The following is a 57,671-nucleotide window of genomic DNA, read 5'->3' on the forward strand; positions in this document are numbered from 1 at the left end:
CCTTTGTGCCCTTGAACCGTTGGGCTATAGGAGCGCATGCTGACGCTTTCGGGATAAACGTACGGCAGTTTATTCGCCGGACTCATGATGTCTTTTGGTAGATCGACGACCACCGGCCCCGGACGTCCGGTTGATGCCAGATAAAAGGCTTTTTTCAGGATCGTCGGGACATCTTCAGCTTTCTTGACCAGAAAGCTATGCTTTACGATAGGGCGGGAAATTCCCACCGTGTCGCATTCCTGAAAGGAATCATAGCCAATCAGCGAGGTGGCCACCTGACCGGACAACACCACCATAGGAATGGAGTCCATATACGCAGTAGCGATACCGGTGATGGCGTTTGTCGCACCAGGACCGGAGGTGACCAGCACGACGCCGACCTCACCCGTCGCACGCGCATAGCCATCCGCCATATGTACCGCACCTTGCTCATGCCGCACCAAAATATGTTCGATACCGCCAACCGTATGCAGGGCGTCGTAAATATCCAGCACCGCACCGCCCGGATAACCGAACACATGTTTTACGCCCTGATCGATCAACGATCGGACCACCATTTCGGCGCCTGACAACATCTCCATGGATCTGCCTCTTTTGTTCAGAATGCGGAATCCGCTTCTGTATTGACCGGGGGAACTCCCCGCGCTCACGTTGTGTTAATACTGTTAACTTTTAGTACAAGAATACGAAATATTATAGGGATTACTGATAACCCATTAACATAACGCCAGATTATGACGCAGACAAACGGCAAAAAACCACCGCCCTTAATTGCGCCCAGAGGAAATCGAACGTGAGGGGAAAAATAACTGAGATAAAATACTAACTGGGAACCTTCAGACCTGAGAGATCGTCCATAAAAGCCATAAATTACAGAGCGAAATTTTGAGGCCGAAAAACCACATTTCTTTTCAGGAAACGAGCGTCTCGGCCTACGACATCATCAAGACTCTACGTACATCGCATCAATTTCCAACTGATAACGCTGGTTGATGATCTTCCTACGTAGCTTGAGCGTTGGCGTCAGCTCCCCTTCCGCCATCGAAAACGGCACTGGCAACAACGTGAATTTCTTCACCTGCTCAACGCGGGAAAGCTCTTTCTGCATCTCCCGCAGGCGCTGCTCGAACAGTTCAATAATATGGCTGTGGCGCAGCAACTCCAGACGATCGTGGTACTTCAAGTTGATGGAGTGAGCGTATTCTTCCAACGCGTCGAAACACGGAACGATCAGTGCAGACACGTACTTACGCGTGTCTGCAATAATCGCAACCTGTTCGATAAAACGATCCTGTCCAAGCGTGCCTTCCAGATGCTGCGGTGCGATATATTTACCGCCTGAGGTTTTCATCAGATCTTTCAACCGTTCGGTAATAAACAGGTTACCGTTGGCATCCAGCTCTCCCGCATCGCCGGTTTTCAGCCAGCCGTCTTCGGTAAAGGTTTCTGCGGTTTCCTGCGGACGATGGAAATAACCCCGCATGATGGTCGCGCCACGCACCTGGATCTCTTTTTCCTCACCAATGCGTACCTCAATACCCGGTAGCGGCGTACCGATAGAGCCCAAGCGGAATCGGCCTTCTTCCCAGCAGGAAACCGTCGCGCAGGTTTCGGTCATGCCGTAACCATAAATGATGCGAATCCCGATCGACCGGAAAAACAGAATAATGTTGTCATCCAGCCGTGCGCCCGCTGCGGGCATAAAACGAATCTCCCCCCCCAGAAGCTGACGCAGTTTCCCTAACACCAGCCGGTCAGCATAGTGATGCATGACGCGGCGAAAAAGTCCGCCCTTTTTCGTCGTATTGCTAGCCAGAAAAGCGTGTTGCCCCTGCGCAATAGCCCAGTTGAACAACCGCTGGCGATACCAGGGAGCCTGTGCCACTTTTTCATGGATTGCGCTGTAAACTTTCTCATAAAAACGCGGTACGGCGCACATCACAGTAGGTTTCACCGCAAGCATCGCACCACGCACTAAATTCGTATCGCTGAGGTACACGTTCTGTGCGCCACAGTGCATAACAACGAAACTCCAGGCACGCTCGAACACATGGGAAAGCGGTAAGAAGCAGAGTGAGACATCATTTGCCGACATGCTTAAGCGATCGTCGTGTAGCTTAAGCTGCATCGCCATGTTGGTGTAATCCAGCATGACGCCTTTCGGCTCACCGGTGGTGCCAGAGGTATAAATCAGCGTAAACAGATCGTTGAGATCGCGGCTGTCGATGCGCGTCTGCCATTCATCACGCCAAAAATCGTCTACGGCCTGCGCTTCAAACTCATGCAGCGATTGCACAATATCGCTACCACGCAGATTGACGTCTTTATCCATCACAATGATATTTCGCAACTGTGGACAGGTATCGCGTAGCGCTAGCAGTGCATCCAACTGTTCCTGACCGCCGACGAATATCGTACGGATATCGGCATCATTGATTATGAATGCCGCCTGCGCTGTCGTATTCGTGGCATAGATTGGCACGCTGATCGCCCGCAGGTGCAGCAGTGCCAGGTCAGCCAGCGACCAATTCATTGAGTTATGCGAGAAAATCGCAACCCGTTCCTGAACATCCAGCCCCAGCGCCAATAGCCCACTGGCAATGCGTTGAATGCGCTGCCCAGCCTGTGTCCAGGTGAGCTGCTGTTCGCCCGCAGGCGTCCACTCGCGCAAGGTAATACGACCTGCGCAGTGATTGATCTGATCTTGAACCCGGTGAACCACATGGTATGGCTGTAAATGATTATTCATCTGTAAAAGAATTTCTAAGGGGAATGAATTTGACAGCGTTTCAGCGTACAGCTGTACATTATTTGGCGTGCAGTCTACCGTCATTGTTCAAAACCGCAACGATCTTTCGTTCATTCGCCGTTGGCTATCGCTGGTTTACTTGACGCACGTCACACCAATCAAAAGTTGACATAACCCTGATAATCGCGTACCAATAATGCAATACCGAATTTTAGATGACGAGACACGACACTATGTTCAAGTTTACTGTCCTACTAAGCCTACTACTAAACGCATCCTTCTTGCGCGGTAGGTTTGTGGGCAGACTTCAGAACTAAGTTTCTCGCCACACAATACAAAAACCCGCGCTGATGCGCGGGTTTTTTTTTACTCGCCGAGCGCTAAGTACAAGTAGACACGACAAGGAACTAAACCGATGAGCGAGCAAGTCATTATTTTTGATACCACATTACGCGATGGTGAACAGGCTTTACAGGCGAGTTTGAGTGTAAAAGAAAAACTGCAAATTGCCTTCGCTCTGGAGCGTATGGGCGTTGATGTCATGGAGGTTGGCTTTCCCGTGTCATCTCCCGGTGACTTTGAATCCGTTCAAACCATTGCCCGCAACATCAAAAATAGTCGTGTGTGCGGTCTGACTCGCTGCGTAGAAAAGGATATCGATGTTGCCGCAGAAGCGCTGCGTGTCGCAGAAGCCTTCCGTATCCACACCTTTATCGCGACCTCACCGATGCACATCGCCACGAAGCTGCGCAGCACGCTGGACGAAGTGATTGAACGTGCTATCTACATGATAAAACGCGCACGTAACTATACAGACGATGTTGAATTCTCCTGCGAAGATGCGGGCCGGACACCCATTCCAGACTTGTGTCGCGTGGTTGAGGCCGCAATCAATGCCGGTGCTCGCACGATTAATATTCCAGACACCGTCGGCTACACCATGCCCCATGAGTTCGGTAATATCATCGCCTCGCTGTACCAACATGTTCCGAATATCGATAAAGCCATCATTTCTGTTCACACTCACGACGATCTGGGCTTGGCCGTCGGCAACGCAATGGCAGCCGTTCACGCAGGAGCGCGTCAGGTAGAAGGTACGTTGAACGGTATCGGTGAACGTGCCGGCAACTGTTCACTGGAAGAGGTGATCATGGCGATAAAAACCCGCCATGAGATCTTGAACGTCCATACCAACATCAACCATCAGGAAATCTACCGCACCAGCCAACTGGTCAGCCAGATTTGCAACATGCCCATCCCAGCTAACAAAGCGGTCGTGGGTGCCAACGCTTTCGCCCACTCTTCTGGTATTCATCAGGATGGCGTGCTGAAGAATCGTGAAAACTACGAAATTATGACGCCGGAATCCATCGGCCTGAAAGAAGTGCAGTTGAACCTGACTTCCCGCTCTGGTCGTGCGGCGGTGAAACACCGTATGGAAGAGATGGGCTATCAGGATAACGATTATAATCTGGACGATCTGTACTCTGCCTTCCTGAAACTGGCGGATAAAAAAGGCCAAGTATTTGATTACGATCTGGAAGCGCTGGCCTTTATCAGCCGCCAGCAGGAAGAACCTGAGTTCTACCATCTGGATTATTTCAGCGTTCAGTCTGGTTCTAGCGTGATGGCAACGGCCTCAGTCAAACTGATCTGCGGAGAAGAAACGCAGTCAGAAGCGGCGACAGGTAATGGCCCGGTGGATGCCGTTTATCAGGCGATCAACCGCATCACGGGTTATCAAGTTTCGCTGGTCAAATACCAACTGACGGCCAAAGGTCAGGGGCGCGATGCGCTGGGTCAGGTTGATATTGTCGCGGATTATCAGGGACGTCGTTTCCACGGCGTTGGTCTGGCAACGGATATCGTTGAATCTTCCGCACAGGCAATGGTAAATGTATTAAACAACATCAAACGTGCTCAGCAGGTAGAAAAAGAAATTCAGCGTCTGCAGCAGCACAATAACCAACAACAAAACGATAGCAAACAACAAAACAGTCAGGAAACAGTGTGATGACAAAGAGCTACCATATCGCCGTTTTACCCGGAGACGGCATTGGCCCAGAAGTAATGGCACAGGCCCATAAAGTACTGGATGCGGTACGTCAGCGTTTTGGCATTCGCATTACCACCAGCGAATACGACGTTGGCGGTATCGCCATTGACCGTCAGGGCACACCGTTGCCGCAGGCGACCATCGCAGGCTGTGAGCAGGCCGATGCGATCCTGTTCGGTTCCGTTGGCGGCCCGAAATGGGAACATCTGCCACCGGCAGAACAACCAGAGCGCGGTGCATTATTGCCTCTGCGTAAACACTTCAAATTGTTCAGCAACCTGCGTCCTGCACGTCTGTATCAGGGGCTGGAAGCGTTTTGTCCGCTGCGTAGCGACATCGCCGCGAAAGGCTTTGATATTCTGTGCGTTCGCGAGCTGACGGGCGGAATCTACTTCGGTCAGCCGAAGGGCCGTGAAGGTAGCGGTCAATATGAGCGCGCTTTCGATACCGAGGTGTATCACCGTTTCGAAATTGAACGTATCGCGCACATCGCGTTTGAATCCGCACGTAAACGTCGCAGCATCGTGACCTCCATCGATAAAGCCAACGTGCTGCAAAGCTCCATTCTGTGGCGCGAGATCGTTACTGAAGTCGCTAAAGCCTATCCAGATGTAAAACTGTCTCATCTGTATATCGATAACGCGACGATGCAATTAATTAAAGACCCGTCTCAGTTTGACGTGATGCTGTGTTCTAACCTGTTCGGTGACATTCTGTCCGACGAGTGCGCCATGATTACCGGCTCAATGGGCATGCTGCCTTCCGCGAGCCTCAACGAACAAGGCTTCGGGTTGTACGAACCTGCTGGCGGTTCTGCACCGGATATCGCGGGTAAAGACATTGCCAATCCGATTGCACAGATTTTGTCACTGGCGCTGCTGTTGCGTTACAGTCTGGGGGCAGATGATGCCGCAGAGGCAATCGAAAAAGCCGTCAATACTGCGCTGGCTGAAGGTTACCGCACCGCCGATCTGGCAAGCGCCAGCAACGCGATCGGTACCAGTGAAATGGGCGACGTTATTGCGCGTTTCGTGGCGCAAGGGGCATAACCATGGGTAAGACGTTATATCAAAAATTGTTCGATGCGCACATCGTTCATGAAGCGCCGAACGAAACACCGTTGCTGTATATCGACAGGCATCTGGTGCATGAAGTGACCTCTCCGCAGGCGTTCGACGGCCTGCGTGCGATGGGCCGCAAGGTTCGTCAACCGGGGAAAACCTTCGCGACCATGGACCACAACGTGTCCACGCAGACCAAGGACATCAACGCCAGTGGTGAGATGGCCCGCATTCAGATGCAGGAGCTAATCAAGAACTGTGCGGAGTTTGGCGTTCAATTGTATGACCTGAACCACCCGTATCAAGGCATCGTTCACGTTATCGGCCCAGAACAAGGGATGACGCTGCCGGGTATGACCATCGTTTGCGGTGACTCACACACCGCAACGCACGGCGCATTTGGCTCACTGGCCTTCGGCATCGGTACGTCGGAAGTGGAACATGTGCTGGCGACGCAAACCCTGAAACAGGGTCGCGCCAAAACCATGAAGATTGAAGTCACCGGTGATGCTGCACACGGCATCACCGCGAAAGACATCGTGCTGGCGATCATCGGTAAAACCGGTAGCGCGGGCGGCACCGGTCATGTGGTTGAATTCTGTGGTAAGGCTATTCGTGCGCTGAGCATGGAAGGCCGTATGACGCTGTGCAACATGGCCATTGAGATGGGCGCGAAGGCCGGTCTGGTTGCACCAGATGAAACCACGTTTAACTATCTGAAAGGTCGCCAGTTTGCACCGAAAGACGCCGACTGGGACGCTGCTGTTACATACTGGAGCACGTTGAAATCGGATGATGGCGCGCAGTTCGACACTATCGTCACGCTGGACGCTGCGCAGATTGCACCACAGGTTACCTGGGGCACCAACCCCGGTCAGGTTATCGCCGTCAATCAGGAAATCCCTAGCCCTGATTCTTTCAGCGATCCAGTAGAACGTGCCTCTGCCGTCAAAGCACTGGCCTATATGGACCTGCAACCCGGCATTAAACTGACCGATGTGAAGATCGATAAAGTCTTCATTGGTTCTTGCACCAACTCACGCATTGAAGATTTGCGTGCGGCGGCAGAAATCGCCAAAGGGCGTAAAGTTGCCGTAGGCGTGCAGGCTATCGTCGTACCCGGTTCCGGCCCGGTAAAAACCATGGCGGAGCTGGAAGGGCTGGATAAAGTGTTCATCGAAGCCGGTTTCGAGTGGCGCTTACCGGGCTGCTCCATGTGTCTGGCGATGAACAATGACCGCCTGAACCCCGGCGAGCGTTGTGCATCAACCAGCAACCGTAACTTTGAAGGCCGTCAGGGGCGCGCTGGACGCACCCATCTGGTCAGCCCGGCGATGGCTGCTGCGGCTGCGGTGACGGGTCGCTTTGCCGACGTCCGCGAGTTGAATTAAGAGAGAAACCGACATGGCTAAATTTACCCAACACACAGGTCTGGTGGTTCCTCTGGATGCCGCTAACGTCGATACTGACGCCATCATTCCCAAGCAGTTTCTGCAAAAAGTTACGCGTACCGGTTTCGGCCAACATTTGTTCCACGACTGGCGCTTTCTGGACGATGCCGGTCAACAGCCTAACCCTGAATTTGTGCTGAACAAACCGCATTACAAAGGGGCGAGTATCCTGCTGGCGCGGGAAAACTTCGGCTGTGGCTCTTCCCGTGAACACGCACCGTGGGCGCTGACCGACTACGGCTTCAGCGTCGTTATCGCCCCAAGCTTCGCCGATATTTTCTATGGCAACTCGTTTAACAACCAACTGTTACCAGTGAAGTTGAGCGACGAGGAAGTGGACGAGCTGTTCAAGCTGGTGGACGGGCAGGAAGGTATTACTTTCACGGTCGATCTGGAAAATCAGGTTGTTCAGGCGGGCAGCAAACGCTATCCGTTTGAAATCGACAGCTTCCGCCGTCACTGCATGATCAACGGATTAGACAGCATCGGCCTGACGCTGCAACACGAAGCATCGATTACCGAGTATGAAAAGAATCAGCCAGCGTTTCTGAACTGATTTAAGATTACGGATAGTTTGAGATTACGGATAGTATGAAGCCCGCATTTTTGCGGGCTTTTTCTTTTTTAAATTAAGCGCTAAAGCAAGGCAGCAATGAGATAAAAAGCCAGCATACTCAGGAGCACTGCGATCACAATATTTCTGATAAAAAATGAAATCACGACACTCACCATCGCGCCGAGGAAATAAGGGTTATCAGGAAATACACGAATAACGCCGTGTTCCATTAAAATAATCGGCCCACAAATCGCAGTAAGTAAACATGGCGCGGAATACTTTAAAGCACGATGGAGTAAAACAGGAATTTTTACCGGAACAGCAGGCTCAAGAAAGATATAGCGATTAAAAAACACGATCCCCGACAGAACGAATATCAATAACCAACTCATTTTTCTTCCTTAAGCACAGATGCGATGAATACAGAGAAAAACATACCGCCGACACCGGCAATAGCGATGGCACCTTCTATCTTGAAATAGCTCAATAGCATCGATAATAGTAGGGAAAAAAGGACACCAGAAAAGGTACTGATTTTCTTGATCATCGGGACAACGATGGTGATGAACGTGGCAACGATAGAATAATCAAGGTGATATTTATCCAGGTCAGGCACAGAAGACGCCATGAGCACACCAAGAATGCTAAAGATATTCCAAAAGATATAAAAGGTGACGCCCGCACCGATTAAATAGCTGGCGCTGACATTGTTCTTCCTATCTTTCTTTTCACTGAGCGCAAATAGTTCATCTGATAATAAAAAACCAATAGGCAGCCGTTTTCTTAATTTCAAGGTTGAAACGTATTCGCGTAGTGTCAGGCCGTATATCAGGTGCTGTGCGGTGATAAAGAAAACGGAGATTAATAGCGTCGCAACATTCGCCCCAGACATAAGCAATCCTAACGAAACTAATTGCGCCGCTCCCGCAAAAATAATGGCGGACATCCCGATACTTTGCCCAATAGACAAGCCGGATTGAATAGCCATCGAGCCAGCAAGAATCCCCCAGGGCACAACAGATAAACAGAGAGGAAGCATTTCAACCACGCCGGTCATAAAGTGCTTCCACGAGCTAACCGTGTCTTTAGCTGCCGACGATGAACGAGTTACGGTGTTTTCCATATAACATTGCACTACCATAAATAAATCGATAGCGGGAAATTAACAAAACGCTTTTTAATAGTATTGGATAAAGTTGCTGCGCATCAGAATAGAGAACGAGCCTATTAATACACTAAATAATTCGAGTTTCAGGACAAAACGTTAACGTTTTAAACAACGCACAGGCAACTTGAAGTATGACGGGTTATGCGTTGCCTTTAGCAAACTCGCCTGGCGTCAGCCCTAAAGAATTTTTGAAATGACGATGGAAGTGGCTCTGGTCGGTAAACCCACACGACACAGAGACATCGAGGATAGAACTACCTTTACGCAATAGGTCTTTAGCCTTGCGCAGACGAGCCTGAATCAAATAAGCGTGGGGCGTAATACCGACAACCGCTTTAAACTGTCGTAGGAAGTGCCATACACTCAGTTCAGCAAGCTCTGCCAATTCAACGAGAGCGAGTTCTTTCTCGGGATAGCTGTCCATAAAAGCTTTAACATTCAATATTTTTTGGGTCGCAATGGGCAACATTTGTGGCGTCAGGCGAGTCTTGCTATAGCGCATTGTTAGCCAGGTCAGTGAAGATAACAGTAGCGTTTCTTTCAATAGCATGTTGCCCGGCTGAGCAAGCATATTAAACGTCATGAGCAGTTGTTCCGCCAACCCCGGATCGTGCACCACAGCATCAGGAAACCACGGAATGGAATCCTTTGAGCGTTGAAGATCCTGATTAATCGAACAAAAAAGGTCAGGATGCGGATAAATGGCTCGATAGGCCCAGCCAGTTTCAACCTCAGAACTTCCCGTATGCACATCGTCCGCATTCACCAAGATGATGTCACCTTTGGGCGCAACATGCTCTGCACCTGAACGATAAAAGCGCTGAGCGCCCTGCTCAATCACGCTGATGCAATAGGTATCATGAACATGCCGAGGAAAACGCTGCTGGTAGTACTGCGCCTGCAACATATCCAGACCGCCGAGTGCGTCAAGGTGCTTGAAGTTTGTCTGCTCTTGCGCAACCGGCTTTTTATGCACGCATCAATCCTCTTATCGTTTGTACAAAATTGCTCTGGCGGAGAAGCAACATGCGAGCGTTATCATCCAGAAGCAGTGAACCTGTTTCATTGATTCTATCAGAAGTGGATTAACATCCCATGCTGGAAAAAACGTCGAAAAAAAAGCCAGCGACGCAAGCCGCTGGCGATCAATGATACATCCCTGTTTTTTACCGCTCTGGCTTTTTTACCAACGGGATTACATCAGGTGAAACCTGGACACCCCAAGATTCAACCTCTCAGCCTGCTGCTCCAGCGATGAGGCAGACGAGGAAGCCTCCAACACCAGCGTCGCGTTTTGTTGCGTAACCCGATCCATTTCTGATATCGCTAACGACACCTGATTGATACCGCTGCTTTGCTCATCGGAAGCCAACGCAATCTCATTCATGATCCGGGTGACGTTATTAATTTCGGCGACAATCTCAGCCATCGCTTTACCTGCTTCAGACGCCAGCGTCGTCCCCTCCGTCACTCTGGTTGCCGATTCTTTAATTAGTGCGGCAATCTCCGTCGCTGCGTTAGCAGAGCGCTGTGCCAGATTACGCACTTCTCCTGCAACCACCGCAAACCCTTTGCCTTGCTCACCCGCTCGGGCCGCTTCCACCGCCGCATTCAGCGCCAGAATATTGGTCTGGAATGCAATCCCGTTAATAAGCGCAATAATCTCCGAAATTTTGCCTGAACTTTTGGCAATGTCCGCCATCGAACCCACAACCTGTTCAACAATGCTGCCACCGTTCACCGCTTTAGACGACGTATCCGTCGCCGCCTTGCTAGCATGATGCGCATTATCGGTATTTTGTTTCACCGCCGCCGTGAGCTGTTCCATACTGGCAGCCGTTTCCGCCAGCGCCGCAGCCTGCTGTTCCGTTCGTGCGGACAAATCTGTATTGCCAACGGCGATTTTCGTCGAACTGCTGTGAATAGACTCCGCGCTATCACGCACCGAGCCAACCGTTTCTGAGAGTGAATCCTGCATTTGCTGGATATTGTTACCCAAAATGCCTATTTCATTTCTCCCCACATCCGCACGCGCACGCGTTAAGTCCCCCTGCGCGATCGCCTGTATACGCGACACCCAATACTGTATTGGGTTAATAATAACTCGGCGAATTAATAAGAACGTCATGCCGGTTAACACGATGGCAAGAATAAATGCCCCGGTCATGAGCGTGTATCCCAGCGTTGAATGTCTCTCAGCCGTCACATTAATATTCTTGGCCATCTCAACCCGATAAAGGTAGGACGCTTTCAGCGGCACATCGTACTCATCATCCAATTTAGACATCGTCGTCGACTCAAACGCATTGAGTTCTTCAACATTACCTTTTTTCGCTATGTCAAACATGGGCTTGGTACCCCGCTCAACATAATCGCTATAACGCGCTTTTAGCTCATTATCACGGGCGAGTTCAACATCAGAACGGGCCGCTCTATTTTGATATCCGTTAAACATTTGCTGCGACATCACCAGCCGTTCTTCTGCGGCTTTCATACTGGCGTTGTAATTGTTCGTAAGACCATTATGTAAATGGTTCACGGCATGCAGCAAATTCATACGTGCCGCACGCATATGGTTAGCGCTATCAACTAACTCCATCCGAACATTCAATTCCAGCGTTGATTCATTTAATGACAATTCTGCCTGCTTCAGAAAGTAGGATGATGTTGCGACAGCAACGGCAAAGAGCAGTAAAACACCAGAAAAAACAATAATAAAAAGAGGCGTTAACTTAATATTATGCACCCCAGGGGAGGAATGCCAAGGTTCTGATTTTTCGTAAAGTGCTATTGACTGATACGGTACATCGCTCATTTTTACATCCGTCGAGTTATTCAGAAAGTTGCTGTGAAGTGAATTTCAGGTAAACAAGGAAAAATAAAACGCCACCACATGTTACATAGCATTTAAATATTATAACAATGTGCGTTAAGTACGAGAGAAAAAATAGGAACCTCTAAAAATAATTTTATCTACAAGATCGCCATCACGGAAAAGCGTCATTTCAACGAAAATCATTTCAATTAAAAACAATTCAAAACGTAAACTATTACATAAGGTTAGTGAATCATCTTGGTCACCACACTTACGTGACCATTCATTATTAGTATAGAAACACATTCATAGAATTGTTTAATTTTAATGACAATGAATTCCATTCTAATATTTTATTTTTGGTATTAAATCATCTTCACGTTAGCATTATCTGCATACCACCCTCTGCAGGCAGGCTTTCCCTCTTCTTCTCAACCTACTTTTGCGAAACCGCACGCAGCCTCATCACGTCGTTTAATTTTCAGAGAAATAAGCGGGTATATTTCACGCTCCACCAATGGAAGCGTTGACATTCGTCAACATAAAAATTTACCATGGCCCTCTATAGCGATGAAAAAACATCCAAATAAGCATATACAGGAAGCTATTGAATACGCATTAACGCGGGGGTGGCGTTTTTATTCCAGTAACGGACATGCATTTGGCAGGCTTATCTGCAGCACGCCAGACCACAGTACTCATATAATGAGTATTTGGTCCACGCCATCAGTCTCGGAAAACCACGCAAAGCAAATCCGCCGCAACGTCGATAGCTGTCTGGCAATGCAGAAACAGTAGAAGACACATACGGCTTACTGAGGAATTTATGGCAACGTATCACTTCTCTCTCACGCTATCGGGCGTTTGTGCAGACACCGCAGGACTAGAAGATGCACTTTTTGCCAGCGGCTGCGACGATGCTCTGATCTGCTTCTATGGCAACGCCGTCTATCTCGAATTTGATCGAGAAAGCCCGCATTTTTCTACCGCAGTCATCAGCGCTATTCATGATATTGAGTCCGCAGATATTCAGGCAAGAGTCCACTCCGTCGATGCGGCCTGGGTTGGGATTAGTGACATCGCCGCCTTAGCCGCGCTGTCGCGTCAAGCCATTGCGCTTCTAAAAGATGGAAAACGTGGCGCAGGCGATTTCCCCTCTCCGGTTCAACGCTTACGCGGTACATCGCCGCTATGGGAGTGGAGTGATGTCGCCGACTGGCTAGCCAAACAAAAAAAAATACCACAGGAATTGGCCGACAACGCTCGGCAGCTTGCCACGATTAATCTGGCCTTGCAGATACGCAATGCACACCAGCAGGACGAATTGGCGCGTTATTGTGCATTGCTCAGCGAGGGTAAACCATTACGTGAAAACTACCGCTGATATCTCCTTAGGGTAAACCATCAGCGACAACTCAAACGCGGTAAGCAGATCTGCACCATAAAAAAAACCAGCGAGAAAACTCGCTGGTTGGTGAAACATCACCATTACTCAGAATACATTTCCTCGCACCACCTAGAGCCAATGACGGTATTCGTCGTCGGACATTTCGTTCAGGTGCCACTGCGTCGCCTGCTGCAATAATGCAACGCGCTGTTGGGTAGACATCCATCGCAACCACTTCACTTTACAGGTCGATAAGTAGGTTCGATAGAACTGGGACAAACGGGAAATTGTCATGAGCCACCTCCTCTCTTTCCTTGTTAGAAAGTATCGACGTAATATAGGGAAAGATAAATTGATGACTTTAGTGCAGGGAGTTCCTCTTTTATGTCTTCTCCTCGATTGCAACAACAGTTCATCCGTCTGTGGCAACACTTTCAGGGACAAACCACCGACACCACGCTGCAAGAGCTGACGGGGGGGCTGAACTGCTCACGCCGCCATATCCGCTCGTTATTGAACGCGATGCAGCTGGAAGGCTGGCTCATCTGGCAGGCAGAAGCCGGAAGAGGAAAGCGTTCGCAGCTCTCCTTTGTGTATACCGGATTAGCGCTACAGCAACAGCGTGCCGAGGATCTGCTAGAACAGGATCGTATTGAGCAACTGGTGCAGTTGGTCGGTGACAAAGAAGCGGTGCGCCAGATGCTACTCTCCCACCTTGGCCGGAGTTTCCGGCAAGGAAAGCACATTCTGCGCATCCTCTATTACCGCCCATTACGCAATTTGCTGCCCAGTTCGGCACTGCGGCGCTCAGAAATGCATATTGCGCGACAAATTTTTAGCGGCCTGACTAATATAAATGAGGAAAATGGGGAACTAAAACCCGACCTGGCTCATCACTGGCAGATGCTAGCACCGCTGCACTGGCGCTTTTATCTGCGACCGGCTATCCGTTTCCATCACGGTCGTGAACTCACGATGGACGACATCACCACATCATTATCACGGCTCATTCCGCTTCCACTCTTCTCCCATATTGAAGCGGTGAATTCACCGATGCCGTTTGTGATTGATATCCGGCTGAGTAGCCCAGATAAATGGCTGCCGTGGCTCCTGGCCAGCGTGCACGCCATGATTCTGCCGCAGGAGTGGCAAACGCTGCCGAATTTCGCCCAACACCCGATTGGCACTGGGCCTTACGCTGTAGTACGCAATAACAGCAGCCAGTTGAAAATCCGCGCCTTCGACGACTATTTTGGCTATCGGGCGCTGATTGATGAGGTCAACATCTGGGTTTTGCCGGACGAGCCGGAAGAAATGCCAGTGTCTGTCCAATTCCAGTCTGATGATTCCCACCATGAACAGCTGGAAAGCCGAATGGAAGAAGGCGGTTATTTCCTGTTATTCGACAAACGATCGCCGCTGAACCAGCGTCCAGAAGCGCTGCGATGGCTAAGACAGGTATTTAACCCTATTTCGCTACTCAGCCACGCCAATACCAGCAACCAGCGCGACTGGTCACCCGCCTATAGCCTGCTGCCACGCTGGCATCACCATCATCCCGATACGCCACAGTCCATTCCCGATGGACTAACCGACGTCACGCTCACGTTCTATCAGGAACACCCAGAGTACCGGATATTAAGCGAGATTATGCGCACGCTGCTGGCACAACAGGGCGTTACCCTACATCTTCAGACCATCAGTTACGAAGATTGGTATCAGGGCAATGCCGAGAGCGATATCTGGTTTGGCAGCCTGAATTGTTATCTGCCGCTCGAATTCTCGCTGTTCGCCATGCTCTATGAGTTGCCACTGGTGCAACATTGCCTGAATGACGACCTAGATACTGATGCACAGCAGTGGCGTAGCCATACGTTACCAATGGCGGAATGGTGTGAAAAGCTCATCAAGAGTGGGCAACTGCATCCGTTATTGCACCACTGGCTGCAACTTCAAGGGCAGCGCAGCATGCGCGGCGTCAGGATGAATATGCTGGGCTGGTTTGATTTTAAATCCGCCTGGTTCGCGCCGCCGGAACGCTGACTGCATTTGGAAAAAGTGCGGGGCACGTTGAATAGCTCCGCACGTTTCTGTCTATTTTTGCAACTGCATCCGTAAGAAATGCTCGACGTCGACCGTCTCGTAACCCTTACGTTCATTGAACGTGCCGGATTTGTCCCACCACATCCCCTCTCCCAAAGCAAACGCGGCCCGATAGCGTGCCATTGCGTCATCTGGAGCCACTTTCAGATCCCTGCGCAATTTGTCCAGAGTCCATAGTGTCTTCTCAAAGACCTTCCCCGTGACACGTTCAACGACATCGGCAAGTTGCCCGTATGAGATCGTGTCACCTGCCACGTAGACAACCTCATTAACCCATCGTGGTTCGGCCAACAAGATTTCAGTCGTGAGCCAGCCAATGTCTTCGGGGATCGTCACGGTCACTTTCGTATCCCAACTTCCCAGACCGTGAAGGATTCCGCGTTCCAGATCCACCACATTGAAGGCGGGCTCAAACAGGAAACTCGTGAACATACCGGTCGAAACGATCACCCATTCGGTACCCAGTTGGCTACGTAGCAACTGTCTCACGTCGTACTGCTCATCAAAAACCGGATGGCCACTTTTTCGCCCCACGACGTCATAATCAACACCGAATTGCCAAGGGAAATAGCGCGTGACATTGGCAGCCAACACAGCTCTGGTTATTTTCATTTGAGTGCCCGGCCCTGCTACGAATCCCGAACAGTTCAATACCGTCTTATAATGCTTGAAAAGCCCCGTCAGAGCGTATTCATCAGAGGCCAGATCGAACCCGATAACGTCAACCCCTAGTGCACGGAGTTCGCTCAGTGTTGCCATACCCTGCTCCGACGGATCGTTAACGGTGTCCGGTGAGACGAGTACCGTGACCGACAACGGCAAGGCTCGCGCACGCGGTGCAAGAGCACGCAATACCGCCATACCGAGTTGCCCTGCGCCAAGTACAAGAATATCTTTCAATACTGTTCCGCTGTCATTCACGCCTTAATTCCTTCAAAATTTCAAATTATCTCTATCACAGGGAGTGATGAACGTCCCTATGCATTCAGTGTGCTAACATGCCCTTGGTCTGATAATACTTGTCAGCACAAGGATATTTAGAGTTCGAGTGTCATGTTATACAAAAATGTGAAGATGATAAGATTCAGCCCCATCACTTCATAATTTGAAAAAATCAAACGATAAGGTGATATAGCTGCTAATACGGCAGTACGTCTTATCAACGTTTCATCGCAAATGGGGAGACATCATCGTATGGATCGGTTTCAGGCCATGGAAACATTTATCCGTGTGGTCGATGCGGGTAGTTTCAAAAAAGCGGCGGAAACCCTGCATGTTCTGCCATCCACCGTCACCCGTAGCATCAAAGAACTCGAATCACATCTCGGCGCTCGGTTACTCAACCGAACGACGCGAGCACTCAGTATTACGGATGTTGGCCTGCGCTATTACGACAGTTGCAAAGCGATCTTGCGGGATGTGCACGCGGCGGAAAGCGTAACGGCACAGCAAAAGGAGGAACTACAGGGAACGATCAGAATCGGGGCGACACCTTCTCTGGTCAAAAATTTCCTTATCCCGGCACTACCCGACTTCTGTGAACGTCATCCTGGAATAAGGTTGGACTTCCACCTGGGTGATGCCACTGTGGATATTGTCCAGCAAGGTATCGATTGTGTCATCAGAACCGGAGAACCGCCGTTATCGCGACTGGTCGCACGGCGACTCGGTACGTTCCAGTGGCATATCTGCGCTTCCCCACGCTATCTTGAACAGCATGGACACCCCACAACGGTGGACTCGCTCAAAGAGCATACCGCAGTGGGATATACCCACAGCCGGACAGGTCGTTCAACGAGTTGGGGGTTTCACGATGAGGCACACACCGTAGCGATTCCGCGAGCAGGACAGATCAGCGTAAATGACACCGATGCGTATGTCGCCGCAGGCGTAGCCGGTCTGGGCCTACTACGCATTGCCAGCTATATGGTACGCCAGCAACTCTCTGATGGACATCTTGTCAGGCTGCTTCCTGATATCGGATCACCGCTTGAACCTATTTTCATCCTCTACCCGCAAAGCCGCCACCTTTCGCCTGCTATCCGCGCCTTTATCGACTGGTGTACCGCGCTAATCGAGAAGGAAGCCGTGAAATGGTGAATGTCCACAAACAGAACAACCAAGGTCATTACGTTAAACGAAATTGTGCACGTACTGCGGTCACACCACAGCGTCCAAGTGTGCATATAAGCTTGGTTCGCGCCGCCGGAACACTGAGAGCCTTTCGCTACCCGACTTAACCCTTTACAATGAGCCGTTCTCAACGGGGTGCGGAGAATTTTTCGCTGAGAAGATACCCGTCGAACCTGATCCGGTTAATACCGGCGAAGGGATTTGAGAGTGCGGCTTATTGCTGCCTCGAAGTCCTTTGCCACCCTATGATTCTCAGGAGTGCAAAGTGTTAAATCAATTATTACAACGTTCAGCCATCGTGCTGAAAACCAGCCTGCCTTGTCTGTTACTGCTCTCAGCATCCGCTTTCGCCAAGCCCGCCCTTACCGTTTATACCTATGACTCGTTCGCTTCCGAGTGGGGTCCAGGCCCCGTCATCAAGACCGCGTTTGAAAAAGAGTGCGAGTGCGAACTGAATTTCGTCGCGCTGGAGGATGGCGCATCGTTGCTGAATCGTCTGCGTATGGAAGGCAAAAATAGCAAAGCGGACATCATTCTGGGGCTGGACAACAACCTGTTGCAGGCTGCTGAGCAAACCGGCCTGTTTACGCCACACGGTCAGGACACTAGCGCCGTTACGGTGCCGGGCGGCTGGAGCAATAAAACGTTCATCCCTTACGACTACGGCTATTTCGCGTTTGTGTATAACAAAGACACGCTGAAGAACCCACCGACAAGCCTGCATGAACTGGTGGACAGCAACGCGCCGTGGAAAGTGATCTATCAGGACCCGCGCACCAGCACACCGGGATTAGGTTTGCTGCTGTGGATGCAGAAAGTGTACGGCAACGATGCGCCGCAAGCTTGGCAGAAGCTAGCGAAAAAAACCGTTACCGTGACCAAAGGCTGGAGTGAAGCCTACGGTTTGTTTCTGAAAGGGGAAGCCGATCTGGTACTGAGCTATACCACGTCACCGGCCTATCACATCATCGAAGAGAAGAAAGACAACTACGCGGCAGCCACCTTTAGCGAAGGGCATTACCTGCAAATTGAAATCGCCGGGCAGTTGGCTTCCAGCAAAAATCCTGAGCTGGCAAAACGCTTTATGCAGTTCATCCTGAGCCCAACCTTCCAGCAGGCGATCCCCACCACCAACTGGATGTATCCGGCGGTGAAAACCGAACTGCCAGCAGGCTTCGCGACGCTCGCGGTTCCTGAAAAAGCCATGCAGTTCAGCGCGCAGGAAGTCGCCGATCAAAGGACGCAGTGGATTCAGGCATGGCAACGCGCCGTCAGCCACTGATCGGCGGACGTCTGTGGCCAGGGCTACTGGCCACCACGCTGTTAATTTCCGTTGCCGTACTGGCTTTTGGCGCACTGTGGATACAGGCACCAGAAAGCCAGTGGCGCACGCTATGGCATGACAGCTATCTCTGGCATGTCATTCGGTTTACCTTCTGGCAGGCCTTTCTCTCTGCGCTGTTTTCTACCGTTCCGGCAATTTTTCTTGCCAGAGCGCTATATCGGCGGCGCTTCCCCGGCCACCGCTGGCTGCTACGCCTGTGCGCGATGACGCTAGTGCTGCCCGTACTGGTAGCCGTTTTTGGCCTGCTCAGCGTGTATGGCCGACAAGGCTGGCTGGCCTCTGCGCTGGGCTGGCTTGACCTGAAATACACCTTTTCGCCCTATGGATTGCAAGGCATCCTGCTGGCGCATGTGTTTTTCAATCTGCCGCTAGCAACCCGATTGTTGTTGCAGTCACTGGAAGGGATCGCCACCGAGCAGCGTCAGTTAGCCGCCAATCTGGGCATGGACAGCTGGCAGCATTTCCGTCTGTTGGAATGGCCTGCCCTGCGCAGGCAAATTTTACCCACCGGCGCGCTGATTTTTATGCTCTGCTTTGCCAGTTTTGCCACCGTTCTGTCGCTAGGCGGTGGCCCGCAGGCGACCACGATTGAACTAGCTATCTATCAGGCATTGAGCTTTGATTACGATCCGGCACGCGCGGCACTGCTGGCATTAATTCAGATGGTCTGTTGTCTCGGTTTGGTGCTGTTGAGCCAGCGGTTGGGGAGTATTTTGCCTGTCGGCAGTACGCAGCAGCTTGCCTGGCGTAACCCGCAGGATAGCGCCTTAAGCCGCCTCACTGACGGCCTTCTGATCGGTGCGCTGTTGCTGCTGGTTGTTCCCCCCTTGCTGGCCGTGGTGGTTGATGGCGTGAACCGCTCATTGGTTTCCGTGCTGCAACAGCCTGTGCTCTGGCAAACGCTGTTTACTTCGCTACGTATTGCCTTAAGCGCAGGATTGCTGTGTCTGGTGCTGACCATGATGCTGCTTTGGAGCAGCCGCGAGCTCAAGTTACGCCAGAAGCCACTCTACGGGCAGTTGATGAATCTGAGCGGTATGCTCATCCTCGCCATGCCGGGTATTGTGCTGGCAACGGGTTTTTTCCTGCTGCTGAATAACAGCATCGGGTTGCCGCAATCCCCCTATGTGCTGGTCGTATTCACGAATGCGCTGATGGCAATTCCGTATGCCATTAAGGTGCTGGAAAACCCCATGTTGGACGTTGCCGAGCGCTACAACCGGCTCTGTACTTCACTGGATATTCGCGGCTGGCAGCGATTGAAGTTGATCGAACTCGTCGCGCTGAAACAGCCGCTCGCGCAAGCGTTAGCCTTTGCCTGTGTGCTGTCGATCGGGGATTTCGGCGTTATCGCGCTATTTGGCAATGAGCAATTCCGCACGCTGCCGTTCTATCTGTACCAACAAATTGGCTCCTATCGCAGCGCCGACGGCGCAGTCACGGCACTGTTGTTGATGCTGCTGTGCTTTATGTTATTTACCCTGATTGAGAAACTGGCAGGCCGTCATGATCGCGCTTGAGAAATTAACCTACTTCTATCAGCACTTACCCATGCGTTTTGATTTTCACGTCAAACCGGGAGAGCGCATCGCTATCCTCGGCCCCAGCGGTGCGGGAAAAAGCACGCTGTTAAATCTGGTGGCGGGTTTCCTGATGGCAGACAGCGGCGAACTGAGGCTTAACGGTGAATCTCACCGCGAGACGCCCCCCGCCAAACGGCCGGTTTCGATTCTGTTTCAGGAAAATAACCTGTTTCCTCACCTGACGATTGGGCAGAACATCGCGCTGGGGTTGCACCCCGGCCTGCGGCTCAATGCCGCACAGCGTGAAACGCTGCGGCAGATTGCTGACAGGGTCGGATTAACCGATCTTCTTGATCGTCTGCCCTCGCAGGTGTCCGGTGGACAGCGTCAGCGCGCGGCATTAGCACGCTGTCTGGTGCGTCACCAGCCAATTCTGCTGTTGGATGAACCTTTCTCGGCACTCGATCCCGCACTACGTCAGGAGATGCTCGATCTGGTTGAAAGCGTGTGTGAGGAGCGCCAATTCACGCTATTGATGGTGTCCCACAATCTGGATGATGCCATGCGGATCGCAAAACGTACGGTACTGATCGTGGACGGGCAGATTTATTATGATGGGCCGACTCAGGCGTTACAGGATGGCAGCGCCGATGCTGCCGCCATCCTGGGAATTTCACGCCCGTCTTCCGATTAAAGAGTTAAGGTAAAGCCTGATAGCGCAGGTTACTGAACGTGACCTCGCCTTCGCCCGACGCATATAACGCTGGCCGCAAGCTGAGGAAGTCATACGCGACGTTGTGATGGTAGCCGGACACTTCCATCTGCACCGGATATTTCTTCCACGGTTCCTGATCCGAGGTTCGGGTGTAAAACGTCACGATGTGGCGATCGTTTTTCATCCGAATTTGCACCTCATTACCCGTGATGTGCGGCAATTTCTTCTCTGCCCTTTCCAGCCCATAGCGGTGCATCACAATGCCATCCTGATTAAACGACAGCCCGACGTAGAGTTTCGCATTGTAGAACAGCAGTAAACCGGCCTGTGCTCCAGGGGCGAAATTCGCCGTGACTTCAATTTGGTAAGCCTGATCGCCGGGGATCATCGTCAGCGGTGCACTGTCTTTTGGCGATGTTCCTTTTGCTTTCAGGTGCAGCTTGCCATCGGTGAGCGTAACCCGCTTTAGCTCTTCCGCATTGGCGCGGTAAAAATGCCAGCGGGCTGGAAATTTCTCGTCAGTGAAGCTATCAGACCAACCGATACCGTGAGGCACCGCCTCGCCCCCTTCCGGTTTACGAATCGGTTTGCCAGTATCGAATCCGGCAGAGGTAAACCAGCCGTCATCGCCCCAGACAATCGGCTCCAGCATCGCCTGCCGTCCCAGCGTCATAAAGCCGTTTTCATAACCGTGATACACCATGTACCAATTTTTATCCGGCCCTTCGATCAGCGTCGCGTGACCGCGCGACCACCACTTATCTGAACGATCCTGCGTGCGGATAATCGGGTTATGCGGTGAGTTTTCCCACGGCCCGTTGATCGACTTCGATCGAGCCGCAATCACCATGTGCCCCGTTGGTGGCCCAGCCGTGCCACCTTCCGCCAGCACCATGTAGAAGTAGTCGCCGTGGCGCAACATCTTCGGCCCTTCCTGCGAGAAGCTTTCCACATCCCACGCTTCCGGGTACTGCCATCCCTGATAAACCACCTCCATTTCACCGACCGTCGACAGCCCATCATCCGTTAACTGCACACGGTTGCCGCCAGACATAAAGATGTAACGCTTACCGTCTTCCCCCACCACATGGCCGGGATCGCTGGCCGGATTTTTCAAGCCAGTATCTTTCGGCGGCGTCCACGGGCCGCGAATATCATCGGCGGTGATCACATACAGCGTTTTCTTTTTCGTCCCTTTGGCATCGATAATCCGGTTCGTCGTGAAGTAGAGGTAATATTTATCGTTGTGCTTCACTAGATCTGGAGCCCAAATTGCGTCAACGGGCGTCGTTATCGCGGGGCCAAGCGGCTGCCAGTTCACCAAATCGCGCGAATGCCAAATTAGCAGTCCGGGGATATCGTCAAATGACGAGAACGTCATGTAGTAATCCTCCCCATCTTTGATAATCGTAGGGTCGGGATGATCGCCCGCAATGATAGGGTTGAGATAGCAGCCATTACCCAAATCCGCCTGACGCTGCTGCTCAATACCCCGCATCCACTCGTTGGCGGGGCCAGCCTGACAGGCGATCGCCTGGCTTATACCCATCGCCATCAGCAAGATGCCACTCAGCGCGCCTTTCCCCACCGTTCGGGAGATACTCATTTATTACCACCCCATTATCTCAATGATTATTTGATAATTTATAACATTGAAACCGTGTTCCAGTTGTGAAAACAGTCACGCTTCTCTGGCTTTTGGATGAAAAATCAAGCGGTAATAGCGCGGTGAAATATCAATATATTGTGATCAATGAGACATTTTTAGTTTTTATCCCTTGTGGGTATTGTGTCTTTTTGTACTGCTGTGCTTATATGGATTGGTGATTGATGACACATTCGAACACAACGCTCGACCATAAAGCGCTCGAATGTAAATAACCCGAACATAAATTAGGATTCCCGTGACGCACTACTCTTCTTCCACTTCAGCACTACTAAACACCGCGCATATTGACGCGGTCGTCGTCGTGCTCGTGGCAGTCGTCGTCGTCGTCGGCAGCGCGCCGTAACGGGTTCCGAATCGAAGATTCTCAAACCCCGCCGGCGCCAGCCGAGCGGGGTTTCTTGTTTTTACCCTCCCCGCTCCGACACTGCACCGGCCCTGATGAAGGATGTAAGCATGCGTTATACAGGCGCTCAGTTAATTGTTCGGCTGCTCGAACAGCAGGGTATCACCACCGTAGCGGGCATCCCCGGCGGCGCAGCACTGCCGTTATATGATGCTCTGAGCCAAAGTAAGACTATCCGCCATGTTCTTGCCCGCCACGAGCAAGGCGCGGGGTTTATGGCACAAGGCATGGCGCGAGCCAGCGGACGCGCCGCGGTTTGTATGGCGTCCAGCGGCCCAGGGGCGACCAACCTGATTACTGCCATCGCCGATGCCAAACTGGATTCAATCCCGCTGGTGTGCATCACCGGTCAGGTGCCTTCCAGCATGATCGGCACCGATGCGTTTCAGGAAGTCGACACTTACGGCATCTCCATTCCCGTCACCAAACATAACTATCTGGTTCGTGATATCAACGAACTGCCGCGCGTGATCCCAGAAGCCTTTCGCATCGCGCAATCGGGCCGTCCCGGCCCGGTGTGGATCGATATTCCAAAAGATATTCAGAACGCGACCATTGAGTTGAGCGAACTGCCAGACATTTTCCCTCTCGATACGCCACCGACTATTGCTCAGCAGGAAATTGAACGGGCTGCGGCCATGATTAACGCAGCCCAGCGTCCGATTCTCTATCTGGGTGGCGGAATTATTAGCGGTGTCGCACACGAACAAGCGGTTCAACTGGCGGAACGCGCTAGCCTGCCAACCACCATGACGCTGATGGCCCTGGGTGCTATGCCAGTCGATCATCCGCTGTCGCTCGGTATGTTGGGGATGCACGCCGCACGATCAACCAATCTGATCTTAGAACAGGCGGATTTGTTAATTGTGCTGGGTGCGCGTTTTGACGATCGTGCCATTGGTAAAGCGGAACAGTTCTGCCCACAGGCCAGCATCATTCACATCGATATTGATCCGGCCGAGTTAGGCAAGATCCGCCAACCGCACGTGGCGATCAATGCCGATGTCGCCGAGGCGTTGGATCATCTGCTGCCACATATCACCCCACAGCAGCGTGACGTATGGCGTGCAACCGTTAGCGGGCTGCAACAGGAATTTCCGTTCAGCATGCCGAATGCTGACGACCCATTAAGCCATTATGGACTGGTTCAGGCCACGGCGCAGGCGCTGACGGATGATGCCATCATCACGACCGATGTCGGCCAACACCAGATGTGGGTCGCTCAGTCTTATCCACTGCGTCGTCCGCGCCAGTGGCTGACATCCGGCGGGTTTGGCACGATGGGCTTTGGCTTGCCTGCGGCGATTGGCGCAGCGCTGGCTGAACCCGATCGCACCGTGGTGTGCTTCTCAGGTGATGGCAGCCTGATGATGAATATTCAGGAAATGGCGACCGCGGCAGAAGAAGGGCTCAACGTAAAAATCGTCCTGATGAACAACCAGTCGCTCGGTCTGGTTCACCAGCAGCAGGATATGTTTTTCCAGCAGCGTATCTTCGCCGCCGATTACCGCTACAACACCAATTTTCTCGCCATTGCCGCAGGTTTCGGCTTTGCAACCTGCGATCTGAATGCGGCAGCCGACCCGCAGGCCGCGTTGAAAGAAGCGCTCAATCAACCCGGTCCAGCGTTGATCCACGTACGCATTGACGCCAATGAAAAAGTTTTCCCCATCGTGCCACCGGGCGCAGCGAACATCGATATGATCGGAGATTAATGACTATGCAAACTCAACCAACGTCAAATCAGGTCACGCTAGAACTCTCAGTACGCAATCACCCCGGCGTGATGTCACACGTTTGCGGCCTGTTTGCCCGCCGGGCATTTAACGTAGAAGGCATTCTCTGTATGCCACTGGCAAACGGTGAAGAAAGCCGAATCTGGCTACTTGTCAAAGATGACCAACGACTACAGCAGATGATCAGTCAGGTGGAGAAACTGGAAGACGTCCTTCAGGTACGTCGTCACGGGGAAGAAATGCGTATTTTCGAGCAGGTCGCCGAGTTTTACTGCTAGATGGCGTGGCCGGGTCTTCCCCGGCCTGCCCAATCTCACCCGTTGAGCACCTGCCACAACAGGTGCCGGTAAACCGGCATCAGCGGGTGCTGAATCAGCACGATCAACGATGCAACCGCCGCCACAAATATCACTGGAGCCACCCAACGCAGGCGTCTGAGCGGCACCTTTTTGCTAAACCAATCATGCTGTTTACGCTTATCACTGCGCCACCAGCGCCAGTTTAACCAGCCTGCGACCCACACCACGATGGCGGTTACCAGCAACAACCACTTAAAGCCCGCGCTGTTGGCCCCTGCGGGAATATCAATCGCAACCCCAGCCAGAATACCGGGTAAGAAATAGGCCGGTGGCCACAGCAGGCAGCCGATGATATTCGGCACCGCGAATTTATAAGGCGGTAAGCCCAACATTCCCGCCACCATCGGGATTAATGGCCGCGTCGGGCCGACAAAACGCCCGATCAATATCGTCGGCATCGGGTGTTGATACAGGGCATATTCGGTTTTATTCAGTAACGCCTGATACTTTTTCAGGAAAGACCAATTATGCAGCGGCGCTTTGAAGCGCATGCCAATAAAATAAGAAATCCAGTCCCCGAGCAGGCAACCGATAATTCCAGCCGCCCACGCTGGATACAGCCCCATTTGTCCGCTGCCAATCAGCGCCCCCAGCGTTGCCATCATTACCGTGCCCGGCAGCAGCAGGCCCACCAGAGCCAGAGATTCCAGAAAGGCAACCAGCATGACGGCGATCAGTGAATACGCGAGTGATTGAGTAACCAGATGATCCAGCCACGCTTCCATAAAACCTACCCGTACTTTATAAAAACAAAGATTGTCTGGATCATAGCAGAAGCCGTCAACTCCTGATTACTGGTCAATTCTTTTGCACCGACGGGCATCTACACTTATGATAGCGGTCATTTTTTGCCACCGTGCCGCACTGCCACTATGTTTTTTAAACTACTCAACCATCTCGGGTTACGACGCCTTATCCTACTTCTGGCAGTGGCAAGCGCATTAGTGACGCTGGCAAACAGTTTTTATGCCAGCTACCGCGTCCAACGAGAGCTTCTGATTGATAACACACTTGAAGCCAATCGCGTTTACGCCACCAAGCTAGCGGCAATGACTCATTCTTTCTTTAAAGAATCTCAGCAACAGTTAGCCTACAGCGCCAATATCGTCGCCACCCAGATGGATGATAAAGCGAGTCTATTTAAAGAAGCTGAGCGTTTACGGCTACAGACCAGCAATTTCAACTCTGTCGTCATTGCCGATGAAAAAGGTATCGTCAGAGCAACATCACCCGATACCTTCCAGCTAATCGGAAAAAGCCTGACAACAGACGGCGCACTCGAAGCCTTGAAAGAAAGGCGCTCTCTCATTAGCCAACCCTATATTTCTGCCGCCAATAACTTCATCGTGCTGATATCTACACCGATTTTCACACGGGATGGGCGCTACAAAGGCTTTGTCGGTGGATCGATCTATCTTAAACAGCCTAGTGTTCTCAATACGCTATTAGATAAACACTATTACCGCGACGGCTCTTATATCTACGTCACCGATAAAAACAAACAAATGCTGTATCACCGCGATATAGAGCGTATTGACAAAACAGAAACCAATAACCTGAAGATCGACGCGCTGCACGAGGATAATGGCAGTCAGCATATGGTGAACTATCTGGGTGAGAAAATGTTAGCGGGCTATGCCGTTGAATCCACCTCGCAGTGGGAGATTGTCGCACTCCGCCCGACAGACATTACGCTGAAACCACTGGATGGCCTGATGCTAAACGTTCTGCGCCACACGCTTCCGCTAGCGCTTTTAACCATATTCTGCGTCTGGCTGCTTGCCCGGCTCATCGCGCAGCCGCTTTGGCTATTGGCACGCAGCGCGAATAAGATGGATGCAACAGACGTCTCCGATGATATTAGAAATATCCATTCTTGGTATTTTGAAGCCTCGCAGCTCAAACAGGCGATGTTACTGGGTATCGATTTACTCCAGCGTAAGATTGGTAAATTACGCTCTGAAGCACACTCAGACCCGATGACTGAACTGCTCAATCGTCGTGGGTTGGATAGCGCTCTCCGCTATTGGCAGATGGGGCAGAAAAGTTTTGCCGTCATCGCGCTGGATATCGACCGCTTTAAACGCATCAATGATACCTACGGGCACGACGTGGGGGACAACGTCATTCGTGATTTGTCGCAGTTGATTCGTAGCAACTCGCGCGATTCCGATATTCTGTGCCGCAGCGGTGGCGAAGAGTTCCTGATCCTGCTGCCGGAAACCACGCTGGATGTGGCACTCGACATTGCCGAACGTCTGCGGCAACGCACGCAGGAATCAACCATTCCTGTTGTGGGTAGTATTACGATCTCTTTGGGCGTGGCGCTGTGGCAACCGGCCGTCAACGATATATCAATCGAGCGAACCTTCAAGCTAGCGGATGAGGCTCTGTATAAAGCCAAGCAAGAAGGCCGCAATCGCGTGGTTTCAGCCGTACACGACGAGTATTAACCCCAACTTCCCCTGCCTTTATAACAGGTGATGCCGCTGGACATTACCTGTATAAATAACCATACTTAGCGTTATTCTCCTTCCTTATCTCGCTTGCTATAAAAGGCCGCTTAGTGACTCAGGTTCGTCAGGGGTTTCTACTGACCCGCCACTGGAACGATACGCCAGCAGGCACGCAGGTTGAATTCTGGCTGGCCACCGATGAGGGCCCGCTGCTCGCACGGCTGCCAGTACAAGAGGCTATTGCCTTTATTCCCGCACAGCAGGAAGCCCTTGCAAGAACACTCTTACAGCAGGAAAAACGCTGGCAGTTAAAGCCGCTCGCCATGCAGGATTTCCATCATCAACCGCTGTTGGGGCTGTATTGTCCGCAATACCGTCAGCTACTGCGGTTGGAAAAGTTACTGCGAGAGGGAGGTGTTCAGGTCTACGAAGCGGATATTCGCCCGCCGGAACGCTTCCTTATGGAGCGCTTTATCACCGCGCCCGTATGGCTGAACGGTACACCCACATCAGACAACCTGCTGACGCAAGCCCGCATGAAACCCAATCCTGACTATCGCCCGACGCTCAGGCTGGTCTCACTGGATATCGAAACCAACCGCCACGGTGAGCTTTACTGCATCGGGCTGGAAGGCTGCGGACAGCGCCAGGTTTACATGCTCGGCCCGCCTAACGGTACGCCTGAACACGATAATTTTAATCTTGAGTACGTCGCCAGCCGCCCGCTACTGCTGGAAAAGCTGAACACTTGGATGCAGCAGCACGATCCCGATGCCATCATCGGCTGGAATCTGGTGCAGTTTGACCTGCGCGTTTTGCAGAAACATGCCGAACGCTACCACATCCCACTCAAGCTGGGGCGCAACGGGCAGGCGTTGGAATGGCGAGAACACGGTTTTAAACAGGGACATTTCTTTGCCAGCGCAACGGGTCGTTTGATTATTGACGGTATTGAAGCACTCAAATCTGCAACGTGGAATTTTGCCTCATTCAGTCTGGAGTTTGTCGCGCAGTCGCTGCTGGGAGAAGGCAAAGCCATCGACACGCCCTATCAGCGGATGGATGAAATCGACCGCCGTTTTGCCGAAGATAAGCCTGCACTCGCTCGCTATAACCTGCAAGACTGCGAATTGGTCACGCGTATTTTCGACAAGACCGAGCTGTTGCCCTTCTTGCTGGAACGCGCTAGCGTCACCGGGCTGGCAGCAGACCGTAGCGGTGGTTCCGTCGCGGCATTTTCTCACCTCTATTTACCGCGCATGCACCGCATGGGTTATGTCGCCCCCAACCTGGGCGAGGTCGCGCTTGAAGCCAGTCCCGGCGGATTTGTGATGGATTCGCGTCCCGGCCTCTATGATTCGGTTTTAGTACTGGATTATAAGAGCCTCTATCCCTCGATTATCCGCACCTTTCTGATCGACCCAGTCGGGCTGGCAGTGGGAACACAGAATCCAGACGCTCAGCACGCTGTCTCCGGTTTTCGTGGTGCGTGGTTCTCCCGTGAACAGCACTGCTTGCCTGCCATTGTCGAGCAAATCTGGCAAGGGCGTGAAGCAGCGAAGCGTACCAACAATAAGCCACTGTCGCAGGCGTTGAAGATCATCATGAATGCCTTTTACGGCGTACTGGGTGCCACAGGCTGCCGTTTCTTCGACCCACGCCTCGCCTCCTCTATCACCCTGCGCGGTCATGAAATCATGCGTAAAACGCGCGAGTTGATAGAAGAACAAGGCTATCAAGTGATTTATGGCGATACCGACTCCACGTTCGTCTGGCTTAAACATGCGCACAGTGCAGAGGAAGCCGCAAAGATTGGCAAATCACTGGTGCAACACGTTAATCAGTGGTGGACACAGCATCTGCAAGACACCCAGCAGTTAACCAGCGCGCTGGAGTTAGAGTTTGAAACGCATTTTCGCCGCTTCCTGATGCCGACGATTCGCGGCGCGGAACAAGGCAGTAAAAAACGCTACGCCGGACTTATCGACACGCCACAGGGCGAAAAGATGGTGTTCAAAGGGCTGGAAACCGTGCGTACCGACTGGACACCGCTGGCGCAGCAGTTTCAACAACAGCTCTATCTGCTGATTTTTCAACAACAGCCTTATCAGGACTGGCTGCGGGATTATGTTGACCATACGCTGAACGGTGATTTTGACGATCTGCTAATCTACCGTAAACGGCTGCGCCGCAAGCTTGACGATTACCAGCGCAACGTGCCGCCACACGCCAGAGCCGCTAAAATCGCCGATGACTATAACCGCCAGCAAGGGCGGCCACTGCAATACCAAAACGGTGGCTGGATCAGCTATGTGATGACCGTCAACGGCCCCGAACCGCTGGAAACCCGACATTCACCGCTGGATTATCAGCATTATGTAGAACGCCAGCTCCAACCCGTTGCGGACGCCATTCTTCCTTTCCTGCATGATGATTTTGCTACACTGGTGACAGGTCAGATGGGATTATTTTAAATGCCTAGATCGGATGATCTTAAATCAAAGCGGTTAATTCACGGTACAGCAAGTTTTGAGAGGTGACGAATGCGCCGTCATCCATTACCATAACGCCCTTTCTGAATTTGCATCGCAGCATTATCAGCACTCGATAATGTAATCAGACATTCCCCCGACACAGACGAACATCGAGCTAAGAATTTATGCCTTTTACACTTGGTCAGCGCTGGATCAGCGATACGGAAAGCGAACTTGGACTGGGAACGGTTGTTGCCGTCAATACGCGTATGATAACGCTGCTTTTCCCTGCCAGCGGTGAAAACCGACTTTATTCCCGCAGTGACGCCCCCATCACCCGTGTGATGTTCAATCCCGGCGACACCGTCACCAGCCATGAAGGCTGGCAGCTCAAGATTGATGACGTGCGAGAAGAAAAAGGGTTGCTGGTGTATTGCGGCCAACGCCTGGACGACGAAACGCCAGCGGAACTGCGTGAAGTCTTTCTGGACAGCAAACTCACGTTCAACAAACCGCAAGATCGCCTGTTCGCAGGACAGATTGATCGTATGGATCGCTTTGCGCTGCGCTATCGCGCCCGTAAGCATCAGAACGAGCAGGCGCTGCAACAATGGGGCGGTTTGCGCGGCATGCGCGCCAGCCTCATCCCCCACCAGCTTCACATCGCTTATGAAGTCGGCCAACGCCATGCGCCACGCGTTTTGCTGGCGGACGAAGTCGGTCTAGGGAAAACCATTGAAGCCGGTATGATCATCCACCAGCAATTGCTGGCGGGTCGTGCCAGTCGCGTGCTGATTGTCGTACCGGAAACCCTGCAACATCAGTGGCTGGTTGAAATGCTGCGCCGCTTTAACCTGCTGTTCTCACTGTTTGACGACGAGCGCTATGCCGAAGCCAAGCTGGACAGCAGCAATCCGTTTGAAACTGAACAGTTGGTGATCTGCTCGCTGGGATTTGTTCAACGCAGCGCCCAGCGCTTTGCGCAGTTAGTTAACACCGACTGGGATCTGCTGGTCGTGGATGAGGCCCACCATCTGGTCTGGAGTGAAGAAAGCCCCAGCCCGGAATATCAGGCTATTGAAGCGCTGGCACGCGCCACTCCGGCCGTTTTGCTATTAACCGCAACGCCGGAACAGCTTGGCCAGCAGAGCCACTTTGCACGCTTACGCCTGCTCGATCCCAACCGTTTCCATGACTATCAGGAATTCGTTGCCGAACAGCAGCAGTACCGTCCGGTCGCCGATGCCGTCACACTGCTGTTAGCGGGTGAAAAAGCCCAAGCGGCTGAACTGAATGTGCTAAGCGATCTGCTGGGCGAACAGGACATTGAGCCGTTGCTGAAATCCATCAACAGCGACAGCGATGACAATCAGAAGGCGCGTCAGGAACTGATCACCATGTTGATGGATCGCCACGGCACCAGCCGTGTGTTGTTCCGCAATACGCGTCAGGGCGTTAAAGGCTTCCCGCAGCGTGTCCTGCATCAAATCCGCCTGCCGCTGCCAGCGCAGTACCAAACGGCAATCAAAGTTTCCGGCATTATGAATGCGAACAAGCCACTGGAAACCCGCGCGCGCGATATGCTGTACCCTGAGCAAATTTATCAACAGCTCGAAGGGGACGATGCCACCTGGTGGAACTTCGATCCGCGCGTGGAATGGTTGCTGAACTACCTGACCACCAACCGTGATGAAAAAGTGTTGGTGATCTGCGCACAGGCAGCGACAGCGCTCCAGTTGGAGCAAGTGCTGCGCACGCGTGAAGCCATTCGCGCCGCCGTCTTCCATGAAGGGCTGTCTATTCTGGAACGTGACCGCGCCGCCGCCTATTTTGCATCTGAAGAAGAAGGCGCACAGGTGCTGATCTGTTCAGAGATCGGATCCGAAGGCCGTAATTTCCAGTTTGCCAGCCATTTAGTGATGTTCGATCTGCCGTTCAACCCCGACTTGCTGGAGCAGCGTATTGGCCGTCTGGACCGCATCGGGCAGGCAAAAGAAATTCAGGTTCTGGTGCCGTATCTGGAAAACACCGCCCAGGCTCTGCTGGTACGCTGGTATCACGAAGGGCTGGATGCGTTTGAGCACACCTGCCCAACAGGTCGCACCATCTATGATGCGCACCATGCACAGTTAATCGAGCGACTGACGACCGTCGGTGAACAGCAGGGACTGGATGAGTTTATCCATACCTGCCGCCAACAGCACGACAGCCTGAAGCAACAGCTTGAACAAGGTCGCGATCGTCTGCTGGAAATGCATTCTAACGGCGGCGAACAGGCTCAGCTGTTGGCACAAGCCATTGCCGAACAGGATAATGACGTCAACCTGGTGACATTCGCCCTGAACCTGTTTGATATCGTTGGCATCAATCAGGAAGATCGCAGCGATAATCTGATCATTCTGACACCATCCGATCATATGCTGGTGCCGGATTTCCCCGGTCTGCCGCAGGACGGTTGTACGATCACCTTCGATCGCGATCAGGCTCTCTCACGCGAAGACGCGCAGTTTATCAGTTGGGAACACCCGCTCATCCGTAACGGGCTCGATCTGGTGCTGTCCGGCGATACCGGAAGCTGTGCGGTTTCCTTGCTGAAAAATAAAGCGCTGCCGGTCGGTACACTGTTGGCAGAACTGGTTTACGTTGTGGAAGCTCAGGCACCAAAACACCTGCAACTGACCCGCTTCCTGCCACCAACACCGGTTCGACTGCTGATGGATCGTAAAGGCACGAATCTGGCCGCACAGGTGGAGTTTGAGAGCTTTAACCGTCAGCTCAATGCGGTGAACCGCCATACTTCCAGCAAGCTGGTGAATGCAGTGCAATCCGATGTTCACGCTATGCTGCAACAGGCAGAAGCGTTGGTGGAAACGCAGGCGCGCCAGCTAATCACTGAAGCGCAACAGCAGGCCGATCTGCAACTGCGCCGCGAGCTGGAACGTCTGGAAGCGCTGAAAGCCGTCAATCCTAACATTCGTGAAGATGAGCTGACCGCGCTGGAAAATCAGCGCGAGCAGGTGCTGAGCAATCTGCACGAGGCCAACTGGCGTCTGGATGCGATCCGTCTGGTCGTGGTAACGCATCAGTAATGTGCCGCCCGTCGCCCGTCCTATGCGTTATGCGTTATGCGTAGTATGGGCAGCTAGGTTTTTCAGCGTACGGATAGCAGCATATTAGGGAAAGCGCGGGGATGAGGTTTCCGCAGGAACACCTCGCCCCGTGATAGGCCCGTGTATCTCGATCAAACAGCAACGACGTCCCTGTCTTTTGCGTATTTTGGAGCGTGAATGGAACCCTATAATCCACCTACCGATCCCTGGTTGCATGTTCTGTATCAGGATCAGCACATCATGGTGGTGAATAAACCCAGCGGTCTGCTGTCGGTTCCCGGCCGCGCGCCAGAACACAAAGACAGCGTAATGAACCGCATTCAGGCTGACTACCCCACGGCCGAATCCGTTCATCGTCTGGATATGGCAACCAGCGGCGTGATCGCCGTCGCACTCACGAAAGCTGCCGAGCGCGAATTAAAACGTCAGTTTCGCGAGCGCGAGCCCAAGAAATCCTACCTTGCCCGCGTCTGGGGACATATGGCACAGGATGAAGGCGTCATCGATCTGCCACTGATCTGCGACTGGCCAAACCGCCCGAAACAGAAAGTCTGCTTTGAAACAGGAAAATCAGCACAGACAGAGTATCAGGTACTCTCGCGTGACGATGACGGTACAACACGCGTCAAGCTGATGCCGATTACCGGTCGCTCCCATCAACTGCGCGTCCATCTGCTGGCACTCGGCCACCCTATCCTCGGCGATGGGTTTTATGCGCATCCTGATGCCAAAGCGATGGCACCCCGCCTTTTACTGCACGCACAAGAGCTGGCTATCACGCATCCGGCTTTCAATACCCCGATGCACTTTCGTTGCGAAGCGGATTTCTGAGATCAACACGCTGTTGGTGTTTTCAAATCTGGCTTGATGGCACGATAAAATGTGAAGCGGTAAAAGAGGGAAGCAATGAAGGGGGAAGGATACGGATTATTTTGTCTGATTCGCGCTTTTCAACAATTCATAAGCGGCCTGAATATCTTGCGCTTTGCGCTTGGCCATCTCCATCATTCTCGGCGAAAGTTTCTTGGCGACCAGCTTATCGGGATGATGTTCGCTCATGAGTTTGCGATAGGCGCGTTTAATCGTCACGGCATCATCACTACTGCGCACACCCAGCGTACGACAGGCGCTCTCGACCGTTGGCCCACGTAGCGGTGAGGGCGGGCGTTGGCCGCCATAAGAGTGTCCATTGGAGTAACCGTTATTACGGCGTTGTTGCGATTTCCCGTTTTGGCGTGACTGATTCTGCCGAGACTGCTGCCCAGTGGGGCTTTCCATATTCCGCAGGAAAAACTCAAACTGCTCACGCGTCACGCCCAGTTCATCAGCAATCACATACAGCACACGACGTTCATTCGGATGCAGAACACCATCGACAAACGCGACCTGAAGCTGAATTTCCAGAAACATCTTAATTAAATCAAAACGCCCCAGACAGGCGTCACGCAGCTTGCGCAATTTTATTCGCAAAGGGAATTGGCCAGCCTTTCCCTCGCGGAAAGCCCGTTGGGCGGCAGCTCTAGCGTCACCAAACAGCTCGAGGCGATCCATCATTTTGGTCGCTATATTGATATCAGCTTCCGTCACCCGGCCTTTGGATTTGGTCAGATGCCCCATGGCCTGAAAGGTCGTGAGAAAGAACAATGACTGACGGGTAGACTGAGCAGAGAAATAATCACGGCGACGCGATGCCCGGGCTCTGTCAATCCAATGCCCCATCAATAAGCCCATGATCATTCCCCAGATGCCAGTGCTTGAGACGATTCCCAGCGCCAACCCCAGCAACTTTCCCCAATACCGCATATACTCCTCAAATCCTCATGCCGTCAGCTAAAAATTGCTTTATCATACCTGTCATTTATCTTTGCACCTAACGGCGGTGCGTATATAAGCGGTGGGGATTTAACACTGGCGCAACGCTAACGAGTGATATAGTCTCTGACCGTTTGCCGACATGATGCCCCTGATGACGGAACACCTGATAACACGTATGAAAAAAAGTTTCCCAACTCTGCTGGCCACTCTGGTTTGGTCGGCGCTTTACAGCCAGCACGCGCTGGCCGATCTCGCTGAACAGTGCATGCTGGGTGTACCCACGTACAGCAGGCCGCTGGTAACAGGCGATCCCAATCAGCTGCCGGTCAATATTCAGGCCGACAAAACCGAAGCCAACTATCCCGACAATGCCAAATTCATCGGCAATGTTAACATCCAGCAGGGTAACAGCATCATGACCGCCGAACAGGTGGAGCTGAACCAGTTGGATCCGGCAACGCAGGGTAGCACGCCTACGCGTACTATTACCGCGACGGGAAAGGTCCACTACGACGATAATCAGGTCATCCTAAAAGGCCCTAAAGCCTGGGCCAACCTGAACACCAAAGATACCGACGTCTATGAAGGCGACTATCAGATGGTGGGCCGTCAAGGGCGTGGTTCCGCCGACAAAATGAAAATGCGTGACAGCAATCGCTACACCATTCTGGAAAACGGCTCCTTCACGTCCTGTCTGCCGGGAGATAATAGCTGGAGTGTCGTCGGTTCGGAAGTGATTCAAGACAGAGAAGAACAGGTTGCTGAAATCTGGAACGCGCGTTTCAAGATTGGTGGCGTGCCTGTATTCTACAGCCCGTATTTACAACTTCCTATCGGCGATAAACGACGCTCTGGCTTTCTGATCCCCAATGCGAAATATGGTAGCAGCAATGGCTTTGAACTGCTGACGCCCTATTATTGGAATATCGCCCCTAATTTTGACGCCACCATCACGCCGCATCTGCAAACCAAACGTGGCATGCAGTGGCAGAACGAATTCCGCTACTTGACCACACCGGGCCTTGGCGTTATTCAGTTCGACTGGCTACCTAGCGACAGTGAATACGCCAAAACCTCACAGCAAGACGATAATGATACCCGCTGGCTACTCCACTGGGGCCACAGCGGCGTAATGGATCAGGTGTGGCGTTTTGACGCAGACTATACAAAAGTCAGCGACGACCGCTACTTCACCGATCTGGATTCGCATTACGGTTCAACCACCGATGGTTACGTTACCCAAAAACTCAGTACGGGCTATGCGAACCAAAACTGGAATACCACACTGTCCACCAGACAGTTCCAGGTCTTTTCCAATGCGACCAGTCGTGATGTCTACCGCGCTGAGCCACAGCTTGATATCAATTACTACCAGAATGATATCGGCCCAGTTGATATGCACCTTTATGGTCAGGCGGTAAAATTTACCAACGTCAACGACAATCGGCCGGAAGCGACACGTCTGCACGTTGAGCCAACGCTAAATCTCCCGCTGGCAAACCGCTGGGCCAGCCTGAATACCGAAGCCAAACTATTAGCGACGCACTACCAACAAGATAATCTGGATCGTTACCGTGCCGACCCGACTGTCAGCGATGTTAATAAAAACGCGCTTCAGAGTTCCGTTAACCGCGTCATGCCACAATATAAAGTCGATGGCAAAATGGTCTTTGAACGCGAAATGGACTGGTCTCAAGCCTATACCCAGACGCTGGAGCCTCGCGCGCAATACCTGTACGTACCTTATCGCGATCAGAGCAGCATCCATACCTATGACTCGACGTTGATGCAGACCGACTATTCTGGCCTGTTCCGCGATCGCAGCTACAGCGGTCTGGATCGCATCGCGTCCGCGAATCAGATTGCGACCGGTGTCACCACGCGTATTTATGATGATGCGCTGGTTGAACGTTTTAACGCTTCTATTGGTCAAATCTATTACTTCGATCGTCCTCGCACCGGTGACCGCAACACGTCGCTCGATAAAAGTGATAATAACGGCAGTCAGGTATGGGCCGGTGATTCTTTCTTGAAAATCGATGACAGTTGGGGCGTTCGCGGTGGTCTGCAATATGACAATCGTCTGAACGAAGTCGCGCTGGGCGACGCCGTGTTAGAATACCGTCGTGATGCGGAACGTCTGGTGCAGTTAAACTACCGCTACGCTAGCCCTGAATATATCCGCGACATGCTGCCGAACGTGACCAACCAAGGTTCTCAGCAAGGTATTTCGCAGGTAGGTGTTACCGCTAGCTGGCCGATCGTCGAACGTTGGGCTGTTGTGGGTGCTTATTATTACGACACCAAGGCCAATCAGCCGGCAAATCAGCTTATTGGCTTACAGTACAATACCTGCTGTTGGGCCGTGAGCGTCGGTTATGAACGTAAAATTACCGACTGGAACAGCGCCAGCCGCAGCAGTGAATACGACAACAAAGTGTCGTTTAATATCGAGTTACGTGGTTTAAGCAGTAATTACGGCTTGGGTTCTGACAAAATGCTGCGCTCGGGTATTTTGCCTTACCAGCGCGCATTCTGATGTCATGCAGAGTGCTGGGTCGATAAGGATAGTAAACAGGCTGTTTCACTGAAACGTTGGAACTTTTAACCCGCCTTGCGGATGAAATAATGGGAAAGGTATGAAGAACTGGAGAACGCTTATTCTCGGATTGGCACTGAGTGCCTCTACCGCGTTCGCAGCACCACAGGTGGTTGATAAGGTCGCAGCAGTCGTCGATAACAGCGTCGTATTGGAAAGCGATGTAAACAGTCTTTTGCAGTCGGTAAAACTGAACGCCCAGCAGGCCGGGCAGCAGTTGCCAGATGATGCCACGTTGCGTCATCAGATTACCGACCGTCTGATCATGGATAATATCATCCTGCAAATGGCGCAGAAGATGGGTATCCAGGTGACGGATGAGCAGTTGGATCAGGCAATTACTAATATTGCCGCTCAGAACCGGATGTCTATCGATCAGTTAAAGAGTCAGTTGGCTAATGAAGGTCTGAACTACAACACCTACCGTAGCCAGATTCGCAAAGAGATGCTGATTTCGGAAGTGCGTAACAATGAAGTCCGTCGTCGCGTTACCGTACTGCCACAGGAAGTCGATACGCTGGCTAAGCAGATTGCGAACCAGACCGGCGAGAATGATGAGCTGAATCTGAGCCATATTCTGATCCCATTGCCGGAAAACCCGACTCAACAGCAGGTTGATGAAGCGGAAAATCTGGCAACGTCTCTGGTGAAACAAATCAACGAAGGGGCGGATTTCGGTAAGCTGGCCATCACCTATTCATCTGATTCTCAGGCGCTGAAAGGCGGCCAAATGGGCTGGGGCAAGTTGCAGGAAATTCCAACGCTGTTTGCTGAACGCTTAACACAGGTGCAGAAAGGCCAAGTCGTCGGCCCGATCCGTTCTGGTGTGGGTTTCCACATTCTGAAAGTTAACGATATTCGCGGCGGTAACAAAAGCGTATCGGTAACTGAAACGCACGCTCGCCATATTTTGATCAAACCGTCTGTGGTGATGACGGACAGTCAGGCGCAAGCCAAACTGGCCGACGTAGCACAGCAGATCAAAAACGGTAGCACCGATTTCGCTGCACAAGCCAAACTGCTTTCTCAGGATCCTGGATCGGCGAATCAGGGCGGCGACCTTGGTTGGGCTTCTCCAGATATGTACGATCCGGCTTTCCGCGATGCGTTGCTGAAACTGAAGAAAGGCGAAATCAGCCAACCGATTCACTCCTCTTTTGGCTGGCACCTGATTCAGTTGCTGGACACTCGTCAGGTTGATAAAACCGACGCGGCGCAAAAAGAGCAAGCGTACCGTATGATCTTTAATCGTAAATTCGCTGAAGAAGCGCAAACCTGGATGCAGGAACAGCGTGCAGCGGCTTATGTCAAAGTGATTAATGGTGCCACTAACTAATGCAGACTAAGAGCAATACGCCACGCGTTGTGATCACCCCCGGCGAGCCCGGTGGGATTGGCCCCGATCTGGTGATTGCTCTGGCACAGCAGGCCTGGCCTGTAGAGCTAGTGATCTGTGCGGATCCTGACCTATTATTAACTCGCGCATTGCAGCTGTCTATGCCGCTGACGCTGCGTGACTATCAACCCGGCCAGCCCGCACAACCACAACAGGCAGGTAGCCTCACCATCCTGCCGATCGTCGCATCAGCAACCGTCATTGCAGGTCAATTGAATGTGGCTAACAGCGCTTATGTCGTTAAGACATTAGCCCGTTCATGTGATGGCTGCCTAAACGGCGAATTCGCCGCGCTGATTACCGGCCCAGTACATAAAGGCATTATCAACGATTCCGGTGTTCCTTTCAGCGGGCACACTGAATTTTTCGCCGATCGCAGCAGCCGTGAGCGTGTTGTCATGATGCTAGCGACGGAAGAATTGCGCGTCGCTTTAGCGACCACGCATTTACCGCTTGCTGCCGTTTCTGCGGCAATTACCCGCCAGAGCCTGCATGAAGTCATCACGATCTTGCATCATGATTTGCAGACAAAATTCGGCATCGTTCAACCACAGATCTATGTTTGTGGACTGAATCCTCATGCTGGTGAAGGCGGCCATATGGGCCGTGAAGAGTTGGATGTGATTAATCCGGCACTGGACGAGCTACGGCAACAGGGCATCACGCTGATTGGGCCGTTGCCTGCCGACACACTTTTCCAGCCAAAGTATCTGCAACACGCTGATGCCGTTTTGGCGATGTATCACGATCAGGGGCTCCCGGTTCTGAAATATCAGGGCTTCGGGCGCGCTGTTAATATCACACTGGGGTTACCGTTTATCCGCACATCGGTCGATCACGGCACAGCACTAGAGCTGGCCGCAACCGGCAGCGCTGACCCCGGTAGTTTCATCACGGCATTAAATCTTGCCATTAAAATGATAAAGAATAGTAATGAATAATCGCGTACACCAAGGTCACTTCGCCCGTAAACGTTTTGGGCAAAACTTTTTAAACGATCACTTCGTGATCGATAGCATCGTATCGGCGATTCATCCTCAGCCGGGTCAAGCAGTAGTAGAGATCGGCCCAGGCCTCGGCGCGCTGACCGCGCCCATTGGCGAACGGATGGATCGTTTTACCGTTATTGAGCTGGATAGAGATCTGGCAGCACGGTTGGAAAAACACCCAACGCTGAAAGATAAGCTGACGATTATTCAGCAAGACGCCATGACGATCGATTTCGCCGCGCTCGCTGAACAGGCTGGGCAACCGCTGCGCGTTTTTGGCAACCTGCCGTATAATATTTCCACACCGCTAATGTTCCACTTATTCACCTATACTCAATCTATCCGTGACATGCACTTTATGTTGCAGAAAGAAGTGGTTAACCGCTTAGTAGCAGGGCCAAACAGTAAAACCTTTGGACGCCTGAGCGTTATGGCACAGTATTATTGTCAGATAATTCCGGTGCTTGAAGTGCCACCAGAGGCATTCAAGCCCGCACCTAAAGTTGATTCCGCCGTAGTGCGACTCGTCCCTCATGCCGAGCTCCCCTACCCAGTCAGCGATATTCGAATGCTGAGCCGCATCACCACGGAAGCGTTTAACCAGCGCCGTAAAACATTGCGTAACAGTCTGGGCAACCTATTCACCCCAGAAACGCTCACCGAGCTGGGTATCAATGTCACCAGCCGCGCAGAGAATGTGACCGTTGAGCAATATTGTCGATTGGCAAACTGGTTGAGCGAGCATCCTGCAAAACAGGAATAACTGGAGTTCATCATGATTAATGCGCCCCGTGTTTGTGTACAAATTCAGAGCTTCTATGTGGAATCACAATCAGAGCCTGATGAAGAACGTTTCGTGTTTGCTTACACGGTTACGGTTCGCAATCTGGGGCGTCATGAAGTCCAGCTTTTGGGGCGTTATTGGCTGATCACCAACGGTAATGGCCGTCAGACTGAAGTTCAGGGTGAAGGCGTAGTCGGTGAACAGCCGATTATCGAGCCTGGCGGCGAGTTCCAATATACCAGCGGTGCAGTCATGGAAACGCCCCTCGGCACAATGGAAGGCCACTACCATATGGTTGACCATCAGAGTAAAGCGTTTCAGGTCCCAATCCCCGTCTTCCGACTGGCAATCCCCTCACTGATACATTAATTATGTCTACCTATTTAGTTGGCGATGTTCACGGCTGTTTAGTTGAACTTAAAGCGCTATTGGCGCAAGTTTCCTTTAATCCTGAGCAAGATACGCTCTGGCTAACTGGCGATTTAGTTGCACGCGGGACGGACTCGCTTCAGGTTCTGCGCTTCGTTCGTTCTCTCGGTTCATCTGTCCGTATGGTGCTTGGCAATCACGATCTGCATCTGCTGGCCGTTTATGCCGGTATCAGCCGCAATAAGCCGAAAGATCGTCTCAATGATCTCCTCACTGCACCGGACGCAGACGAGCTAATCAACTGGCTACGTCGCCAACCGATCTTACAGGTTGATGAAGATCTGAAGCTGGTCATGGCACACGCGGGCATAACACCACAGTGGGACCTGCCGACGGCACTGGTGTGTGCACGCGAAGTCGAATCGATCCTGAGCAGCGACAGCTACCCGCTCTTCCTTGATGCCATGTATGGCGATATGCCGAACCACTGGAGCCCGGAACTCAGCGGTCTGGCTCGCCTACGCTTTAGCACCAATGTCTTTACCCGCATGCGCTACTGCTTCTCTGGCGGGCAGTTAGATATGCTCTGCAAAGAGCAGCCGGGTCAGGCACCTTCACTGCTAAAACCGTGGTTTGATCTGCCGAGCCAAGTTGCTGGGGAATACGCTATTGCATTCGGCCACTGGGCATCACTGGAAGGGAAAGGCACGCCGGAAAACATTTATGCGCTAGATACCGGGTGCTGTTGGGGGGGAGAACTGACTATGCTACGTTGGGACGACAAGCGCTATTTCACGCAACCGTCACTCTCATCAAATACCGAACTCTCAGGTGATATCACGCTCTGACTCAGTGAATAGATGCACGGATGCATCCACCTCATCACCAGCCGTACTATTGTCATAGAAAGGGAAAGTGTCACAGAAAGGGGAAGGTCGTCCCAGACTGACTCTTTTTGGATGACGGAACGGCTAACGCCTCGGCGGGAATAGACCACACGCCACCGCCAAGAAGCCCAGCCAGACCCACAGTTTCTACTCCACCCAATGGTAATTCACGGCGGCGCGGATCGCTCAAACGGTCAGTATTCAGATTACTGTTTTTATTCGCCATATGTACTGCCTCCTTCGTATCAAACACAGTGATTTACATGTATTTCGAATTAACCACATTTCAATTTAACTACGCGAGCGACAGCGTGTTTCTATACTAGCAATGGCAGGTGACGGAAATGTGACCGGCAAACGTTGGAAAGTGAAGAGATGCCCTAACCGCCAATTGTTTAAAGATCGAGATACACGGGGTGACCACAGGCTGAGGCGTCCCTACGGGAACCTCCCCCTGTATTTCCCCTAAAAACGAGCTTAAATGGCCAACATTCGGAGGTACCCCTCAATGTGGGGGCTTATGAGGTTCAACAACATGTGTCACCCGCGGTTGAGAAGTCGCGGAGCATTGCACCACCAGCATACCCATGACTATTAACGCGACACCGGCTATTCGTCCCAGAGTCGCGGGCTTCACCGCCAGCCCCATCAAACCAAAATGATCGATAATCAGCGATGCGACAACCTGACCGACAATCACGCAGACAATAAAGCCTGAAGCACCGAGCTGTGGCGTCAGCAATAGCGCAGCGGTGATATAAACAACGCCCGCCACCCCACCCAACCAGATCCACCACGATCCCTGTAAGGCATTACCAACCGCTGGAACGGGTACCCGAGCCGCAAACAAGATCGGCAACAGCACGCAAATGCTAACCAACAGAGATACCAGCGTTGCCCAAAGCGGATGGCCTAATGAACGCCCCAGCGCCGCATTGCTGGCAGCCTGAAAAGGCACAATGCTCCCGGCAAGCACAGCAATACCCAGTGGCAACAGCAGTGAGAGAGAAAAGGAAGAAAATAACGACATGGAACCCCCTGGCTCACAATATGAAATGCACAACGTCATTGGGATGTTCCAATACTCAAGCATCCATTAAACTGATGGAAATTCGTAATTCATACAGAAGGAATTCATAGAATGGATGATTTGCGTCGTATCGACATGAATCTGCTGCTAACGCTTCATGCTTTGCTGACGGAAAAACACGTCACGCGAGCTGCGCTGCGCCTGCACCGCAGCCAGCCTGCCGTCAGCCATTCATTATCACAGCTGCGTCAGATTTTTAACGATCCGCTATTAGTCCGGCGTGAGGTTGGTTTGACGCTAACGACCCGGGCTCAGGCGCTACTCGGCCCGCTGGAACACGCGCTTGAACAGCTGAATGTGTTGATACAAACCCCATCATTCGATCCGCGCCATAGCACGCGACATTTCCGTTTGGCCCTCTCTGATTACGGTACGAATGCGGTGTTGCCAACGCTCATGCGGCATTTGCGCATGCAGGCTCCCGGCATTTCACTGGCTATCAGCCATGCTGGCCGTGAAATGATGCTGGCACAGTTGAACGATGGAGAAATCGACTTGAGCCTCGGTGTATTCCCTGAACGCCCACCCGAGGTACACGCCGAAGTTCTTTTTGAAGAGCATTTTGCCTGTCTGGCGGACCGTAACACGCTGCCGGAAAACGGTATGCTGTCGTTTGACGCGTGGCTGGAGCGGCCACATATTCTGGTCACGATGCATCCTGATTCGGCTAATGAAATTGACAGCACGCTGGCAGCAAGCGGCCGAGCGCGCAATGTTGTGCTGACATTGCCCCACTGGCATGCCGCCATCAATCTTATTGCCGGTACCGATCTGGTTTTGACCGCAGCACGGCGTAGCATGACCCGAATCAATACACCAGATTTGCACATTTTTCCGCCTCCATTCACAATCCCCAATTTTGCATTCCAGCAGGTATGGCATACGCGTCGCGAGAGCGATCCTGCACATCGCTGGCTGAGAAAAGCCATTTGGGAGAGCTGTCAGGTTGTGGATTAACCATCTGGCCCAGAAAACGAAAAAACCCGCAGCGAGGCGGGTTTGGCTATTCATCGTATTACCGACGGAACGTTATTGCAGGAAAGTGCTCCTAGCGGCGTTCCAGAATTTCGAAGCAGTAACTGTGTGAGTTGCGCTCATCAGCATCATGGAATTCGCTGAAAACAGACTGCCATTCATCCGGCTCATAGTCAGGGAAATGCGTGTCGCCTTCCACTTCGGCATCAATATGCGTCAGGTAGAGGCGGTTAGCCTGCGACAACATCTGCTGATAGACGCTGCCACCGCCAATCACCATCACTTCCTCAACCTCACCTGCCGCCGCCAGCGCAGCGTCCAGCGAAGAGACCCAGGCCACGCGCTCGTCATCACCCGGATGATTGCTGACGACAATGTTCAGTCTGCCGGGCAACGGCTGACCGATAGAGCGGAAGGTATTACGCCCCATAATAATCGGCTTATTAAGCGTATTACGCTTAAACCATGCCAGATCGGCGGGCAAATGCCACGGCATCGCGTTTTCCATGCCAATCACGCGATCCACTGCCAGTGCAGCAATCAAACTAATAACCATGGTGAAAAACCCTGTAGGTCAGAAAATTGCTGACACTATACGGAAAGCCCTTTCGCTCGTCGATATTAAGACTCGGCGGAAATGTAATATAAGAGTTTTATACCCCTGGCCGCTTACGATAGAGCCAGATTCCCGGTAAAGACAGGCCGATAGAGAGCGCACCGACGATAAAGCTGGCCTTCAGAAAATTGGTCATCATGACGCTCATCAGCGCTTCGCTGTAGCCAAGATGTGATATCTCCACCACCGAAATCATCGCCGTATAGGCAGAGATACCGGGAAACATCGGGATGACGGCTGCCACGGTAAAGACTTTCGGATGCGCCAGCAACCAGCGTGACCAGCGGATGCCAATGATGCCAATCAGGATTGCCGCCAGAAAAGATGCCCATTCGATATTCATGCCGAAATGTATCGCCAGAAATCGTACGCCGTGCCCGACGCCGCCCAACAGCGCACAGTAAGGCAGCACTTTCAGCGGCACATTGAAGACCATCGCAAATCCCAACGCAGGGACCGCAGCCAGCACCATATCCTGCAAAAGTGCCCACAGTAAACTTAAGCCCATCCGCGTAACCCCCACAGCGACATCGCCATCACAACACCAATACAGGTTGCCAGCGTCAATAAACTCGCGACCGTCCAGCGTGCCAAACCGGTATTCACGTGCCCTTTAAACATATCTGCCACGGCGTTAATCAGCGGAAAACCGGGGACCAACAGCAGCACACTTGCCGCCATCGCCACCGTCGACGTCTGAGAAAAAGCAGGCAAACGCATCAACAGCCCTGACGCTGACGTGGCGACAAATGCCGTAATACAGAAGTTGATCAACGGATTCAGATGTCGTCCGGTAAAGACCTGACGGACATACATCGCCAGACCACTGGCAATCAGTGTGACAATAAAGGCATCCCACCCACCGCCGTTCAAACGGCTGAAACAGCCGCAGGAGAGCGCCACAACGGAAACCATCAGCCAACGCGGATAGCGCAGTGGCTTAATATGTCCCAAACGCTTCTCCACCCCTGCCACATCCAGCAGTTTATGCTCGGCCATGATGACCGCATGCTGAACCTCAATGACAACGTGCATATTAATGCCGCGATCCGCATTCTTCCGCGTTGACGTCAGGCAATGCCCCTGCATGATGGTGGTCAGCACAATCGAGTTTGCCGAGATTGAGCTCTCAACGCTATCGGCGCCAAGCGCCATGCCTAGTCGTGAGGACAGCTGTTCTACCACCATACTCTCTGCGCCATGCTGTAACAGCAGCAGCGCACACTGGATGCACAATCGGGTTATTTCCCGCTGCTGTGGCGCTTCATCCATCCGTTTTGCGCCACTTAATCGTTCACGGTTCTCACGTTCACTGACCATGTTATTATCTCAACCTGCCCCTGAAATTAACCACAAAAAATGAAAGGACAATTGTTAACATATCGCCGCCGAATAACCAATAAGTGTGATGCGAATTCATTATTCTGGCGCTATGATTTCCCTCGTCCCTCTCTTTTTCACTGTCTGGAATGATCATGCTAGAAACATCGCTGTTTGTCGCGACTATCGCCACGCTGGGGATGCTTTCTCCCGGCCCCGACTTTTTCCTCGTCATCAGGAATGCGGCACGCTACCCACGTGCTGCCGCAATGATGACCGCCTTTGGCGTAATCTGCGGCGTAGCAACCCACATGGCGTACTGCGTCGCCGGGCTAGCCGTCGTCATCACCACCACGCCGTGGCTGTTTAATGTACTGAAATATGCGGGCGCCGCCTACCTAATCTGGATCGGTATTCAGGCACTATTCGCTCGCGGCGGAAGCAAAATGGACGTATCAAACCTGACACAGCAAAGTGTCAGCCTGAAAAAAGCATTCCTGCAAGGCTATCTCTGCAACCTGCTTAACCCGAAAGCCACACTATTCTTTCTGGCGATGTTCACCCAGGTTCTGAACATTCACTCCGGCATCGGTGAAAAACTGTGGTACGCCATGATTATCTGGCTGCTTTCTCTCGTCTGGTGGCCGCTGTTGGTGGTGCTTTTCCAAAGTGAGCCGGTACGCCGAGGATTGGCTAAAGTGCAGAAACTGGTAGATAAGCTGCTGGGAACGGTGTTGATCGCGCTGGGTATCAAAGTGGCGTTGGGATAAAACTCAAAACGTTCCCCATGAAAAAGCCAGCGCTGTTACCAACGCTGGCTTTTATTATCAGCTTACAACCTACCGAAGTCGGTCCTATCAGCCTTTAATCATCGCATGCATTTCCTGCACGGAAGTGACCTTCTCCGTCGGATCTGCCGTCAACGACATTGCCGTAGCAAAACCACCATTCAGCGTGGTGTCGTAGTGCACCTTGTATTGCAGCGCGCTGCGGCGAATCAGCTTGGAATCTTCAATCGCCTGACGCCCTGCGGTGGTGTTGACGATGTAGGTGTACTCGCCGTTCTTGATGCGGTCCTGAATGTGCGGACGACCTTCATGCACCTTATTCACCAGACGCGGATTAATGCCAGCCTCACCCAGTTCAATCGCCGTGCCGTGCGTCGCATCCAGCTCAAAACCGTGCTTCAACAGCTTAGCCGCCAGATCCACCACGCGGGCTTTATCGCCTTCACGTACCGACAGCAGCGCACGTCCAGTTTTCTTCATGTGCGAACTGCTGCCCAGCATCGCTTTGGCAAACGCTTCAGCAAACGTGCGGCCAACGCCCATGACTTCACCGGTCGAACGCATCTCTGGCCCCAGAATCGGGTCAACGCCAGGGAATTTGTTGAACGGCAGCACCACTTCTTTCACCGAGTAATACGGCGGGATGATTTCTTTGGTGACACCCTGCTCAGCCAGCGTTTTGCCTGCCATCACTCGCGCAGCGACTTTCGCCAATGGAACACCGGTCGCTTTCGAGACAAATGGGACAGTACGCGCGGCACGCGGGTTCACCTCAATCAGATAAACTTCGTTATCCTTCACCGCAAACTGCACGTTCATCAGGCCGCGAACGCAAAGTTCAAACGCCAGTTTTTCAACCTGCTGACGCATCACATCCTGAATCTCTTTGCTCAGTGTGTAAGCAGGCAGTGAACAAGCCGAGTCACCGGAGTGAACCCCCGCCTGCTCGATGTGTTCCATAATGCCGCCAATCAGTACACGTTCACCGTCGCAAATCGCATCGACGTCAACTTCAATAGCATCGTCAAGGAAACGGTCCAGCAGAACGGGCGCATCGTTGGATACGCTAACCGCGTTTTGGAAATAACGCTTAAGGTCGATTTCGTCATACACGATTTCCATCGCGCGACCGCCCAGAACATAAGAAGGACGGACGACCAGCGGATAGCCGATGCCACGCGCTTTCTCTACCGCCTGCTCAATCGTCGCTACCGTGGCGTTAGACGGTTGCTTCAGCCCAAGACGATTGACGGCATGCTGGAAGCGCTCACGGTCTTCTGCACGGTCAATCGCGTCTGGGCTAGTTCCGATAACCGGTACTCCAGCGGCTTCTAGCTCGCGAGCCAGTTTCAGCGGCGTCTGGCCACCGTACTGCACGATAACGCCCTTTGGCTTCTCAATACGGACGATTTCCAGTACATCTTCAAACGTTACCGGTTCGAAGTACAAGCGGTCGGACGTATCGTAGTCTGTTGAAACGGTTTCAGGGTTACAGTTAACCATGATGGTTTCATAGCCATCTTCACGCAGCGCCAGCGAAGCATGGACGCAACAGTAGTCAAACTCGATCCCCTGACCAATACGATTTGGCCCACCACCCAATATCATGATTTTGTCACGATCCTGAGTCGGGTTAGCCTCACATTCTTCTTCGTACGTGGAATACATATAAGCGGTATCGGTCGAGAATTCTGCCGCACAGGTATCGACACGCTTATACACCGGATGCAGGTCGAATTTATCGCGCAGCTTGCGAATTTCGCTTTCCGCCACGCCAGCCAGTTTCGCCAGACGCGCATCAGCAAAGCCTTTACGCTTCAGTGCACGTAAGAAATCCGCATCCAGCGCGGTGATACCTTTTTCTGCAACCTGCTCTTCCAGACGCACCAGCTCTTCAATTTGCACCAGGAACCAGCGATCAACGTTGGTCAGGTTAAATACGCCATCGACTGACATACCCGCGCGGAAAGCATCAGCGATGTACCAGATACGCTCGGCACCGGCATCTTTCAGCTCGCGGCGAATTTTAGTCAGCGCTTCAGGGTCGTCCAGATCTACCTTTGGATCGAAGCCAGTCGCACCGACTTCCAGACCACGTAGTGCTTTCTGCAAGGATTCTTGCTGTGTGCGACCAATCGCCATCACTTCACCCACAGATTTCATCTGCGTGGTCAGGCGGTCATTGGCACCGGCGAATTTTTCGAAGTTGAAACGTGGGATCTTGGTGACAACATAGTCGATAGCCGGTTCGAAAGACGCTGGCGTACGACCACCAGTGATGTCGTTCATCAACTCATCGAGCGTATAACCCACCGCCAGTTTGGCCGCGATTTTCGCAATCGGGAAGCCCGTTGCTTTAGACGCCAGCGCGGAAGAACGTGATACACGCGGGTTCATTTCGATAACAATCAGGCGACCTGTTTTCGGGTTCACCGAGAACTGAACGTTAGAACCACCGGTTTCTACACCGATTTCACGCAGTACCGCCATCGAGGCGTTACGCATGATTTGATATTCTTTATCCGTCAGCGTTTGCGCTGGCGCAACGGTGATGGAGTCTCCGGTGTGGATCCCCATGGCATCGAAGTTTTCGATTGAGCAGACGATGATGCAGTTATCGTTCTTATCACGCACCACCTCCATCTCGTACTCTTTCCAACCGATCAGCGATTCATCGATCAGCAGCTCTTTGGTTGGAGAAAGATCCAGTCCGCGCTCACAGATCTCTTCAAACTCTTCACGATTGTAAGCGATACCGCCACCGGTGCCGCCCATTGTAAAGGAAGGACGGATAATGCACGGGAAGCCGAGGTCAGCCGCTACAGCCAGCGCTTCTTCCATATTGTGTGCAATACCGGAACGTGCGGTATCCAGACCGATTTTCTTCATCGCCACATCGAAACGACGACGATCTTCTGCTTTATCAATCGCATCCGCCGTTGCACCAATCATGGTGACGCCGAATTCCGCCAGCACGCCCTTACGTTCCAACTCCAGCGCACAGTTCAGCGCCGTCTGGCCGCCCATCGTCGGCAGCACAGCATCTGGACGCTCTTTTTCAATAATTTTACGCACCACTTCCCAGTGAATCGGCTCGATGTAGGTCGCATCGGCCATTTCAGGGTCGGTCATGATGGTTGCCGGGTTGGAGTTCACCAGAATAACGCGGTAACCCTCTTCACGCAGCGCTTTACACGCCTGTGCCCCCGAGTAGTCAAACTCACACGCCTGACCGATGACAATCGGGCCGGCGCCTAGAATCAGGATGCTTTTAATATCTGTACGTTTTGGCATTTTCTCGCTCCTGATTATTTAGCTGAAGAACGGTAAGTCTGAATCAAGTCAATAAAGTGGTCGAACAGCGGCGCAGCATCATGCGGGCCGGGGCTTGCCTCTGGGTGTCCCTGGAAACTAAACGCCGGTTTGTCAGTGCGGTGAATCCCCTGAACCGTATGGTCAAACAAGGATTTATGCGTGACGCGCAGCGTGTCAGGCAGGTTATCTTCATCAACCGCAAAGCCGTGGTTCTGCGCGGTGATCATCACACAGTTGTTATCCAGATCTTTTACCGGATGGTTGCCGCCGTGGTGACCCAGCTTCATTTTGATGGTCTTCGCACCGCTCGCCAGTGCCAGCAGTTGGTGACCCAGACAGATACCGAATACCGGAATATCCGTTTCCAGGAAGGTTTTGATCGCGCGAATCGCGTAGTCGCACGGTTCCGGGTCGCCCGGCCCGTTAGAGAGGAAAATACCGTCTGGATTAAGCTTCAGTACGTCCTCAGCAGATGTCTGCGCCGGAACGACCGTCAGGCGGCAGCCGCGATCCACCAGCATACGTAGAATGTTGCGTTTCACACCGTAGTCATAAGCCACTACGTGGTAAGGCAGTTCGCTTTCGTTTTTCGCCGCAGGCAATTCGCCTTCCAGCATCCAGCTTCCCTGTAACCAGCTGTAGCTTTCCGCCGTTGTCACTTCTTTTGCCAGATCCATCCCCTTCAACCCTGGGAAGGCTTTCGCTTTCTCCAGTGCGACAACAGCATCCGGCGCATCACCCGCGATGATACAGCCATTCTGTGCGCCTTTTTCACGCAGCAGACGGGTCAGTTTACGGGTGTCGATGTCTGCGATGGCGACGATGTTGTTGCGTTTGAGGTACTCAGACAGGCTTTCTTCACTACGGTAGTTACTGGCAATCAGAGGTAAATCACGAATAACCAGACCTTGAGCCTGTACTGAGGGGGATTCTTCATCGTTGGCATTAGCGCCGACATTACCGATATGGGGATAAGTGAGAGTGACAATCTGGCGGGAATAGGAAGGATCAGTAAGGATTTCTTGATAACCGGTCATCGACGTATTGAAGACCACTTCCCCCACTGCCAATCCTTCTGCCCCAATGGCCCGACCGTGGAATTGGGTTCCGTCTTCCAGAACCAATAGCGCTGACTTAATCAAAACACCCTCCAAGGAATAAAAAATCACGTTATTTGCATATTAATTCAGATTCGAGCCACTAAATCAATGCAAAAACTACCTGTAAGGCCAATTTTTGGCAAATTGGGCGCATTTTAATGATGGTCTTCCCGATTGTCTACCCAAACCGCTTTTTTTCTCTTATTTTTATGCTTTACGAAATAAATAATCGTCCACTGACGTAAAAATCCCTATCAACTCAGATAAGTAAACGGTTGCTAAGCAACATTGTTAAAATAAGGGTAATAAATCACCAGCAAAGGGCATTTAGGGAGTACAGAGGGTTTCTCATCACTAAAAAATGGAATAAAACACAAACAAAAGAAGATAATGATAAAAAAAAAGAAGCCAATGAGGTAAAAACAAAGGTGAACGTTAAAATATCCACCTTTTTCAGCTAGATGTTATTTTTATAACAAAATAAAATACTACAAATCATCCAGAGAAAGCACATCTCTCATATCAAAAACACCACTTTCCTTCGAACTAATCCAGATAGCGGCTCTTACTGCACCATTGGCAAACGTCATGCGGCTGGATGCCTTGTGGGTAATCTCAACGCGCTCACCAATATCAGCAAACATCGCCGTATGTTCACCGACAATGTCACCCGCTCGCACAGTAGCGAAACCAATGCTTTTCGGATCGCGTTCGCCTGTATGACCTTCACGCGTGTACACGGCACAGGACTTCAGATCGCGTCCCAGAGCATCAGCAATCGCTTCACCCATCGCCAGCGCGGTGCCAGACGGTGCATCCACTTTGTGGCGGTGGTGTGCTTCAATGATTTCGATATCGGTATAGTCGCCCATGACCTTGGCGGCTTTTTCCAGCAGCTTCAGCATGACATTAACGCCGACGCTGAAGTTCGCCGCAAACACAATCCCGATATCTTGCGCAGCCTGCTTAATTGCCGCCTTGCCTGCATCATCAAAACCGGTTGTCCCGATAATCATACCTTTACGATGCAGACGACAAAATGCCAAATGCGCTAATGTGCCTTCCGGGCGGGTGAAGTCGATCAAAATATCGAAATCATTCTGTACGGCATCCAGGCTTTCATTCACGGTAATGCCGTTTTTACCCAGCCCAGCAAGTTCACCAGCATCGCTCCCTAACAGAGACGAACCAGAACGTTCCAGCGCTGCGCCCAATACTACGCCGTCCATTTGCTCGATAGCCTGAATCAGCTGACGTCCCATACGGCCGCCCGCGCCTACAACAGCAATACGGATGGATGAATCCTTCATAATGTCTCTCTCTTTTTGATCCTGACGACATAAAAATAACATCAGGTTAACGGGCACCGCGCACTATCGCCAGCGGATTTACGGCCAGATTAGAAAATACTGTTTGAAGCCGCAGAAAATCAGCAAAACTGTCTAACCGCAAGCATCAGAGTCGCACGTTATAATGCTGAAAAACCACAAGGTGTTTAGAGATACGTAGGAAAGGTCAAAAATAAATCACATGGCATAACGCATAAAAATTCATTTTTATGCATTAACATTTTCATGAGTGAATACAGTGGGGGAAAAACTGAAAGGAATAACAGCGATAGGGCCGAAGCCCTATCGCAGAAACAGACTAATCGATCTGTTTGACTTCAACACGCAGCTCTTTGGGCACTTCAAAGACGATGTTTTCTTCACGCCCTTGCATTTCAACCGCAACCTTGCCGCCTAATTCTTTCAGCCGCTGAATCACCTGTTGTACCAAAATATCGGGTGCCGATGCGCCTGCGGTTACTCCAACATGTGAAGCGCCCGTTAACCACGACTCCTGGATATCGTCGGCGGAATCAATTAGATAAGCCGCTTTCCCCGCTCTCTGTGCCAACTCAGCTAAACGGTTGGAGTTTGAGGAGTTTTTAGAGCCCACGACAAAAACGACATCTGCCTTATCCGACAAATGGCGCACAGCTTCCTGACGGTTGGTCGTGGCATAGCAGATGTCATCTTTACGCGGGCCAATGATTCGAGGAAAACGCTCACGCAACGCATCAATCACCGCATAGGTATCATCAACAGAAAGCGTGGTTTGCGTCATAAAGCACAGGTTTTTTTCATCTTTTACCTGTAGCTGCCAGACATCATCGGGGGACTCGACCAGATACATGCCACCATCCGCATTGCTGTACTGCCCCATCGTTCCCTCAACTTCAGGGTGTCCAGCATGCCCGATAAGAATCGCTTCTACACCTTTCTTACTGGCTCTGGCAACTTCCATGTGCACCTTAGTTACCAGCGGACAGGTCGCATCAAATACCGTCAGATCACGATTCTTTGCTTCATTACGCACCGCTTGCGAAACGCCATGTGCAGAGAAAATCAGAATCGCACCATCCGGCACATCTTCAATCTGTTCAATAAAAATTGCGCCACGTTCACGTAATCCGTTGACCACATAACGATTATGTACCACTTCATGACGGACGTAGATCGGCGTACCAAAAAGCTCCAGAGCACGCTCCACTATGCTGATAGCCCGATCGACACCGGCACAGAAGCCACGTGGATTAGCCAGCAGGATCTGCATGAGACACCTCCTGTTGTACGGGATCGATATCCAGCACGTCGAGATCGAAGGTAATCGCCTGACCGGATAAAGGATGATTGAAATCCACCGTAACTGACTCTTCAGTCACATCACGGATAATTCCCGGCATATCATTTCCGGCAACGCCGCTGAACAGCATGATGGTGCCAACATCCGGCACGCCAGTCTGGGCAAAATCACGACGCAAGAAGAACTGGATCAGGTTCGGGTTGGTCGGCCCAAAGGCCGACTCCGGCGACAGCGTAAACTTGCGTTTATCGCCACGCATCAACCCCAACAGATTTTGTTCCAGCGCGTCAGACAGACTGCCGTCGCCAAGACGAAACAGCGCTGGCTTGCCGCGCTCACGTGTGGATTCGGCCGTAGAACCATCCTCCAGCGTCAGAATAAAATGCACCAGCAGCGCGCTGTTGTGCTGCACAGTCTCGGACATCAGTGACCCTTTTTCTTAGCGATATCAGTATCATCATGCGTACTGAAAAATCCTTCCAGTACGATGAGCGCCGCACCAATACAGATGGCAGTATCGGCTAGGTTAAAGGTGGCGAAATGCCAGTTACCGACATAAAAATCGATGAAATCGACGACAAATCCGTGCCATGTGCGGTCAAACAGGTTGCCCAATGCGCCGCCGATAATCAGCGAGTACGCAATGTTATTTAGCCTCTGCTTGACGCTACCACGGTACATCATCACCAGCAGTGCAACCACGATAGCAATCGCGATGCCGGCAAAGAACCAGCGTTGCCAGCCGCCTTTATCCGCCAGGAAGCTGAATGCTGCGCCGTAGTTACGGGCATAATGCAGATTCAGAGAAGGCATCACGGGTACCGTGTCCCCCAGCGCAAAGTGGGCAAGAATCCACTGCTTGCTGCCAAGATCGATAACTAAAACCAGTATCGCCAGCCAGAGCCAGCGCAGTCCACTCGAACAGATCTTATTCATCAGACAAATTTACGCTCTTCGCCGTTGCCGCCCACGTTGGTCGCACAGCGACCACAGACTTCAGGATGATCGGCATTGCTACCGATATCCGTCTCGTAATGCCAGCAGCGTGGACACTTGTGCCCTTCTGCCTCACTTAAGGCAATTTTCAGTCCGGTGAGTTCCGTTGCCTGCGCGCTATCCGGCGCATTTTCATAACGTTCCACCCGCGCTTTTGACGTCAACAGCGCAAAGTGCAGTTCCTGACGTAGCTGGTTCAACTTGTCCGCCAGATTGGCATCGGCGTACAGCGTGACGGAAGCTTCCAGCGATCCACCAATGCGCTTGTCATTACGCGCCTGTTCGATCACTTTATTCACTTCGCTACGCACTTTCAGGACATCCGCCCAGAACGCATCGTTCATCGTTTCAGAGGCATCCAGCGCAAACAGACCGTCATACCACTCTTCGGTAAACACATACTGCGCACGCTCGCCCGGCAGATAGTTCCAGAGTTCATCTGCCGTGAAGGACATAATCGGTGCCATCCAGCGCACCAGCGCTTCTGAAATATGATACAGCGCGGTCTGGCAGCTACGGCGTGCAACACTGTCGCCTTTTGCCGTGTACTGACGATCTTTAATGATATCCAGATAGAACGATCCCATCTCGATCGAGCAGAACTGCATCAGGCGCTGTACGACACGGTGGAAATCATAGCTTTCATACGCTTCGAGGATCTCGTCCTGCGCGGCTTTAGCACAGCCAACCGCCCAGCGATCCAGCACAACCATGTCTTCTGGTTTCACGCTATCTTTCTGTGGATCGAATCCATTCAGGTTCGCCAACAGGAAACGCGCGGTGTTACGAATACGACGATAGGCATCGGCTGAGCGCTTCAGGATCTCATCGGATACGGCAATTTCACCGGAGTAATCTGTTGAACCGATCCACAGACGCAGAATGTCGGCACCTAGCTTGTTCATCACATCCTGCGGGCTAACGGTATTCCCGATCGACTTGGACATCTTACGGCCCTGACCATCAACGGTGAAACCGTGGGTCAGTACCTGACGGTAAGGCGCTTTGCCTTTGATCGCGGTGGAGATCATCAGAGAAGACATGAACCAGCCACGATGCTGGTCGGAACCTTCCAGATACATATCTGCTTCGTGGCCGCCGAATTCAGGACGAACATCTACCACTGACGCATGCGTCGATCCAGAATCGAACCAAACGTCCAGCGTGTCTGGTACTTTGACGTAGTTATCCGCCTCTGCGCCCAGCACATCAGCCGGATCGAGATCCCACCATGCCTGAATGCCATCGGCTTCAACACGTTTCGCCACCGCTTCAATCAGCTCAGCGGTACGCGGATGCAGCTCTTCCGTCTCTTTGTGGACGAACAGCGACATCGGCACGCCCCAGGTACGCTGACGGGAAATACACCAGTCAGGGCGGTTGGCAACCATCGCTTCGATACGCGCCTGACCCCAATCGGGGATCCACTGCACGTCTTTAATTTCAGACAGCGACTGCTTACGCAGACCTTTCTGGTCCATGCTGACAAACCACTGCGGCGTCGCACGGAAAATGATCGGCGATTTATGGCGCCAGCAGCACGGGTAGCTGTGCTGTAATTTTTCTACGTGCAGCAACATGCTTTTTTCACGCAGGATTTCAACAATCAGATCGTTAGCTTTGAAAACGAATTTACCATCCAGTTCAGGGTAAGTACCGCTCAGGTAGCAGCCATTCGGCCCAACGGGATTAGCGATTTCCAGATTGTATTTTTGGCTGATCACGTAGTCGTCAGGACCGTGGCCACCTGCGGTATGTACCGCTCCCGTACCCGCATCCAGCGTTACGTGATCGCCCAGAATTGCCGGTACGTCGAAGTCCAGGAACGGGTGCTTGAAACGCAGCAACTCAAGATCGGCGCCTTTACAGTCACCCAGAACTATCCACTGAGTCACACCCACGCGTTTCATCACGCTTTCAACCAGATCGGCCGCCAGAATCAGTGCCTGACCGTCAATTTGCACCAGTTGATAATCGAACTCTGCATTCAACGAGATCGCACGGTTTGCCGGCAGCGTCCACGGCGTCGTCGTCCAGATCACCAGCGAGACAGGGCCGTCTACGCGACTCACACCAAACTTGGCTAATACCGCCGCAACATCGCTGGCGTTAAACGTCACATCAATGGATGGGGACGTTTTGTCATAATATTCAACTTCCGCTTCCGCCAGCGCGGAGCCACAGTCGGCGCACCAGTGAACCGGTTTGGCACCTTTGTGCAGATGGCCGTTTTCAATGATGCGACCCAACGCACGAATGATGTTCGCTTCGGTTTTGAAATCCATCGTCAGGTAAGGACGATCCCAGTCGCCCAACACGCCGAGGCGAATAAAGTCGGCTTTCTGACCGGCAACCTGCTCTGCCGCATATTTACGGCACTCAGCGCGGAATTCTGCCGCACTGACTTTCTCGCCCGGCTTACCGATCAACTGTTCTACTTTCAGTTCAATCGGCAGACCATGGCAGTCCCAGCCCGGCACATAAGGGGAATCGTAGCCAGACAGGCCTTTCGATTTAACGATAATATCTTTCAGAATCTTGTTAACTGAGTGACCAATGTGAATGCTGCCGTTCGCGTATGGAGGGCCATCGTGCAGAATGAAGGTCTTTTTTCCCTTCTTCGCATTGCGAATAATCCCGTACAGATCCTGCTCATACCAACGTTTCAGCATGTCAGGTTCGCGCTTGGCCAGATCGCCACGCATCGGGAACCCTGTTTCCGGCAAGTTCAGGGT

At 52.1% G+C, this 57,671-nt stretch carries 48 protein-coding genes and 1 riboswitch (2 of these 49 running past the window's edge); of the genes, 25 read left to right on the plus strand and 23 right to left on the minus strand.

From position 1 onward, the window contains the following. A protein-coding gene (gene ilvI, locus GZ59_RS18340) for an acetolactate synthase 3 large subunit (RefSeq protein ID WP_011095327.1) crosses the window boundary here: on the minus strand, positions 1-581 show its start. The gene continues 1,138 nt to the left of window position 1, outside the view; the window shows 581 of its 1,719 coding nt (coding positions 1-581); it begins with the start codon at positions 579-581; its stop codon lies beyond the left edge, outside the window. Between the two features lie 362 nt (positions 582-943). Beyond that, on the minus strand, positions 944-2,749 hold the full coding sequence (locus GZ59_RS18345; protein ID WP_011095328.1) for an AMP-dependent synthetase/ligase: 1,806 nt from the start codon (positions 2,747-2,749) through the stop codon (positions 944-946). Between the two features lie 415 nt (positions 2,750-3,164). Between GZ59_RS18345 and leuA the strand changes: the two genes are divergently transcribed. The 4 genes from leuA to leuD are packed head-to-tail and all read left to right on the plus strand — an operon-like array spanning position 3,165 to position 7,873. After that, positions 3,165-4,763: a 2-isopropylmalate synthase gene (gene leuA / locus GZ59_RS18350; RefSeq protein ID WP_039293671.1), complete on the plus strand. Its 1,599-nt coding sequence runs from the start codon at positions 3,165-3,167 to the stop codon at positions 4,761-4,763. Continuing rightward, on the plus strand, positions 4,763-5,854 hold the full coding sequence (gene leuB / locus GZ59_RS18355; RefSeq protein ID WP_039293674.1) for a 3-isopropylmalate dehydrogenase: 1,092 nt from the start codon (positions 4,763-4,765) through the stop codon (positions 5,852-5,854). Before leuA ends, leuB begins: the two co-directional genes overlap by 1 nt. A gap of 2 nt (positions 5,855-5,856) precedes the next feature. Continuing rightward, positions 5,857-7,257 carry a 3-isopropylmalate dehydratase large subunit gene (leuC, locus tag GZ59_RS18360; protein WP_039293676.1) on the plus strand — a complete coding sequence of 467 codons (1,401 nt, stop codon included), beginning with the start codon at positions 5,857-5,859 and terminating at the stop codon, positions 7,255-7,257. Between the two features lie 13 nt (positions 7,258-7,270). Next, positions 7,271-7,873, plus strand: coding sequence for a 3-isopropylmalate dehydratase small subunit (leuD, locus tag GZ59_RS18365; RefSeq protein ID WP_039293679.1), 603 nt, complete (start codon positions 7,271-7,273; stop codon positions 7,871-7,873). Between the two features lie 80 nt (positions 7,874-7,953). Here the strand turns inward: leuD and GZ59_RS18370 are convergent, their stop codons facing one another. The 4 genes from GZ59_RS18370 to GZ59_RS18385 all read right to left on the minus strand — a co-directional run bounded on the left by GZ59_RS18370 (position 7,954) and on the right by GZ59_RS18385 (position 11,856). Further along, entirely contained in the window at positions 7,954-8,265 is a 312-nt protein-coding gene (locus tag GZ59_RS18370) for an AzlD domain-containing protein (protein ID WP_039293682.1), read from the minus strand. Next, positions 8,262-8,996, minus strand: a complete 735-nt coding sequence (locus tag GZ59_RS18375; protein ID WP_039293687.1) for an AzlC family ABC transporter permease — start codon at positions 8,994-8,996, stop codon at positions 8,262-8,264. Before GZ59_RS18375 ends, GZ59_RS18370 begins: the two co-directional genes overlap by 4 nt. Positions 8,997-9,180: 184 nt before the next feature. Continuing rightward, complete coding sequence (locus GZ59_RS18380; protein WP_039293690.1) at positions 9,181-10,017, minus strand: helix-turn-helix transcriptional regulator; 837 nt, start codon at positions 10,015-10,017, stop codon at positions 9,181-9,183. Positions 10,018-10,236: 219 nt separating this feature from the next. Further along, positions 10,237-11,856, minus strand: a complete 1,620-nt coding sequence (locus tag GZ59_RS18385; protein ID WP_039293692.1) for a methyl-accepting chemotaxis protein — start codon at positions 11,854-11,856, stop codon at positions 10,237-10,239. Positions 11,857-12,426: 570 nt separating this feature from the next. On the opposite strand from GZ59_RS18385, the gene GZ59_RS23945 reads away from it, so the two are divergent. Then, entirely contained in the window at positions 12,427-12,654 is a 228-nt protein-coding gene (locus GZ59_RS23945) for a hypothetical protein (protein ID WP_071598484.1), read from the plus strand. A gap of 28 nt (positions 12,655-12,682) precedes the next feature. Continuing rightward, positions 12,683-13,240, plus strand: coding sequence for a helix-turn-helix transcriptional regulator (locus GZ59_RS18395; protein WP_039293698.1), 558 nt, complete (start codon positions 12,683-12,685; stop codon positions 13,238-13,240). A gap of 132 nt (positions 13,241-13,372) precedes the next feature. Here GZ59_RS18395 and sgrT read toward each other — a convergent pair whose 3' ends face one another. Next, positions 13,373-13,537, minus strand: coding sequence for a glucose uptake inhibitor SgrT (sgrT, locus tag GZ59_RS18400; RefSeq protein ID WP_039293701.1), 165 nt, complete (start codon positions 13,535-13,537; stop codon positions 13,373-13,375). Positions 13,538-13,627: 90 nt separating this feature from the next. Between sgrT and sgrR the strand changes: the two genes are divergently transcribed. After that, complete coding sequence (gene sgrR, locus GZ59_RS18405; RefSeq protein ID WP_039293704.1) at positions 13,628-15,286, plus strand: HTH-type transcriptional regulator SgrR; 1,659 nt, start codon at positions 13,628-13,630, stop codon at positions 15,284-15,286. A gap of 51 nt (positions 15,287-15,337) precedes the next feature. On the opposite strand, the gene GZ59_RS18410 is transcribed toward sgrR, so the two are convergent. After that, complete coding sequence (locus tag GZ59_RS18410) at positions 15,338-16,267, minus strand: aromatic alcohol reductase (RefSeq protein ID WP_039293706.1); 930 nt, start codon at positions 16,265-16,267, stop codon at positions 15,338-15,340. A 273-nt stretch (positions 16,268-16,540) separates the two neighbouring features. Between GZ59_RS18410 and GZ59_RS18415 the strand changes: the two genes are divergently transcribed. From GZ59_RS18415 to thiQ, 4 genes are all read left to right on the plus strand, one after another. Further along, a complete protein-coding gene (locus GZ59_RS18415) occupies positions 16,541-17,446 on the plus strand; it encodes a LysR family transcriptional regulator (RefSeq protein WP_039293711.1) in 906 nt (301 codons plus the stop codon). A gap of 154 nt (positions 17,447-17,600) precedes the next feature. Further along, positions 17,601-17,697, plus strand: a riboswitch (TPP riboswitch). 80 nt (positions 17,698-17,777) lie between these two features. Then, the gene (thiB, locus tag GZ59_RS18420) at positions 17,778-18,761 is read left to right on the plus strand and encodes a thiamine ABC transporter substrate binding subunit (RefSeq protein ID WP_144243133.1); all 984 of its coding nucleotides are present in this window, start codon (positions 17,778-17,780) and stop codon (positions 18,759-18,761) included. Beyond that, on the plus strand, positions 18,737-20,344 hold the full coding sequence (gene thiP, locus GZ59_RS18425) for a thiamine/thiamine pyrophosphate ABC transporter permease ThiP (RefSeq protein ID WP_039293715.1): 1,608 nt from the start codon (positions 18,737-18,739) through the stop codon (positions 20,342-20,344). Before thiB ends, thiP begins: the two co-directional genes overlap by 25 nt. Continuing rightward, positions 20,331-21,041, plus strand: a complete 711-nt coding sequence (gene thiQ, locus GZ59_RS18430; protein ID WP_039293718.1) for a thiamine ABC transporter ATP-binding protein ThiQ — start codon at positions 20,331-20,333, stop codon at positions 21,039-21,041. Before thiP ends, thiQ begins: the two co-directional genes overlap by 14 nt. A gap of 4 nt (positions 21,042-21,045) precedes the next feature. On the opposite strand, the gene GZ59_RS18435 is transcribed toward thiQ, so the two are convergent. Continuing rightward, entirely contained in the window at positions 21,046-22,668 is a 1,623-nt protein-coding gene (locus GZ59_RS18435) for a family 43 glycosylhydrolase (RefSeq protein WP_039293721.1), read from the minus strand. A 516-nt stretch (positions 22,669-23,184) separates the two neighbouring features. Here GZ59_RS18435 and ilvB point away from each other — a divergent pair. Both ilvB and ilvN read left to right on the plus strand, forming a co-directional pair. Next, entirely contained in the window at positions 23,185-24,849 is a 1,665-nt protein-coding gene (ilvB, locus tag GZ59_RS18440) for an acetolactate synthase large subunit (RefSeq protein ID WP_039293724.1), read from the plus strand. Positions 24,850-24,854: 5 nt separating this feature from the next. Beyond that, positions 24,855-25,148: an acetolactate synthase small subunit gene (gene ilvN / locus GZ59_RS18445; RefSeq protein WP_011095347.1), complete on the plus strand. Its 294-nt coding sequence runs from the start codon at positions 24,855-24,857 to the stop codon at positions 25,146-25,148. 35 nt (positions 25,149-25,183) lie between these two features. Here the strand turns inward: ilvN and GZ59_RS18450 are convergent, their stop codons facing one another. Next, complete coding sequence (locus GZ59_RS18450; RefSeq protein WP_039293727.1) at positions 25,184-25,954, minus strand: DedA family protein; 771 nt, start codon at positions 25,952-25,954, stop codon at positions 25,184-25,186. A gap of 147 nt (positions 25,955-26,101) precedes the next feature. Between GZ59_RS18450 and GZ59_RS18455 the strand changes: the two genes are divergently transcribed. From GZ59_RS18455 to rluA, 4 genes are all read left to right on the plus strand, one after another. Then, positions 26,102-27,682, plus strand: a complete 1,581-nt coding sequence (locus GZ59_RS18455) for a sensor domain-containing diguanylate cyclase (RefSeq protein ID WP_039293730.1) — start codon at positions 26,102-26,104, stop codon at positions 27,680-27,682. A gap of 113 nt (positions 27,683-27,795) precedes the next feature. After that, complete coding sequence (locus GZ59_RS18460) at positions 27,796-30,159, plus strand: DNA polymerase II (protein WP_039293733.1); 2,364 nt, start codon at positions 27,796-27,798, stop codon at positions 30,157-30,159. A 185-nt stretch (positions 30,160-30,344) separates the two neighbouring features. Continuing rightward, positions 30,345-33,248: an RNA polymerase-associated protein RapA gene (rapA, locus tag GZ59_RS18465; RefSeq protein ID WP_011095351.1), complete on the plus strand. Its 2,904-nt coding sequence runs from the start codon at positions 30,345-30,347 to the stop codon at positions 33,246-33,248. Between the two features lie 198 nt (positions 33,249-33,446). Beyond that, a complete protein-coding gene (gene rluA / locus GZ59_RS18470; RefSeq protein ID WP_011095352.1) occupies positions 33,447-34,100 on the plus strand; it encodes a bifunctional tRNA pseudouridine(32) synthase/23S rRNA pseudouridine(746) synthase RluA in 654 nt (217 codons plus the stop codon). A 96-nt stretch (positions 34,101-34,196) separates the two neighbouring features. Here rluA and djlA read toward each other — a convergent pair whose 3' ends face one another. After that, positions 34,197-35,072 (minus strand): co-chaperone DjlA, encoded by an 876-nt coding sequence (djlA, locus tag GZ59_RS18475; RefSeq protein WP_011095353.1) that lies wholly within the window; start codon positions 35,070-35,072, stop codon positions 34,197-34,199. A gap of 187 nt (positions 35,073-35,259) precedes the next feature. Between djlA and lptD the strand changes: the two genes are divergently transcribed. The 6 genes from lptD to apaH all read left to right on the plus strand — a co-directional run bounded on the left by lptD (position 35,260) and on the right by apaH (position 42,069). After that, positions 35,260-37,623, plus strand: a complete 2,364-nt coding sequence (lptD, locus tag GZ59_RS18480; RefSeq protein WP_039295259.1) for an LPS assembly protein LptD — start codon at positions 35,260-35,262, stop codon at positions 37,621-37,623. A gap of 100 nt (positions 37,624-37,723) precedes the next feature. Beyond that, the gene (gene surA / locus GZ59_RS18485; RefSeq protein ID WP_039293738.1) at positions 37,724-39,019 is read left to right on the plus strand and encodes a peptidylprolyl isomerase SurA; all 1,296 of its coding nucleotides are present in this window, start codon (positions 37,724-37,726) and stop codon (positions 39,017-39,019) included. Further along, positions 39,019-40,020, plus strand: a complete 1,002-nt coding sequence (pdxA, locus tag GZ59_RS18490; protein ID WP_039293742.1) for a 4-hydroxythreonine-4-phosphate dehydrogenase PdxA — start codon at positions 39,019-39,021, stop codon at positions 40,018-40,020. The genes surA and pdxA overlap by 1 nt, the downstream gene beginning before the upstream one ends. Beyond that, the gene (gene rsmA / locus GZ59_RS18495; RefSeq protein WP_039293745.1) at positions 40,013-40,831 is read left to right on the plus strand and encodes a 16S rRNA (adenine(1518)-N(6)/adenine(1519)-N(6))-dimethyltransferase RsmA; all 819 of its coding nucleotides are present in this window, start codon (positions 40,013-40,015) and stop codon (positions 40,829-40,831) included. The genes pdxA and rsmA overlap by 8 nt, the downstream gene beginning before the upstream one ends. 12 nt (positions 40,832-40,843) lie before the next feature. Next, complete coding sequence (gene apaG, locus GZ59_RS18500; protein ID WP_011095358.1) at positions 40,844-41,221, plus strand: Co2+/Mg2+ efflux protein ApaG; 378 nt, start codon at positions 40,844-40,846, stop codon at positions 41,219-41,221. A gap of 2 nt (positions 41,222-41,223) precedes the next feature. Beyond that, positions 41,224-42,069, plus strand: a complete 846-nt coding sequence (apaH, locus tag GZ59_RS18505; RefSeq protein ID WP_039293748.1) for a bis(5'-nucleosyl)-tetraphosphatase (symmetrical) ApaH — start codon at positions 41,224-41,226, stop codon at positions 42,067-42,069. 70 nt (positions 42,070-42,139) lie between these two features. Here the strand turns inward: apaH and GZ59_RS18510 are convergent, their stop codons facing one another. Then, complete coding sequence (locus tag GZ59_RS18510) at positions 42,140-42,334, minus strand: hypothetical protein (protein WP_039293752.1); 195 nt, start codon at positions 42,332-42,334, stop codon at positions 42,140-42,142. A 279-nt stretch (positions 42,335-42,613) separates the two neighbouring features. Further along, positions 42,614-43,138 carry a DMT family transporter gene (locus tag GZ59_RS18515; RefSeq protein WP_039293755.1) on the minus strand — a complete coding sequence of 175 codons (525 nt, stop codon included), beginning with the start codon at positions 43,136-43,138 and terminating at the stop codon, positions 42,614-42,616. A gap of 111 nt (positions 43,139-43,249) precedes the next feature. On the opposite strand from GZ59_RS18515, the gene GZ59_RS18520 reads away from it, so the two are divergent. Beyond that, complete coding sequence (locus GZ59_RS18520; protein ID WP_039293758.1) at positions 43,250-44,155, plus strand: LysR family transcriptional regulator; 906 nt, start codon at positions 43,250-43,252, stop codon at positions 44,153-44,155. 91 nt (positions 44,156-44,246) lie between these two features. On the opposite strand, the gene folA is transcribed toward GZ59_RS18520, so the two are convergent. From folA to GZ59_RS18535, 3 genes are all read right to left on the minus strand, one after another. Continuing rightward, complete coding sequence (gene folA, locus GZ59_RS18525; protein ID WP_039293761.1) at positions 44,247-44,729, minus strand: type 3 dihydrofolate reductase; 483 nt, start codon at positions 44,727-44,729, stop codon at positions 44,247-44,249. Between the two features lie 97 nt (positions 44,730-44,826). Next, positions 44,827-45,297 carry a threonine/serine exporter gene (locus tag GZ59_RS18530; protein WP_011095363.1) on the minus strand — a complete coding sequence of 157 codons (471 nt, stop codon included), beginning with the start codon at positions 45,295-45,297 and terminating at the stop codon, positions 44,827-44,829. Beyond that, complete coding sequence (locus tag GZ59_RS18535; protein WP_100675301.1) at positions 45,288-46,061, minus strand: threonine/serine exporter family protein; 774 nt, start codon at positions 46,059-46,061, stop codon at positions 45,288-45,290. The genes GZ59_RS18530 and GZ59_RS18535 overlap by 10 nt, the downstream gene beginning before the upstream one ends. A 203-nt stretch (positions 46,062-46,264) precedes the next feature. On the opposite strand from GZ59_RS18535, the gene GZ59_RS18540 reads away from it, so the two are divergent. Further along, positions 46,265-46,879, plus strand: a complete 615-nt coding sequence (locus tag GZ59_RS18540; RefSeq protein WP_010681757.1) for a LysE family transporter — start codon at positions 46,265-46,267, stop codon at positions 46,877-46,879. 87 nt (positions 46,880-46,966) lie between these two features. Here the strand turns inward: GZ59_RS18540 and carB are convergent, their stop codons facing one another. The 7 genes from carB to ileS all read right to left on the minus strand — a co-directional run. Continuing rightward, the gene (gene carB / locus GZ59_RS18545; protein WP_011095368.1) at positions 46,967-50,191 is read right to left on the minus strand and encodes a carbamoyl-phosphate synthase large subunit; all 3,225 of its coding nucleotides are present in this window, start codon (positions 50,189-50,191) and stop codon (positions 46,967-46,969) included. Positions 50,192-50,205: 14 nt separating this feature from the next. Further along, positions 50,206-51,354 (minus strand): glutamine-hydrolyzing carbamoyl-phosphate synthase small subunit, encoded by a 1,149-nt coding sequence (gene carA, locus GZ59_RS18550; protein ID WP_039293768.1) that lies wholly within the window; start codon positions 51,352-51,354, stop codon positions 50,206-50,208. A gap of 446 nt (positions 51,355-51,800) precedes the next feature. Continuing rightward, on the minus strand, positions 51,801-52,622 hold the full coding sequence (gene dapB, locus GZ59_RS18555; protein ID WP_039293771.1) for a 4-hydroxy-tetrahydrodipicolinate reductase: 822 nt from the start codon (positions 52,620-52,622) through the stop codon (positions 51,801-51,803). 337 nt (positions 52,623-52,959) lie between these two features. After that, positions 52,960-53,910, minus strand: coding sequence for a 4-hydroxy-3-methylbut-2-enyl diphosphate reductase (gene ispH / locus GZ59_RS18560; protein WP_039293774.1), 951 nt, complete (start codon positions 53,908-53,910; stop codon positions 52,960-52,962). Next, positions 53,891-54,364, minus strand: a complete 474-nt coding sequence (fkpB, locus tag GZ59_RS18565; protein WP_011095372.1) for an FKBP-type peptidyl-prolyl cis-trans isomerase — start codon at positions 54,362-54,364, stop codon at positions 53,891-53,893. Before fkpB ends, ispH begins: the two co-directional genes overlap by 20 nt. Continuing rightward, positions 54,364-54,879 carry a signal peptidase II gene (gene lspA / locus GZ59_RS18570; RefSeq protein ID WP_086935227.1) on the minus strand — a complete coding sequence of 172 codons (516 nt, stop codon included), beginning with the start codon at positions 54,877-54,879 and terminating at the stop codon, positions 54,364-54,366. Before lspA ends, fkpB begins: the two co-directional genes overlap by 1 nt. Beyond that, a protein-coding gene (ileS, locus tag GZ59_RS18575; RefSeq protein WP_039293778.1) for an isoleucine--tRNA ligase crosses the window boundary here: on the minus strand, positions 54,876-57,671 show its 3' portion. 18 nt of this gene lie beyond the right edge of the window; 2,796 of the gene's 2,814 nt are visible here — the last part of the coding sequence; its start codon lies off the right edge, out of view; its stop codon occupies positions 54,876-54,878. The genes lspA and ileS overlap by 4 nt, the downstream gene beginning before the upstream one ends.

Source organism: Pectobacterium atrosepticum, from assembly GCF_000740965.1.
Taxonomy (GTDB): domain Bacteria; phylum Pseudomonadota; class Gammaproteobacteria; order Enterobacterales; family Enterobacteriaceae; genus Pectobacterium; species Pectobacterium atrosepticum.

What these genes read in the sequence shown, in the direction of transcription:
- GZ59_RS18385 (WP_039293692.1), bottom strand. Translation starts at nt 11,856, where the DNA reads ATGAGCGATGTACCGTATCAGTCAATAGCACTTTACGAAAAATCAGAA.
- ispH (WP_039293774.1), bottom strand. Translation starts at nt 53,910, where the DNA reads ATGCAGATCCTGCTGGCTAATCCACGTGGCTTCTGTGCCGGTGTCGAT.
- leuD (WP_039293679.1), top strand. Translation starts at nt 7,271, where the DNA reads ATGGCTAAATTTACCCAACACACAGGTCTGGTGGTTCCTCTGGATGCC.
- GZ59_RS18450 (WP_039293727.1), bottom strand. Translation starts at nt 25,954, where the DNA reads ATGGAAGCGTGGCTGGATCATCTGGTTACTCAATCACTCGCGTATTCA.
- GZ59_RS18540 (WP_010681757.1), top strand. Translation starts at nt 46,265, where the DNA reads ATGCTAGAAACATCGCTGTTTGTCGCGACTATCGCCACGCTGGGGATG.
- ilvB (WP_039293724.1), top strand. Translation starts at nt 23,185, where the DNA reads ATGCGTTATACAGGCGCTCAGTTAATTGTTCGGCTGCTCGAACAGCAG.
- GZ59_RS18395 (WP_039293698.1), top strand. Translation starts at nt 12,683, where the DNA reads ATGGCAACGTATCACTTCTCTCTCACGCTATCGGGCGTTTGTGCAGAC.
- GZ59_RS18510 (WP_039293752.1), bottom strand. Translation starts at nt 42,334, where the DNA reads ATGGCGAATAAAAACAGTAATCTGAATACTGACCGTTTGAGCGATCCG.
- ilvN (WP_011095347.1), top strand. Translation starts at nt 24,855, where the DNA reads ATGCAAACTCAACCAACGTCAAATCAGGTCACGCTAGAACTCTCAGTA.
- sgrT (WP_039293701.1), bottom strand. Translation starts at nt 13,537, where the DNA reads ATGACAATTTCCCGTTTGTCCCAGTTCTATCGAACCTACTTATCGACC.
- djlA (WP_011095353.1), bottom strand. Translation starts at nt 35,072, where the DNA reads ATGCGGTATTGGGGAAAGTTGCTGGGGTTGGCGCTGGGAATCGTCTCA.
- folA (WP_039293761.1), bottom strand. Translation starts at nt 44,729, where the DNA reads ATGGTTATTAGTTTGATTGCTGCACTGGCAGTGGATCGCGTGATTGGC.
- GZ59_RS18455 (WP_039293730.1), top strand. Translation starts at nt 26,102, where the DNA reads ATGTTTTTTAAACTACTCAACCATCTCGGGTTACGACGCCTTATCCTA.
- carB (WP_011095368.1), bottom strand. Translation starts at nt 50,191, where the DNA reads ATGCCAAAACGTACAGATATTAAAAGCATCCTGATTCTAGGCGCCGGC.
- apaH (WP_039293748.1), top strand. Translation starts at nt 41,224, where the DNA reads ATGTCTACCTATTTAGTTGGCGATGTTCACGGCTGTTTAGTTGAACTT.
- GZ59_RS18415 (WP_039293711.1), top strand. Translation starts at nt 16,541, where the DNA reads ATGGATCGGTTTCAGGCCATGGAAACATTTATCCGTGTGGTCGATGCG.
- thiQ (WP_039293718.1), top strand. Translation starts at nt 20,331, where the DNA reads ATGATCGCGCTTGAGAAATTAACCTACTTCTATCAGCACTTACCCATG.
- apaG (WP_011095358.1), top strand. Translation starts at nt 40,844, where the DNA reads ATGATTAATGCGCCCCGTGTTTGTGTACAAATTCAGAGCTTCTATGTG.
- rluA (WP_011095352.1), top strand. Translation starts at nt 33,447, where the DNA reads ATGGAACCCTATAATCCACCTACCGATCCCTGGTTGCATGTTCTGTAT.
- lptD (WP_039295259.1), top strand. Translation starts at nt 35,260, where the DNA reads ATGAAAAAAAGTTTCCCAACTCTGCTGGCCACTCTGGTTTGGTCGGCG.
- leuB (WP_039293674.1), top strand. Translation starts at nt 4,763, where the DNA reads ATGACAAAGAGCTACCATATCGCCGTTTTACCCGGAGACGGCATTGGC.
- GZ59_RS18375 (WP_039293687.1), bottom strand. Translation starts at nt 8,996, where the DNA reads ATGGAAAACACCGTAACTCGTTCATCGTCGGCAGCTAAAGACACGGTT.
- GZ59_RS18530 (WP_011095363.1), bottom strand. Translation starts at nt 45,297, where the DNA reads ATGGGCTTAAGTTTACTGTGGGCACTTTTGCAGGATATGGTGCTGGCT.
- GZ59_RS18345 (WP_011095328.1), bottom strand. Translation starts at nt 2,749, where the DNA reads ATGAATAATCATTTACAGCCATACCATGTGGTTCACCGGGTTCAAGAT.
- surA (WP_039293738.1), top strand. Translation starts at nt 37,724, where the DNA reads ATGAAGAACTGGAGAACGCTTATTCTCGGATTGGCACTGAGTGCCTCT.
- GZ59_RS23945 (WP_071598484.1), top strand. Translation starts at nt 12,427, where the DNA reads ATGAAAAAACATCCAAATAAGCATATACAGGAAGCTATTGAATACGCA.
- GZ59_RS18515 (WP_039293755.1), bottom strand. Translation starts at nt 43,138, where the DNA reads ATGTCGTTATTTTCTTCCTTTTCTCTCTCACTGCTGTTGCCACTGGGT.
- leuC (WP_039293676.1), top strand. Translation starts at nt 5,857, where the DNA reads ATGGGTAAGACGTTATATCAAAAATTGTTCGATGCGCACATCGTTCAT.
- dapB (WP_039293771.1), bottom strand. Translation starts at nt 52,622, where the DNA reads ATGAAGGATTCATCCATCCGTATTGCTGTTGTAGGCGCGGGCGGCCGT.
- GZ59_RS18520 (WP_039293758.1), top strand. Translation starts at nt 43,250, where the DNA reads ATGGATGATTTGCGTCGTATCGACATGAATCTGCTGCTAACGCTTCAT.
- fkpB (WP_011095372.1), bottom strand. Translation starts at nt 54,364, where the DNA reads ATGTCCGAGACTGTGCAGCACAACAGCGCGCTGCTGGTGCATTTTATT.
- leuA (WP_039293671.1), top strand. Translation starts at nt 3,165, where the DNA reads ATGAGCGAGCAAGTCATTATTTTTGATACCACATTACGCGATGGTGAA.
- rapA (WP_011095351.1), top strand. Translation starts at nt 30,345, where the DNA reads ATGCCTTTTACACTTGGTCAGCGCTGGATCAGCGATACGGAAAGCGAA.
- rsmA (WP_039293745.1), top strand. Translation starts at nt 40,013, where the DNA reads ATGAATAATCGCGTACACCAAGGTCACTTCGCCCGTAAACGTTTTGGG.
- pdxA (WP_039293742.1), top strand. Translation starts at nt 39,019, where the DNA reads ATGCAGACTAAGAGCAATACGCCACGCGTTGTGATCACCCCCGGCGAG.
- GZ59_RS18370 (WP_039293682.1), bottom strand. Translation starts at nt 8,265, where the DNA reads ATGAGTTGGTTATTGATATTCGTTCTGTCGGGGATCGTGTTTTTTAAT.
- thiP (WP_039293715.1), top strand. Translation starts at nt 18,737, where the DNA reads ATGGCAACGCGCCGTCAGCCACTGATCGGCGGACGTCTGTGGCCAGGG.
- GZ59_RS18435 (WP_039293721.1), bottom strand. Translation starts at nt 22,668, where the DNA reads ATGAGTATCTCCCGAACGGTGGGGAAAGGCGCGCTGAGTGGCATCTTG.
- GZ59_RS18535 (WP_100675301.1), bottom strand. Translation starts at nt 46,061, where the DNA reads ATGGATGAAGCGCCACAGCAGCGGGAAATAACCCGATTGTGCATCCAG.
- sgrR (WP_039293704.1), top strand. Translation starts at nt 13,628, where the DNA reads ATGTCTTCTCCTCGATTGCAACAACAGTTCATCCGTCTGTGGCAACAC.